Below are 56765 nucleotides of genomic sequence, written 5' to 3'. Positions count from 1 at the left end.
CTGGTTTTGCCACGGGTTTGAAGTGGGCGTTATGCCGCAAGGCCCCCGGCACCGAGCACATCGTGGTGTGCAATGCCGACGAGGGTGAGCCCGGCACCTTCAAAGACCGGGTATTGCTGCGCAGCCATGCCGACGCGGTGTTTGAAGGCATGGCCATTGCGGCGTGGGTCATGGGCGCGCGCAGAGGCTTTGTCTACCTGCGTGGCGAGTACCGCTACCTGCTAGAGGGCCTGCAAGCCGTTTTGGCCCGTCGCCGCGCGCAAGGCTTGCTGGGCAACAACATTGTGGGCCACCCCGGCTTCGACTTTGACATTGAGATTCACCTCGGCGCGGGTGCCTATGTGTGCGGCGAAGAGTCCGCCCTGATTGAGTCCTTAGAAGGCAAGCGCGGCACACCCCGCATACGCCCGCCCTTCCCGGTGGAGCATGGCTATATGGGCCACCCCACCGCCGTCAACAATGTGGAAACCTTTTGCGCAGCCCAGCAGATTGCGCAGCACGGGGGGGCTTGGTGGGCCGGCATAGGCACCACCGCCTCCACGGGCACCAAAATTCACAGCGTCTCGGGTGACTGCGAGCGACCCGGCCTGTACGAGTACCCGTTTGGCACCCGCATCGGCCGCATTTTGGAAGACTGTGGCGCACGCAACACCCAGGCTGTGCAAGTGGGGGGTCCGTCGGGCCTGTGTGTCTCGGCCTCGGAATTTGGCAGGCGCATGGGCTTTGAAGACGTGCCCACGGCAGGGGCGTTCATGGTGTTTGACCGCAGCCGCGACATGTTTTCGGTGGCCCGCAATTTCGCCCAGTTCTTTGCGCACGAGAGCTGCGGCTTTTGCACCCCCTGCCGCGTGGGCACCGCACTGGTGGTCAAACGCATGGACAAGCTCGCCGCAGGCCGCGGCTCGCGCCACGACCTCGATGTGCTGAACGAACTTGACAAGCTGCTGCACACCACCACCCACTGCGGTTTGGGTGCCAGTGCGTGCAACCCCTTGCGCGACACCGTGGCCAAGTTCCGCCCCACGTTTGAGCAGCATTTGCAATCGCTGCATTTTGAGCCCGCCTTTGATCTGGACGCCGAACTGTCCATCGCCCGCGCCGTAACCGGCCGGGACGACGCCGCAGCCCACATGGAGAAACCCGCGTGACACAGGTCCCTCTGCCCCCACCCGCCGCGACCCGCGACGCGCCCCCGTGCTTTGTACTGGATGGACAAAACGTGCCGTTTCAGCCCGGTGAAACGCTGATCCAAGCGGCCCACCATGCAGGCCACTTCATCCCGCATCTGTGTTGGAGCCCCGAGTTTGCCGCCCATGGTTCTTGCCGCATTTGCACTGTCAAGGTCAATGGCCGCGCAAGTGCTGCCTGCACCACGCTAGCGGCACCGGGCCAGACCGTGGAAAACAAAACCGGAGAGCTGAACGCGCAGCGCAAAACCCTGCTGCAAATGCTGTTTGTCGAAGGCAACCATTTTTGCCCCAGCTGCGAAAAAAGCGGCAACTGCAAGCTCCAAGCCACCGCCTATGAGGTGGGCATGGAAGGCCCACACTTTGAAGAGTTCTACCCCGACAGGCCCGTAGACGCCAGCCACCCTGAGCTGCTGCTGGACTTCAACCGCTGCATTGTGTGTGAGCTGTGCGTGCGTGCCAGCCGCGAGGTAGACCACAAGAACGTGTTCGCCATTGGGGGGCACGGCATAGGCACCCATTTGCTGGTCAACAGCCCTAGCGGCAAGCTGGCCGACACGTCTATGGCCAGCGGCGACCATGCCGCTGCGGTATGCCCTGTGGGCGTGATCTTGCACAAGCGCCAGGGCTTCTCCGTACCCATTGGCGAGCGCCGTTATGACGCAGCGCCCATCTCTGAAACTGCGCAGGACGACACCCCATGATTCCACCCGTCATGCCGCACGGCCCGCGCAAACTCAAACTGGCCACCGTGTCCCTGGCAGGCTGCTTTGGCTGCCATATGTCGTTTCTGGACATCGACGAACGCCTGCTGCAACTCATTGAGTTGGTGGAGTTTGACCGCTCCCCGCTCACCGACATCAAAGAGATTGGCCATTGCGACATTGGGCTGATCGAGGGTGGCCTGTGCAATGCCGAAAACGTGGTGGTGCTGCGCGAGTTCCGGGCGCACTGCAAAACACTGGTAGCCGTGGGGGCCTGTGCCATCAATGGCGGCCTGCCTGCCCAGCGCAACCACCTGAATTTGGGCACCATCCTCAACAATGTGTATGGCTCGCGCACCGGCCTGCGCGCGGGCAGTGCCATCCCGAATGATCCCGAGCTCCCCCTGCCGCTCAACCAGGTCCACCCGATTCACGAAGTCGTGCATGTGGACTACTTTTTACCCGGGTGTCCGCCGTCGGCAGATGCCATTTGGAAGTTCCTCACCGACCTCATGGCCGGACGCACCCCGCAGCTGGGCCATGGCCTGATGCATTACGACTGAACCACCATGACCTCACCCTTAGAAACTGCGCCTGCCGACATTGCCCAAGGCTTGCGTCGCGTCGCGATTGACCCGGTATCGCGCGTAGAAGGCCACGGCAAAGTCACGCTGCTCCTCGATGCTGACAACCGGGTGCAGCAAGTGCGCTTGCACATTGTGGAGTTTCGTGGCTTTGAGTCCTTTATTGAAGGTCGCCCATTTTGGGAAGTCCCGGTCATGGTGCAGCGCCTGTGCGGCATCTGCCCGGTATCACACCACTTGGCGGCCTCCAAAGCACTGGACCGGGTGGTGGGAGCCATGCCCGTCACCCCCACGGCCACCAAGATTCGCCGGCTCATGCACTACGGCCAGGTCATGCAGTCGCATGCTTTGCACTTCTTTCACCTCTCCTCGCCCGACTTGCTGTTTGGTTTTGACTCGGAGGTCAACCACCGCAACATCGTAGGCGTGGCCCAGGCCCACCCCGACATCGCCAAAAAAGGCATTTTGCTGCGCAAGTTTGGCCAAGAAGTGATACGCGTCACCGCTGGCAAACGCGTACACGGCACCGGCTCGGTACCGGGCGGGGTGAACAAGCATGTGAGCATGGCGGACCGGGCCATGCTCTTGGCCGACGCACAGCAAATGGTGGAATGGGCCCAAGACGCGGTCAACATTGCCAAGCAGCTCCATGCCCAAAACCCCGCGCTGTACCAGCGCTTTGGCAGCTTTCGCTCCAACATGCTGTCCTTGGTGCGCGCCGATGGCGCCTTGGACTTGTACGACGGCGTGCTGCGCGCACGCGATGCCAGCGGCCGCATCATCTTGGATGGCGCCAGCGACCAACGCTACCTGGACCTGATTGAAGAAGAGGTCAAACCCTGGACCTATATGAAGTTCCCCTACCTGAAGGCCTTGGGGCCTGAGTTGGGTTGGTACAAAGTGGGGCCTTTGGCCCGCATCCAAAACTGCGACTTCATTCCCAGCCCCTTGGCCGAACGCGAGCGCCGTGAGTTCATGGACTGGGGCCAAGGCGATGTCATCCATGGCGCACTGGCCTACCACTGGGCCCGCATGATTGAAGTGCTGCACTGCATGGAAGTCATACGCGATCTGCTCGATGACCCCGAAATTCTCACGGGCGACTTGATGGCCAGCGGCCCGCGCCAGCGCGGCGGTGTCGGCATCATTGAAGCCCCGCGCGGCACGCTCATTCACCACTACGAGGTGGGCGACGACGACCTGGTCAGCATGTGCAACCTGATTGTGTCGACCACCCACAACAACCAGGCCATGAACGAAGCCGTGCGCTCGGTCGCCCGCGAGCACCTAGATGGCAAAGCGCTGACCGAAGGCTTGCTTAACCACATTGAAGTGGCGATACGGGCTTACGACCCCTGCCTCTCGTGCGCCACCCATGCGCTGGGGCAAATGCCCTTGGATGTGGCCTTGGTAGGCCCCACCGGCGAGTTGCTAGACCGCATCATCAAGTCCCACTCCGGTGACATGGTGCACGACCTCAGCCGCCCCACGGGCTTGGCCGCATGAGCACGGCAGGCCCCGCACCGCTGCTGGTATTTGGCTGGGGCAACCTGAGCCGGGGCGACGACGCGCTGGGCCCACTTTGTATCAACCATTTGCGCGCCGCATTTGCCCACGACACCCGCGTAGAGTTTTTAGACGACTACCAGCTCCAGGTGGAGCATGCGCTGGACTTGGTGGGGCGTGAACGGGTGCTGTTTATAGACGCCAGCGTAGCCGCCCAAGCCCCGTTTGAGGCACTGCCAGTGGCTCCCGCCCAAGACGCCAGCTACAGCACGCACGCCATGTCACCCCAGGCCTTGCTGCATGTGTACACCCAGTTGCAGGGCACCCCACCCCCACCCTGCACCCAGCTGGCCATACGGGCCGACCACTTTGGCTTGGGCGAAGCACCCACCGCCCAAGCACTGGCGCATTTGGCGCATGCACAGGCTTGGGCCGCCCAGTGGATTGACCATGCATGAAGTCACACTGGCCCAGGAAATTGTGGCCATGGTGGAAGCCGCTGCCCAGCGCGAGCACTTCACCGAGGTAGCCCGCCTGCGGCTGGAGGCGGGCAGCTTGGCGGGGATTGAAGTGGGGGCTTTGCGGTTTGCTTTAGAGAGCATGGTCGGTGGCACCTGCTTAGCGCAGGCCGCCATCACCATTGACGAGCCCCAAGCCATAGGCTGGTGCAGCCACTGCGCCACCGAAGTTCCCATGCAACAGCGCATGGACCCCTGCCCACGGTGCCAAAATTACCCACTGCGCCCGGTCAGCGGCCATGCCCTGAAGGTGCTAGACCTGATCGTGCGCGACACCTAACTCCCGACCCAAAGGATCACCACCATGTGTGTTGTTTGCGGCTGCAATACCCCGCCCACCCTCGACAAGCCAGCACCCCTTGTGGCCGAAGCCCGCCATTTGCATTACGGGCAAGGGCTTGCCGGTGTGTCGGTAGAAGGCCTGTCCCAAGAACGCCTGATCAAGATGGAGGCTGACGTGCTGGGCAGCAACCAGCGGCTGGCCGACCACAACCGCGCGCATTTTCAGGCCCATGGGGTGCGGGCGTTTAACCTGGTGTCCAGCCCCGGCTCAGGCAAGACCACGCTCTTGTGCGCCACCATCCAGCGGCTGCAAGCCCAAGTGCCCACACTGCCATTGGCGGTGATTGAAGGCGACCAGCAAACCAGCCTGGACGCAGACCGCATACGCGCCACCGGCGCGCAGGCCATTCAGGTCAACACCGGCAAAGGCTGCCATCTGGACGCCCGCATGGTCAGCGATGCCTTTGCCCACCTCGATCTGCACGGCCACCACCACGCCCATGAGGAGCACCATGGCCATCACCACCACCACCATTCGCAGGGTGACGAAGCGCAGTCGCTGCTGTTTATTGAGAACGTAGGCAACCTGGTCTGCCCGGCCTTGTGGGACTTGGGGGAGACCGCCAAAGTGGTGATCTTGTCAGTCACCGAGGGCGAAGACAAGCCGCTCAAATACCCCGACATGTTTGCCGCCGCCAGCCTGATGGTGATCAACAAGACCGACCTGCTGCCACATCTCAACTTCAATGTGGACCAGTGCATTGCCTACGCCCGCCGCGTGAACCCGGGCATCGCCGTCATCCAACTCAGCGCCACCACTGGCGCTGGCATGCAAGCTTGGCAAAACTGGCTGCTCTCGGCCTGACTCGGGTGAGTCCGCACGCACACACCCAGCAACTAGAACGCCCCGCGCCACGCCGGGTGCTGGCGCTGGGTGCCTATTTGAAAAACCGCGCCTGCTTGGTCGATGGCGCAGTGGTCCATTGGTCGCCTCTGCATGGTGATTTGGAGAACCCCTCGGCACGCGCCGCGCTAGCGGCGTCTGCTGAAGCCTTGGCGGCACTGGCCACAGGCCCGCTGCACGCGGTGGCGCATGATTTGCACCCCGACTTTTACAGCACCCAGCTCGCCAGCACATGGGCCGAGCGGCTGCAAGTGCCCAGCGCCCCCGTGCAACACCACCACGCCCACACCGCCGCCACAGCCGCCGAAGCAGGCCTGCAAGCTGCCGTGCTGGGCATTGCCTTGGATGGCTATGGCATGGGCCACGACGGTGCGGCCTGGGGCGGCGAGTTGCTGCACATGCGCGCAGCCGCAGACGGCTTGCGCTGCGAACGGCTAGACCACTTGCCTGTGCTCAAAGCGCCTGGAGGCGATGCCGCAGCGCGCGAACCTTGGCGCATGACCACCGCAGCGTTACATCAAGCAGGCCAAGGCGCACTCTCCCTGCGCCAGTTTGCGAGCAGCGTAGGCCAAGAGAAAATCGCCGGGGTATTGCAAATGCTGGACAAGGGCAGTCGCTGCCCGCCCAGCAGCAGCGCCGGGCGTTGGTTTGATGCCGCCGCAGGTGCACTTGGGCTGTGCCCCTACCAAACACACGAAGCCCAAGCTGCTATGCAATTGGAAGCGCTTGCGCGAGACTGGATGGGCGCAAACCCCAGTTTTGACCACAATTTTGCATCGCCACACCTTGACCACTGGATGGTTGACCTGTGCGCTCTGGCCTCTCAAGGCCGCGACGCACAGGCACAGGGTGCGGCGCAGTTTCATCTGGGACTGGCCCACTGGCTGGCACAACGCGCTGCGGCCTTGGCCCAGCAGCACAGGCTGCAGCATGTGGCCTTGGGTGGCGGCTGCTTTGCCAATGCGCTCCTGCGCAACACACTGACAGCCTTGCTAAGCACTGCCGGTTTGGCGGTGCACAGCCCGCAATACGCAAGCTGCGGCGACGAGGGCCTGGCTTTGGGCCAGGCCTGGGTTGCAGCGCATGCCCCTTTGACACTGGAGAACTAAGCATGTGCTTGGCACTACCGGCCCGCATCACCCGGCTTCTCGACGACAGCATGGCCGAGGTCGAGTTGGGCGGTGTACTCAAAACTATCTCGGTAGCGCTGGCGCCCGAGGCGCAGCTAGGCGACTACGTCATCGTGCATGTCGGCCACGCCATTGGCCTGCTAGACGAAGACGAAGCCCGCGCCACCTTGGCCTTGTTTGCAGAACTGGCGCAGCATGAAGCACATTGACGCGTACCGCAACGGCGACTTGGCCCGTGGCCTGGCAGCCACCATCGCCGCAGAGGCCAAGCCCGAGCGGCAATACAACTTCATGGAGTTTTGTGGTGGCCACACCCATGCCCTGGCGCGCTACGGCATTGTGGACTTGCTGCCCGCCAACGTGCGCATGGTGCATGGGCCGGGCTGCCCCGTGTGTGTGCTGCCCATCGGGCGCATTGACATGGCCATTGCGCTGGCCCTGGAGCACACAGCCATTGTTTGCACCTACGGCGACGTGCTGCGGGTGCCCGCCTCTGCAGGCTTGTCCATGCAAAAAGCCAAGGCACGGGGGGCCGACATTCGTATGGTGTATTCACCGGCCGATGTGCTGCAGATAGCCCGCAACAACCCCAGCCGCGAGGTCGTGTTTCTGGCCATAGGCTTTGAGACCACCACGCCCCCAACCGCGCTGGTCATTCAGCAGGCGCAGCGCGAAAACTTGCCCAACTTCAGCGTGCTGTGCTGCCATGTGCTCACGCCCAGCGCCATCGGGCACATCCTCACCTCGCCTGAGGTGGCCGAGTGGGGCACCTTGCCGCTGGACGGGTTTGTAGGCCCCGCGCATGTGAGCATCATCATCGGCAGCGCACCCTACGAGCCGTTTGCCACGCAGTTCAACAAGCCCGTGGTGATCTCAGGCTTTGAGCCGCTGGACGTGATGCAGTCCATCCTGATGCTGGTGCGCCAAGTTAACACCGGCCGCGCTGAGGTGGAAAACCAATTCACCCGTGTCGTCACCCGCGAAGGCAACCGCGCCGCGCAAGCGGTCTGCGAGCAAGTGTTTGAGCTGCGTGACAGCTTTGAGTGGCGCGGCCTGGGTGAGGTGGCCCACAGTGCCTTGCAAATTCGCCCTGCATACGCCGCGTGGGACGCCGAGAAAAAGTTCACCCTGCCCTACTTGCGCGTGCCCGACCACAAGCAATGCGACTGCGGGGCCATCTTGCGCGGCGTGAAGCGCCCGACCGACTGCAAACTCTTCGCCACCGTGTGCACCCCAGACAACCCCATGGGCTCGTGCATGGTGTCCAGCGAGGGCTCATGCGCCGCCCACTACACCTATGGCCGTTTCCGGGATATCCCGCTAGTCACCCACCCATGAACACCACCGCCAAAGCCAGCTACCAGCGCCCCTTGGATTTCAAACGGGGCCGCATCGATATGAACCATGGTGCCGGTGGCCGACAGGCCGCGCAGCTGATTGAAGAACTGTTTGTGCAGGCCTTGGACAACCCCTACCTGCGCCAAGGCAATGACGGCGCTTTGCTCGACATTCCGGCGGGCCACCGGCTGGTCATGGCGACCGATGCCCATGTGATCTCGCCGCTGTTTTTCCCCGGCGGCGACATCGGCAGCTTGTCGGTGCACGGCACCCTCAACGACGTGGCCATGCTAGGCGCACGCCCTTTGTACTTGAGCGCCAGCTTTGTGCTGGAAGAAGGCTTTGCGCTGGCTGACCTGCAGCGCATCGTGGCCTCTATGGCGCACGCCTCGCGCGAGGCGGGCGTGCCCGTGGTCACAGGCGACACCAAGGTGGTGGAGCGCGGCAAAGGGGACGGCGTGTACATCAGCACCACCGGCATTGGCGTGGTGCCGCTGGACTGCCACATCAGCGGTGCCAACGCCAAACCGGGCGACGTGGTGCTGCTCTCGGGCAGCATTGGGGAGCACGGCATGGCGGTGCTGTCACAGCGAGAGTCCTTGGCCTTTGGCACCACGCTGGTGTCTGACAGCGCCGCGCTGCACACGCTGGTAGCAGCCATGCTGGCTGCGGCCCCCAACGGCGCAGTGCGCACGCTGCGTGACCCCACACGCGGCGGCTTGGCCACCACCCTCAACGAAATTACCCGCCAGTCGGCCGTGGGCATGCACCTGCAAGAAGACGCCATTGCCGTGCTGCCCCAAGTGGCCGGTGCCTGCGAGCTGCTGGGCCTAGACCCCTTGTACATCGCCAACGAAGGCAAGCTGGTGGCCGTGGTCGACGCCCCCCATGCGGCCAGCGTCTTGGCCGCCATGCAGGCACACCCCCTGGGCCATGCAGCCAGCCAGATTGGCGTGGTCACCGCAGACCCCCACCACTTTGTGCAAATGAGTACCCGTTTTGGTGGCCGGCGCGTGGTGGACTGGCTCAGCGGTGAGCCGCTACCGCGCATTTGCTAGAACCCGCAGCCGCGACTCGGCGCACCGGCCCCTAAGCATTGCTACACAATTTGTAGCTACTTGCGCTTATTCCATGGGCACAGACAACACTTTTCGCCTTAGTCTCAGGCCGCACTCGGTATAGCAAGCCCACGCTGCACCGCTGGGCGGGCTACAAAGGCAGCCAGCACGCGCGTCACTTCGGGAAAGTCAGCCATACCCACCAAGTCACCCGCCTCGTAAAAGCCCAGCAAGCCGCGCACCCACGGGAAGATGGCAATGTCGGCCACTGTGTAGGTGTCGCCCATGACCCACTGCCGGCCCACTAAGCGTTGGTTCAGCACCGCCAGCAGGCGCTTGGTCTCGGCCACGTAGCGGTCGCGTGGGCGCTTGTCTTCATAGTCTTTGCCCGCAAACTTGTGGAAGAAGCCCAGCTGCCCAAACATGGGGCCTATGCCGCCCATTTGGAACATCAGCCACTGCAAGGTTTCATAGCGGCCTGCCGCGCTGGCGGGCAGCAGCTGGCCGGTTTTCTCGGCCAAGTACATCAATATGGCGCCGGACTCAAACAAGGCCAATGGCTGCCCGTCTGGCCCCTGGGGGTCGATGATGGCGGGGATCTTGTTGTTGGGGTTGAGCGACAGGTACGCAGGTGTCAGCTGGTCATTGGTTTGAAAGCTCACCAAGTGCGCCTCATAAGGCAGACCCAGTTCTTCCAGTGCAATGGAAACCTTCACGCCATTCGGCGTGGGCAGGGAGTACAGCTGCAAGCGCTCAGGGTGCTGGGCAGGCCATTTGTGGGTGATAGGAAAAGCGGCAAGTGCAGAGGGAGTGGTCATAAAGAGTCTGTATATGGAGTTCTGGATATAGGCGCTATATGCGGTTTTCCAAGTCTGCACTCTACCGGCCACCGAGCAATGCTGCGAAAATGGGGGGTTGCCCACCTTGGGCCCCCTTATTCAAGGCACACCATGGCGTATTCCGTCAAAGAAATTTTTTACACCCTGCAAGGTGAAGGCGCCCAACAAGGCCGCGCCGCCGTGTTTTGCCGCTTTGCGGGCTGCAACCTGTGGAGCGGCCGCGAAGAAGACCGCAGCAGCGCCGTCTGCCAGTTTTGCGACACTGACTTTGTAGGCACCGACGGCACCGGCGGCGGCAAGTTCGCCACGGCGGACGCACTGGCCGACGCTGTGGCTGCCGCATGGGGACCCACTGGCCCCAGCTACCGCATGGTGGTGCTGACCGGCGGCGAGCCCTTGCTGCAAGTAGACGTAGCACTCACCCAAGCCCTGCATGCGCGTGGCTTCTTTATCGCGGTAGAAACCAACGGCACCATTGCCGCCCCCGAGGGCTTGGACTGGATCTGCGTGAGCCCCAAAAGCGATGCGCCGCTGGCCCAAACCAGCGGCAGTGAACTCAAGCTGGTGTTCCCACAAAAAGGCGTAGACCCCGCGCGCTTCACCGGCTTGGCGTTTGAGCACTTCTACCTGCAGCCCATGGACAGCCCGCTGCGCGCCGACCATACCGCCCAAGCCATTGCCTACTGCCAGGCCCATCCGCAGTGGCGCTTGGGCGTGCAAACCCATAAAACCATTGGAATTCGATAATGTTTGAGATCAGCCAGCGTTTCTTTTTTGACGCCGCCCACACCCTGCAACGCGAGATTGAGGCCGAAGGCAGCCGCCGCGTGCATGGCCACACCTACCACGCCGAAGTGTTTGTGCAAGGCGAGGCCAATGCCTCCGGCATGGTGATGGACTTGGGCTTTATCCGCCGCGAAGTGGCGGTGCTGCGCGAGTCGCTAGACCACCATTTTTTGGACGAAGTGCCCGACCTGGGCACCCCCACTCTCGAAAACCTGTGCGCCTACATTTACAAGCGCCTCAAACCCATATTGCCAAATTTGTCAGCCGTCACCGTAGAGCGCCATTCCATTGGTGACAAGTGCACGTATAGGCCTGCACAGGGCTGACTTGCCCCGTGCTCAGGCACAGCCCCCATGGCTAAGCCCCATTCGCACAGCGCAGTGCGATTGGGTGCACAAAATGACCATAAAAGCGGTCTATTTCAGCGCAATTGCGCGCATTTGAGCCCGGTGCTATAGTGACTTGGCGTCAGTTGGTGCATCGTGGTTTTCACTCAGTGGCAGGGTGGTTTGCGGGGTTGAACTGAGTGTTCTGCGCATCTGGCTGGTGGGCGTTTCAACCACTCTCAAGGACCAAGCCATGAAGAACTGGATAGCATCATTAGGCCTCGCACTGCTCAGCATGAGCCATCTGGGCGCGGCCCACGCCAATAGCTTTGCCGACTTACGGACCAAAATGACCGCAGCACGCGAGTCGCTGGTGGTGATGGCCACTACCAAAGAAAAGCGCGGCCCAGACCAACAAGCCTTGGTGAAAGACACCGCCAATTCCGCCAGCGCAGCGCTGGCCAAGCTCAAGGCCCCCGCTGGCAAAGAGGCCCAGTTCAAAGAACTCAATGAAACCTGGGCTGCATTCAAGAAAACCCGCGAAACCGAGCTGGTACCCGCCATTCTGGGCGGTAAAGAAGAGCTAGCCCTCAAACTTGCGGGCGGCATTCAAAAAGAACGTTTCACGCGATGCATGTCCTTGCTGTCAGAGCTGGGCGGCTGATTTCACGCACCACCGCCGACTGGGCTACTTTTAACTAAAAGCGGCTCGCTCAACACACCGCGGTGCGCTGCACGGCCGCCTCCGACTTCCCTCTTGTCAACCAGAGCAGCTGCAAATGAACCTCAATGACCTCAAAATTGGCACCAAACTCAGCATCTTGCTGGGGGTCTTGGTGACCGCCCTAGTTTTACTGGGGGTCTTCGGTATTAGCACGCTGGGGCAAGCCAACGAAGCACTGCGAAAAACACACCAAGAGCATTTGGTACCCACGGAGCAGCTGGGCACCATAGAAGCCCTGATGGAAGAAAACCAGCTCTTGCTGCTGCGCGGCATTAGCAACCCCTCACCCGACAACGTAGAAAAGTCGCTCAAGCAAGTCGGCAGCAACATCCAGCGCATCACCGAAACTTGGAAAGCTTACAAGGCCATACCCCACAGCGAAGAGGCCAACAAGCTAGCAGACGAATACTTTGCCAAGCGCACCGCGTTTGTAGACCAAGGGCTCAAGCCCGTCATACAAGCCCTGCAAGACAAGAGCCCCGCCCGCGCGGCTCTGGCCTCAGAAAACATGGGCACCCTGTGGGACCAAGTGGCCCCGGTGCTGCGTGCGCTCAAAGTTATCAACATCAAAGAGTCACAAGCCAACTTTGACGCCTCGTTTGCCAAGGCGCAAACCGCGCGCAACATGACCATTGCAGCAGTGCTTGCCGCAACGCTCTTTTGTATCGGTTTTGGGCTCTACCTGATACGCAGCATCACACGGCCTTTGGCCCGGGCGCTCGACGTGGCCAATGCGGTGGCGGTGGGCGACCTCACGCGTGACATTGCGGCCAGCGGTGCTGACGAAGCGGGCCAACTCATGCAAGCGCTACAGCGCATGCAAACCACGCTGCGCGCCTTTGAGGCGGCGCAAATAGAAACCGGCCGCAACCACAGCCAAGGCATGGTGGACTACCGCATGCCGCTGGACGGGCTGGCGGGCTCTTACCAGTCTATGGGCGAGTCCATCAATGCACTGGCCAGCGGCCACATTGCCACCAAGGCCAAAATTGTTGCGGTGGTGAGTGACTACGCCGCAGGCAAGTTAGACACGCCGATGGACCGTTTGCCCGGGCAAGAGGCGCGTATCAGCGAAGCCATTGACGCCGTGCAGCTGGCACTCAAAACCGCGGCCACTGCAGCGCGCGCCAACCTGCGCATTCGCAGCGCACTCGACAGCCTGCCTGAGGCGGTGACTGTGTCGAATGCACAAGGCCTGCTGGTGCACGGAACGCCCGCTGCGCATGCCTTATTGCAGCGCCTCAGTGACTCCAGCGAGACCAACGAAAGCCGCTATGGCCGCCCAGTCAGCGACCTGTTCAGAGACACCAGCACCGCTGCCAAACTCAGTACCGCACTACAAACCGATGCCAGCACCGATGTGCTGGTGCAAGGCCGTAGCCTGCGCATGCTGTCCAAACCCATTGTGGACGGTGCAGGCGCGCATATTGGGCGTGTGACCCACTGGGTAGACCGCACCGACGAAATTGCGGCAGAAAACCAAGTGTCTGGCTTGGTCAACGCGGCGGCCCAGGGAGACTTCTCACAGCGCCTGGCGCTTGAGGGGCGCACGGGCTTCTTTGCAGCCCTGTTTGGGGGTATGAACCAGCTCATGGCCACCAGCGAGCAAGGCTTGGGCGACATTGCCGACCTGCTGGACGCCTTTGCCAAAGGTGACCTCACCCAACGCATAGACCGTGAGTACGCCGGCCTGTTTGGCCAAGTGAAAGACAGCGCCAACTCCACAGCCGAGAACTTGGCACGGGTGATGGGCGAGGTGCGTGCCGCGGCTGACGCGCTTACCGGTGCAGCCAACCAAGTAAGTGCCACGGCGCAATCGCTCTCACAAGCGGCTTCAGAACAAGCCAGCAGTGTCGAAGAAACATCCAGCAGCATGGACCGCATGTCCGCCTCGATCAACCAAAACAGTGACAACGCCAAGGTCACCGAAGGCATGGCCACCAAAACCAACCGAGAAGCCACCGAAGGCGGCAAAGCCGTGACCGACACCGTGCAAGCCATGAAGCAGATAGCCGCCAAGATTGGCATCGTGGACGACATTGCTTACCAAACCAACTTGCTGGCACTCAACGCCGCCATTGAAGCGGCACGTGCGGGTGAGCATGGCAAGGGTTTTGCGGTGGTGGCCGCGGAAGTGCGCAAACTGGCCGAGCGCAGCCAAGAGGCGGCCAAAGAGATTGGCGACCTGGCCAGCAACAGCGTGGCCACCGCCGAGCGCGCAGGCAAGCTCTTGGGTGAAATCGTGCCCAGCATCCAAAGAACCAGCGAGCTGGTGCAAGACATTGCAGCCGCTAGCGCTGAACAAAGTGAGTCGGTGGTGCAAATTGGCGGGGCCATGGGGCAGCTAACCAAGGCCACCCAACAAAATGCCTCGGCCTCTGAAGAGTTGGCCGCCACCAGTGAAGAGCTCAGTGGCCAGGCAGAACAACTGCAGCAGAGCGTGGCCTACTTCAAGCTGGGGGGCGACACGCCCTTGGTAGGTAACCGCCACGCCCAGCGCGAACGACAAGCGGAGCGGCGCACGGGTAGCCCCCGCCTTGCGCCTCCCCTCATCCCCACAGCGGTGCGTGGGGGCGGCGGCAACTTCAAACCCTATTGAGCACACAGAATCAATCACCAGCCTGCAGTTATTTACGTGAGGAAACTTATGAAAGCTCTCAGCAATCTCAAAATCGCGGTGCGACTGGCCCTGCTGATTGGCCTGATGGTCGCAACCTTGGTCGGCATGGTCATTTTTGGTCTCTCCAAAATGGCAGAGATTGAGGGGCGCCTGGAAGACATTACCAAAGTCAACAATGCGGAACTAGCGCATGCGGTCACCATGCGCATCTCGGTCAACCAAGTGAATATTGCGGCGCGTGACCTGATTCTGTCCAGTGACCCGGTTTACCGCGAAACTTTGATAGCAGACTTAAAAAAGGCGCGGGCCAATTACGACGCGGCTGAAGATGCACTGGGCAAAATGTTCGCAGCTGAAGATAGCACCACCGACGCAGAGCGCAAGCTGTTCGACAAAATCAAGGAGCAAAAAACCATCGGACGGGCGGCTTTAGGCCCCGTGATTGAGCTGGCCATGCAAAACAAGGATGCGGAGGCCGCCAAGCTGCTGCAGGCCAACGGCGAACCCAAGCAGAAAGAATGGCGCCTAGAACTTGGCCAACTCGCGGACTTGGAAGCCAGACTCAACGACGAGGCCACGGCTGCAGCCCAAACCGCTTACGCATCTAGCCGCACCACCATGATCTACACGGCGGCAATTGCCGTGGCACTGGCTACGGCGCTTGGGTTCTTGATCAGCCGCAGCATTACCCGGCCCATAGGCACTGCCCTTGAAGCCGCTAACACCTTGGCGCGCGGGGACCTGAGTCGCCCCATCGTGGCGGAAACCACCGACGAAGGCGGCAAGTTGTTACAAGCCATGGGCCACATGCAAGTCACGCTGCAAGGTTTTCAGAAGGCCCAAAGCGAGATGGCGCGGCAGCACGAGGCCGGTGTCATTGGCCACTACATCGACGCCAGCCAATTACCCGGCGCGTTTGGCGAACTGGCCACCAGCACCAATGCGATGGTCAAAGCGCACGTCGACGTGAAGTTCAAAGCGCTTGGTTTGGTGAGCGACTACGTGCAAGGCAAGTTTGACGAAGCCATGCCTGAGTTGCCCGGCGAAAAACGCAAAGTGACTGACGCAGTGAACGCCGCGCGCGACAGCATGGAAAAAGCCACGCATGCGGCAGTGGCCAACCAGCGCGTGGTGCAAGCCCTGAACAAAGCCAGCACCAATGTGATGATTGCCGACACCAGCAACACCATCATCTTCATGAACGACACGGTCATGGACATGATGCAGCGCAATGAGGCCGAGTTGCGCAAGGTATTGCCGCAGTTCACCGCGCGCAACCTCATTGGCCAAAACATCGATGTGTTTCACAAAAACCCCGCCCACCAGCGCAACATGCTGGCCGCCCTCACCACCACGCACCGTACCCAAATCACGGTGGGCCGTCTCACCTTTGGCTTGAGCGCCAACCCCATCACCGACGCGAGCGGCAAGCGCATTGGCACGGTGGTGGAGTGGTTTGACCGCACGGCCGAAGTGGCGGTGGAGAGCGAAGTCGCTGGCGTTGTGCAAGCTGCAGCCGCTGGCGACTTCAGCGCGCGCCTGAGCACCGAGGGGAAAACCGGCTTCTTTGCGGGCTTGACGACCGGCATGAACCAGCTGATGGAAACCAGCCAAGTGGGCCTGAGCGACATCGCCCGCTTGCTGCAAAGCTTCTCGGAGGGAGACCTCACCGCCCGCATCGAGCGCGACTACCAAGGCTTGTATGGCCAAGTGAAAGACAGCGCCAACGCCACGGCCGAGAACCTGACACGGGTGATGGGCGAAGTGCGCGCCGCTGCGGACGCGCTGACCGGAGCTGCCAACCAGGTGAATGCCACCGCGCAATCGCTCTCGCAAGCGGCGTCTGAGCAGGCCAGCAGTGTGGAAGAAACCTCGGGCAGCATGGAGAGCATGTCAGCCTCTATCAACCAAAACAGCGACAACGCCAAGGTGACCGACGGCATGGCCACCAAGGCCAGCAGAGAGGCCACCGAGGGTGGCACCGCAGTCACCGAGACGGTGCAAGCTATGAAACAGATTGCCGCCAAGATTAGCATCGTGGACGACATTGCCTACCAAACCAATTTGCTGGCGCTGAACGCCGCCATTGAAGCCGCCCGCGCGGGCGAGCACGGCAAAGGCTTTGCCGTGGTGGCCGCTGAGGTGCGTAAGCTGGCCGAGCGCAGCCAAGAGGCGGCCAAAGAGATTGGCGACCTGGCCAGCAACAGCGTGGCCACCGCCGAGCGGGCAGGCAGGCTGCTGGGCGAGATCGTGCCTAGCATCCAAAAGACCAGCGAGCTGGTGCAAGAGATTGCCGCCGCCAGCACAGAGCAAAGCGAGTCGGTAGTGCAAATTGGCGGCGCCATGACGCAGTTGTCCAAGGCCACGCAGCAAAATGCGTCGGCCTCCGAAGAGTTGGCTGCCACGAGTGAAGAGCTCTCAGGCCAAGCTGGCCAGTTGCAAGACAGCATTGCCTTCTTCAACATTGGGCAAGAGGCCGTGCCTACGCGTGGCCGACTAGAAGCGCCGGTGCGCGAGCGCAGGGGCGCCACGCCCTTGTTGAGCGCCCCCCTGCGCCCGGCCCCAGTGCGCGGCGGTGGCGGCAACTTCAAACCTTATTGAGCTGGGGTAGCCGTGTTGCGCATCGCGGGCAAATGTTGAACGGTTGCATGCTATATGCCCGAGCCCATCAACAAAGCCGACCTAGACCGCTTGGTGGCGAGCTTGATCGAGATGCGCGACACGCTCACCAACCTGTCTTTGGCCATGAAAGACCTGGCCTTTGAGACACTGCATGCGGGAGATGAAGACTTGGCAGAAACGCTGAGGCAGCTGATAGACAAGGCCAAGCAAGGCGCGCCGCCCTCTGGGCCTAACTCCAGCACAGACTAGTTACCGTGAGGAATAGGCAAGCAATGCCCAGCGCCCCCTAGGCGGCGCAGGCAAGCATTGGGTGGCTACGCAGAGTCTAGGGCACTGCGGCCAAAGGCCTGCAGCATGGCCAGAGCCATGCCAGGGCGGGCGCGAATGGCGGCTACATCAAAGCCAAACTTAAAGTAAGGCTCGTACTGTGGGTACTCGGCCAAGTCTTCGTCACCCACCAAGCGCATGCCCATGCTCCACTTGGCGAAGTGGCGCTGCGTGATCTTCTCTTCCGCCATGAGCTGAATATTGTGATGGCGCTTGTCTAGCGCGATACGCGAATAGGTAACACGCACAGCCTCAGCCGGCCCTTCAATCACCTGCATGAAGCGGCCTTTGGTATAGAGCAGCATGCCTGTCACACCGTTGGCTCTGTTGTGCTTAACGGCCGAAGCATGGATGGGCTCTAGCTCGGCCTCCGCGTGGTTGGCCAGGTCGCTCAGGTAAATGATTTGGATCATGGACATCGGTTAGCTCCTGGTCGCCTGCGGCGCTCAATAAGGTTTGAAGTTGCCGCCAGCACCGCGCGCGGTAGGTGCTTTGGCAGGTGCACCCAAACGCGGGGCAACGGCCCTGCGGTCGTGGGCCACGGGTTCGTGGCGGCTGCGTACCTTGGCCGGCATGTCGTCCCCAATATTGAAGAAGGCAATGCTTTGCTGCAATTGCTCTGCCTGCCCAGACAACTCTTCGCTGGTAGCGGCCAACTCTTCGGAGGCCGACGCGTTTTGTTGCGTGGCCTTGGACAATTGCGTCATGGCACCGCCAATTTGCACCACCGACTCGCTTTGCTCTGAACTTGCGGCCGCAATCTCTTGCACCAGCTCGCTGGTTTTTTGAATGCTGGGCACAATTTCGTCGAGCAGCTTACCGGCCCGCTGCGCGGTGGCCACGCTGTTGGTGGCCAGGTCACCAATCTCTTTGGCGGCCTCTTGGCTGCGTTCGGCCAGTTTGCGCACCTCAGCGGCCACCACGGCAAAACCCTTGCCGTGCTCGCCAGCCCTGGCGGCCTCGATGGCTGCGTTCAGCGCCAGCAAGTTGGTTTGGTAGGCGATGTCGTCCACGATACCGATCTTGGCCGCAATTTGGTTCATGGCGGTGACGGTTTGGCTCACCGCACTGCCGCCCTCGGTCGCCTCTTTGCTGGCTTTGGTGGCCATGCCGTCAGTGACCTTGGCGTTGTCGCTGTTTTGGTTGATGGAGGCTGACATAGCATCCATGCTGGCAGTGGTTTCTTCCACGCTGCTGGCTTGTTCTGACGCAGCTTGGGAGAGCGACTGGGCGGTGGAACTCACTTGGTTGGCAGCGCCGGTCAGCGCGTCCGCCGCGGCACGCACCTCACCCATGACACGCATGAGGTTGTCGGCGGTGGAGTTGGCGCTGTCTTTCACCTTGCCAAACAGGCCTTCGTAGTCGCGCTCTATGCGTTTGGTGAGGTCGCCTTGGGCAAAGGCTTCCAACACATCGGCCACGTCGTTGAGTCCGTTTTCGCTGGTGTCTAGCAACTGGTTCATACCGCTGGAGAGTGAGGCAAAGAAGCCGGTTTTGCCCTCGGTGCTCAACCGCCTGCCAAAGTCTCCGTGGGTGGCGCCCTCCACAATGGCGGCCACCTCATTCTCCACACCCACTTCAGCGGTGCGGTCAGCCCACTCCACCACCGTGCCCACGCGCACGCCTTGGGCATCCAAAATGGGGTTAGCTATCAAACCAAAGTACAAGTTGCCCACTTTGATTTGGGTTTTGTAGGTACTGCTCAGGCTGGCGAGCATGCCGCGCTGGTGCGCTGGGTTTTTGTGGAACACATCAATGTTTTCACCCATGAGCTTGCGCGAGTCAAACTGCGGCAGGCTCTTGCGCAATTCGGACTCATTGCGCTGCATCATGGTGGTGACGGTTTCGTTCATGTAGACGATGTGGTTCATCGCGTCGGCAATCATCACATTGGTGGTGCACTTGTCCAGCGCATTCTTGATGCGGGTGTTCTCTGCCATGAGCTTGAGTTCCACATCACGTGCCTTGATCTCAGCAGTGCGGTCTGCCCACTCCACCACCGTACCAACACGCTTGCCCGCCGCATCAATGATGGGGTTGGCAATCAGGCCGAAGTACAGGCTGCCCACCTGGATTTGCGTTTTGTAGGTGCTGCTCAGGCTGGCCAACATGCCGCGCTGGTGCGCAGGGTTCTTGTGGAACACATCAATATTGGCACCAATGAGTTTGTTCGCGTCAAACTGCGGAAGGCTCTTGCGCAGCTCGGCCTCGTTGCCTTTCATCATGGCAGCCACGGTTTCGTTCATGTAAATGATGTGGTTGCTGTCGTCGGCAATCATCACGTTGGTGCTGCACTTGTCGAGCGCGTTTTTGATGCGCGTGTTCTCTGCAGCCAGCTTGAGCTCTGCCTCGCGGGCGGCCAGCTCTACCGTTTTGTCGGCCCATTCCACCACGGTGCCCACCCGTTTGCCTTCGGCGTCAATGATGGGGTTGGCAATGAGCCCAAAGGTCAGGCTGCCCACCTGGATTTGTGTCTTGTAGGTGCTGCTGAGAGCGGACAACATGCCGCGCTGGTGGGCCGGGTTCTTGTGGAACACATCGATGCTCTCGCCGATGAGCTTCTTGGCGTTGAAGTTAGGCAAGCTCTTGCGTAGCTCGGCCTCATTGCCCTGCATCATGGCAGCCACAGTTTCATTCATGTAGATGATGTGGTTGCTGTCGTCCGCAATCATCACATTGGTGCTGCACTTGTCTAGCGCGTTTTTGATGCGGGTGTTTTCAGCCGCGGCCTTGAGTTCTGCATTGCGCGCTGCAATTTCGGCGGTGCGGTCCGACCACTCCACCACCGTGCCCTGGCGCACGCCTTCTTTGTCGACGATGGGGGTGGCGACCAAGCCAAACACGCGGCCACCTACGTTGATTTGGGTGCGGTAGGTTTCACGCAAACGCCCCAGCATGTCGCGCTGATGCGCCGGATTTTTGTGAAAGATATCGATATTGGAACCTAACACCGTGGCGGTGCTGAAGTTCGGCAAGTCTTTGCGGATGTCGCTCTCTGCAGTCGACAGCATGCCGCTGACCGACTTGTTCATGAACACCACGTTGTTGCCAGCGTCCGCAATCATCACGTTGCCCGTGACCACTTCTAAGGCGTTGCTCAAGACTTGTGCGGCTTTCAGCTGCTGCGCTAGGCTGCTGCTTTTGGCTTGTGCTGTTGCCAGCTCAGCCTCTTTTTGGGCCAGCTTGCGCTGCAAGCCATCGATGGCCGCCGCTTGCTCCGCCAACTGGGCACCACTGAACAACTGGGACAAAAATGAGGGGGTAGTCTGACTCATGCTTCAACTCCTAAACGGTGTGGATACGGGTCTCTTTGAACTAAGTGCGCCACTTGGCTTGGCGCGCGCTCAACGCAAACATTCGAAGGCCAAGGCATGGCTGGGCTGCCGCTTTGTACGACTAGGGACTAGAAACAGGGCTGAACACGGCATTGGCAGGCGTAGCTGCCAAAGAGACAAGGGAGCCGCCACGCGCAGAAGGTCGCGCGCCCAAGCCAGCGCGCCTAGGACCCAGCGCCCATCGGCCCATCACAATACTGCTGCATAACTGCATGTCTGATTGCACAAAGTCCCCCTTTGAATTCGTAAGAAGTCAGGGTCAATGCAGATACACACTGAGGCGTACCACATTGACCTGTGTCATTCAAACACAGAAGAAACAAATATTCAATGGGAAATTAAAGGGTAAATCACGGGGAGTGGTGGAGCCGCTAGGTGCGGTCCACAGCCAGGAGCTGAGGGTAGTTCTGCGGAGCAGCCACTACAAAATAGATAGCTGCCTGCGCTTATTCTACGAGCGCAAACAGCTATTTAGCTCTTGGAAGCAAGTCCAAGAAGGAAGTCAGGCCGCTCCGATGTGGGGAATCAAGCCCCCTACAGGCTGCCCGTTTTTCAGCGCCGCAGTGAACGCCAGCATGCGGTCGATCGGCAAACGCGCACGGTCGATGAGGCGGGCATCTACATGGACTTCATTCAAGCCATGTTCTAACACTCGCGCCACACCCGCTAGGCCGTTCATGGCCATCCACGGGCAGTGGGCGCAGCTTTTGCAGGTGGCACTGTTGCCGGCGGTGGGGGCTTCAATAAAGGTCTTGCCGGGGTTGAGCGTGCGCAGCTTGTGCAGCATGCCGTTGTCGGTAGCCACGATGAAGGTGTCGGCATCCAGGGTCTGCGCCGCCTTCAAGATGGCGCTCGTCGACCCCACGGCATGCGCCAATGCCACCACGTCTTGGGGCGACTCGGGGTGCACCAGCACTTTGGCTTGGGGGTGCTCTTTGATCAGCGCTTCCAGCTCAAAGGCCTTGAACTCGTCGTGCACGATGCAGGCCCCCTCCCAGAAGACCATGTCGGCACCGGTCTCACGCTGGATGTAGCCGCCCAGGTGCTTGTCAGGCGCCCACAGAATCTTCTGGCCCTTGTCTTTGAGCGCGCGCACGATGTCCAGCGCGCAGCTGCTGGTGACCAGCCAGTCGGCACGCGCTTTAACTGCAGCGCTGGTGTTGGCGTAGACCACTACCGTGCGGTCGGGGTGGGCATCACACAACGCGTTGAATTCTTGAATAGGGCAGCCCAAGTCCAGCGAACAGGTGGCGTCCAGATCAGGCATCAACACCGTCTTGTGGGGCGACAAAATTTTGCTGGTCTCGCCCATGAACTTCACGCCCGATACCACCAGGGTTTGGGCGCTGTGGTCGCGGCCAAAACGGGCCATCTCTAGGGAATCGCTCACCAGGCCGCCGGTTTCTTCGGCCAGGTCTTGCAGGTCGGGGTGCACATAGTAGTGCGACACCATGACGGCGTTCTTTTCCTTGAGCAGCCGTTTGATCTTGTCTTTGAGCGCGGCGCGCTCAGCCGGGGTGGGCTCCACGGGCACACGGGCCCAGGCGTGTTGGGTGGAGCAAGCCGGTTGCTCGTATTCAACGTCGATGACATCGGATGCAGACATTACAGGTCCTCACATCGCATAGAGAAGTCGGTGGCTTTGACGTCTTTGGTCAGCGCGCCGATGGAGATGCGGTCCACACCCGTGGCGGCAATGTCGCGCACCGTGTCCATGCTTACGCCGCCCGAGACTTCCAGAATCGCGCGGCTGGCGTTCATCGCCACAGCCTCGCGCAGCATAGGCAGGGGCATATTGTCCAAGAGCACCATCTTGGCTCCAGCGTTTAGCGCTTCTTGCAACTGCGCCAGCGTCTCGACCTCGATCTCAACAAACTTGGCATGCGCCGCAGCAGCATGGGCGCGTTGCAGGGCCGCCGTGACACCCCCTGCGGCCGCAATGTGGTTCTCTTTAATGAGCACCGCATCAAAGAGGCCGATGCGGTGGTTGGTGCCACCACCCGCAGTCACCGCGTACTTTTGGGCCAAGCGCAGGCCAGGCAGGGTTTTGCGGGTATCAACGATGTGCGCGCGGTTGCCGGGGACGGATTGGACCGCCGCCACATACGCAGCGGTTTTGGTGGCCACTGCGCTCAGCAGCTGCAAAAAGTTAAGCGCCGTGCGTTCGGCCGTCAACAAGGCTTGGGCATTGCCTTCAAACTCGACCACCACTTGGTCTACGTGGCAGCGCTGGCCTTCACGCACATGCCAAATCATGGCCGCGCTGGGGTCGAGGGCCGACACCGCCGCATTGGCCCATGGTTCGCCGCAGATGACGGCTCCCTCGCGGGCGAGGATGCGGGCCCGCACACGGCGGCGGGGGTCAATGAGTGCAGCGGTCAAGTCGCCAGTGCCCACGTCTTCACGCAATGCGTGGGCCACATCCGCTTGGGCCAGCGCGGCAATGGCAGAAGCTGAAAAGTCAAAATAGGTCATAGTTCCAAATACGGGGTGACGGTTCAAGGTTGCCATTGTCTAACAGTGGGGGCTGCGGGGCTTGACATCGCCCCGGGGCCGCTAAAATGCGCCAAAGAGGTTAACCCATGAATATTTTCCGCCGCGCCGACTACAAATCTGAAGCCACCCAGTTTATTGACCAACTGAAGGTCGCTAAACCCACCTTGGAAGCGGAGCAACTCGCAGGCCGCGCCTTGTTGTGGGACAAACAGCTGGACCGCAACGGCATCAAAGACATGCGCTCCGGCGATGTGGCTCAACAGCCCTACGTGTACCAAACCGCTGGCAAATAAGCGCATTTCTTGCCTCTAGCGCCCGTAGCTATTGCGCAAGCAGCTATTCATTTAATAGCACCCGTATGACGCAAGAGTCTGCCAGCAGCGGCGCTGACGCGCCCGCATCCCTCTCCAGCATGCCCGAGGTGGTGGACCATGTGGCAGTGGCTCGTCTGTATGGTGAACCGCTGTTTGCCATGCCCCAAGATTTGTACATCCCGCCGGATGCGCTGGAAGTGTTTTTGGAGGCGTTTGAAGGGCCGCTGGACTTGCTGCTGTATCTGATTCGCAAGCAGAACTTCAATATTTTGGACATCCCCATGCTCAGCGTGACCAAGCAGTACTTGGTGTACGTGGAGCAGATCCGCAAGCGCAATTTGGAATTGGCGGCCGAATACTTGCTTATGGCGGCCATGCTGATTGAAATCAAGTCACGCATGCTGCTGCCGCCTAAAAAAACGGCGGATGGCCAAGAGGCAGAGGACCCACGGGCCGAACTGGTACGCCGCTTGATCGAATATGAGCAAATAAAACTGGCTGCTGCCCGCCTCAACGCCATTCCGCAGCACGGGCGGGACTTTCTCAAGGCTGAGGTGTACATGGAACAAGCCTTGCAGCCCCGCTTTCCTGACGTGAACGCGGACGACTTGCGCGAAGCCTGGCGCGACATTCTCAAGCGGGCCAAGCTGGTACAACACCACAAAATCACCCGCGAAGAGCTGTCGGTGCGCGAGCACATGAGCATTGTCCTGAAGAAGCTGCAAGGCCGCCGTTTTGTCGGATTTGAAGAATTGTTTGACCCCCGCAGCGGCACCCCTGTGCTGGTGGTGACCTTTATCGCTTTGTTGGAACTGGCCAAGGAAACCTTGATTGAAATTACCCAAGCCGAAGCTTTTGCCCCGATTTACGTGCGGCTTGCGTACTCCACCACCTAATCCACTATCTCAGCTAGGCGCATTGCAACTGGGGTTAGTATTCGCCCCAATTCAAGTGACTGGCGCTGCGCACCAAGCGGTTTTGGCGCTGCAGCCCTCCCCCCCGTTTCTTTGTTGATGGAACCTAAAAAGCCATGGCACTAACCAACGACTCTCAGGCAGCAGCGCTGCATGCCACGCCCTACGGCACCCTGCCCCCCGCCTCCCCCATGCCCAGCCGCAAGCCCATTAGCTTGCCGCGGTTGCTAGAGATGCGTTTGCGTGGCGAAAAAATCACCATGCTGACCGCCTACGACGCCACCTTTGCCGCCGTGGCAGACGCTGCGGGCGTAGAAAGCATCTTGGTAGGCGACTCCTTGGGCATGGTCTGCCAAGGCCTGCACAGCACGGTGGGCGTGAGCTTGGAGCACATGCGCTACCACACCGAAATGGTGTCACGTGGCCTGCGCCGCGCCCAAGGTACGGCATGGCTCATTGGCGACCTGCCGTTTGCCTCATACCAAGAGTCCAGAGAACAGGCCATGCGCAGCGCCGCTGTCCTCATGCAAGCCGGCGCGCACATGGTCAAACTCGAAGGTGGCGGCTGGACGACTGAAACCGTGCATTTTTTGGTAGAGCGCGGAATACCGGTGTGCGCCCACTTGGGCCTCACGCCCCAAACCGTGCACTCTTTGGGGGGCTACCGGGTCCAAGGCAAAACCCAAGCCAGTGCAGACACGTTGAAAAAAGAAGCACGCGCCCTGCAAGATGCCGGTGCCTCGATGCTGGTGCTGGAAATGGTGCCCGCCCCTTTGGCCACAGAGCTCACCACAGAACTCACGCAATGCGCAACGATTGGCATTGGTGCCGGCAAGGGCACGGCAGGCCAAGTGCTGGTGATGCACGACATGCTAGGGCTGAACTTGGGCAAAAACCCCAAGTTTGTGCGCAACTTTATGGACGATGCACCCAGCATCCGTGGTGCTTTTGAGGCCTATGTAGCGGCGGTCAAGGGCGGCCAATTCCCGGACGACTTGGTGCACGCTTGGTAACTCCCCCACTCTTCTTATGCAACTGATTCACACCATCGCCGAGCTTCGCGAGGCCCTCACCCAATACCGCCACCCGGCCGTGGTGCCCACCATGGGCAACTTGCATGCAGGCCACTTGGCACTGGTGCGCCAAGCCAAACCGCTGGGCGATGTCACCATTTCCACCATCTTTGTGAATCGCCTGCAGTTTGCGCCGCATGAAGACTTTGACACCTACCCCCGAACCTTGGAGGCCGATTGCGCCCAACTAGAGGCGGCTGGCTGCGACATTGTGTTCGCGCCCAAAGAGGCGGAGTTGTACCCCCAGCCCCAAACGTTCAAGATGCACCCGCCCACCGAGCTGGCAGACATTTTGGAAGGCCACTTTCGACCCGGTTTTTTCATTGGGGTGTGCACGGTGGTGATGAAACTGCTGGCTTGCACACAGGCCCGCACCGCGCTGTTTGGCAAGAAAGATTACCAACAGCTCATGGTGATCCGCAATATGGTGAAGCAGTTTGCCTTGCCTGTGGACGTGGTTGGCGGGGAGACCCAGCGCAATGAGGCAGGTTTGGCCTTGTCCAGCCGCAACGGCTACCTGAGCCCCACGCAGCGAGAGGAAGCCTTGCTCTTGTCGCAAACGCTCAAAAAAATTGTGGTTGCGCTGCAAGCCGGTACCACCGACCTGAGCACTTTAGAGTCCCAAGGCATGAACGCACTGCGTGGTGCAGGCTGGCTGCCGGACTATGTGGCCATTCGCCGTCAGGCCGACCTGCAAGTGCCCCGCGAAGGCGATGCCATGGTCGTGCTGGCCGCAGCGCGCCTAGGGACAACGCGGTTGATCGACAACATGGAAGTCTGAGAACTTGCGGAGTCTAGCCACCACGTAACAAAGGGGCCATGGGCCCCTTTGCTGTGTTTACAAGAATCGGTCCAAGATGCGCTTGCTGTGCGCATCCAAAGCAAACTGGTCTCGCACCAAGTATTGGATGCCGTGCACGTCGGCGATGAGCAGCGCATTGTCTTTGCCCAGCCGACGAATGTCTTCGTCACCCCGCAGCACAAATTCGGTATTTCCACGGTCGGTTTGCACGGTCCAAGTGCACGGCGTGGAGAAACTCGACACTGACGCAATGCGCTGCAATACCGGCATGAACTCGCGGGTGCACAAAGCGTCTCTCACCAGGGTTTGCGTGGGCTCGGCCACATCCGAGAGCTGGTCAATCCAGCCCACTTCATGCCCATCGGTACTCACGAGGGAAATGCCGTCTTCGGGCGCTTGAATAGGAAACGCCCGCACCGGCACCACGTTCTGAAACACTTGGCCCTGTGCGTCGGTGAGCTCCAGCGCGCCATAGGCGTTGCGCGCCAATGTGAACGAGGTGGCGGTGATGGTGGTTAGCGCGCTCATGCTGCGTCCTCCAAGAGATTGTTTCTGGCTTGGGCTTGGTACAAATTGAAGTAGGCGCCCTCTGCAGCCATCAGTGCATCGTGGGTACCTTCCTCAACCACTTTGCCACGGTCCAAGACCACCAGTCGGTCGGCACGGTGCAAGGTAGACAAGCGATGAGCGATGGCAATGGTGGTGCGGCCTTGTACCAAGTTTTCAAGCGCTTTTTGGATCTCTTTCTCGGTTTCAGAGTCCACGGACGAGGTGGCTTCGTCCAGAATCAAAATGCGCGGGTCTATCAGCAGCGCGCGTGCGATGGAAATGCGCTGGCGCTCACCGCCCGACAAGCCTTGGCCCCGCTCGCCCACCATGGAGTCATAGCCTTGGGGTAAGCGCAAGATGAACTCGTGCGCATGCGCAGCGCGCGCAGCGGCAATGATCTCTGCGCGCGTGGCGTCTGGTTTGCCATAGGCGATGTTGTCCGCAATAGTGCCAAAGAACAAAAACGGCTCTTGCAGCACCAAGCCGATGTTCTGGCGGTAGTCAGAAATGGCATAGGACCGAATATCGACGCCGTCCACCAAAATCGCCCCCTCGGCCACGTCGTAAAAGCGGCAAATGAGGTTAACCAGCGTGCTCTTGCCCGAGCCGCTGTGGCCCACCAAACCAATCATCTCGCCAGGTGCAATGTTCAAACTAATGCCGCGATTGACCTCGCGGTTACCGTAGCGAAAGCCCACTTCGCGCACTTCAATACGCCCTTCGACCTTGCCCATCGGCACCGGTTTAACCGGCTCAGGCACGCTGGACACGTGGTCCAGAATGTCAAAAATGCGCTTAGCAGCCGACGCTGATTTTTGGGTAACCGAGACGATGCGGCTCATCGAGTCCAAGCGCCCGTAGAAACGGCCAATGTAGGCAATAGCAGCCAGCAACATCCCCACCGTGATCTCGCCTTTGGAGACTTGCCATATGCCAAAGCCCCACACTACCAGCAGGCCGATCTCCGTGAGCAACGACACACTGGGCGAAAACAAAGACCAAATCTTGTTGATGCGGTCATTGACCATGAGGTTGTGGCGATTGGCTTCGCGGAAACGCTTGGCTTCTCGCTGCTCTTGGGCAAAGGCCTTGACTACGCGAATGCCCGGGATGGTGTCGGCCAGCACATTGGTGACCTCGCCCCACACCCGGTCTATCTTCTCAAACCCTGTGCGCAAGCGGTAACGCACAAAATGGATCATCCAACCGATGAAGGGCAAGGGGACCAGCGTGATAAGCGCCAGGTAAGGGTTCATCGAAAACAAGATGACGGCCGTCATCACGATCATGACCACATCACTGGCAAAGTCGGTCAGGTGCAAAGACAGGTAGACCGCAATGCGGTCACTTTCACTGCCCACCCGGGAGAGCAAATCCCCTGTGCGTTTGCCACCGAAGTACTCCAGCGACAACTTCAACAAGTGCTCATAGGTGGTGGTGCGCAGATCTGCGGCGATGCGCTCAGAGGCTAAGGCCAAGATGTAGGTTTTGGCCCAACTCAAGACCCAGGCCAATAAGCCGGCACCCAACAGGCCTGACAAATACCACGCAATGGTGCTGGGCTCGATGTGTTTACCGTTTTGGTACGGTATGAGCACATTGTCGACCAGCGGTATGGTCAAGTAGGGCGGGACTTGGCTCGCCGCAGTACCGAGGAGCATGAGCACAAAACCCAAGGCCAGCTGCCCTCGGTAGGGTTTGGCAAAGCGCCACAGCCGCAGTAGGGTCCAGGTGGACGGTGGCGTGTGTACCACTTTGGTACACACCGGGCACTCTTCTTGGTCAGGCTCTAGCGGGGCCTTACAGCTAGGACATACGTTTTGCAGGACATTTGCCAAGGGTTTGCCATTGACCAAACTGTGCAAATGCGCTTCAAACTGGTCCGCCAAGCGGACCGCATGCAGGTTTTGTCCCAGGGTGAAACGCCAAGTTCCCAAGCGCGCACTGGCGCTCACCAAGTCAAGATGCCCCACGCCTGCATGGTCATGGTGACGCAGCTCTAAACCATCTTGTAGCGACCATTCAGACCATTGCACCGCATCCCCCACCCGCGACAGCAGACGCAAGTTGGTCAGTACCACCAGACCTTTCACAAAGTGCAAGTGCGCGTCTAGGTCAACCTCCAGCGCAGCTAATACGTTTTCTTGGGGTTGAAGCTGTTTTTGTATGTCGTCGCGCCAAAGGGCAGCCAAATCGCCGGGCAAGGCACTGAGGGCTTGGGCTTCAGGATTCATGGGGAAAGGTCTAGGGTTATCCATCGCGCAAAGAGTATTTACGTTGGCATTCACAAAGAATGCACCAAAAAAAGGCGACTAAGCGAGCAAATACGCGCTTTAGGGTCTAAAAACAGGGCCTTAACGCTCAGGGTAAGCGAGAATACACAACGCGGGCAGCGCAATACTGGTGGACTGCCCAAGCCACATTTAGCCATGATAGCCAAGAAAAATATCGAAATTCTTCGGGTCACGCACTTACGGGGCCCCAATATTTGGACATATCGCCCCGTCATTGAAGCTTGGGTCGACATTGGTGAGTTAGAAGATTACCCGTCTAACACCCTTCCGGGGTTTTACGATCGGCTAACGGCTTTCTTGCCGGGTTTGATCGAGCACCACTGCAGCCCAGGGGTTCGCGGTGGCTTTTTGCAGCGCCTGCAAGAAGGCACTTGGGCCGCGCACATCATGGAGCATGTGAGCCTAGAGTTGCAGAACATGGCAGGCATGCGCACCGGATTCGGCAAAGCGCGCCAAACATCCCAACGCGGCATCTACAAAATTGCGTTCAGAACACGCCATGAAAAAGTAGGTACCGCAGCCCTCTACCTGGCCCGAGATGTGGTGATGGCGGCCATCAACGACACCGAGATTGACTTGCAGGCGCGGTTGGCAGAGTTGCGAGAAAGCGTTGATTCACTGTGTTTAGGGCCCAGCACCTCCAGCATCGTCAATGCGGCCACGGACCGACGCATTCCCTCGATCCGGCTCACCGAAGGGAACTTGGTGCAGCTAGGTTACGGCATTGCGCAACGCCGCATCTGGACTGCAGAGACAGACCAAACCAGTGCCATTGCAGAAGAAATTGCCTCGGACAAAGATTTGACCAAGTCTTTGCTCCAAGCCTGCGGCGTCCCTGTACCTGAAGGTCAACTGGTCAGGAGCGCACAAGCTGCATGGGAAGCCGCGCAAGAGATAGGCGTGCCTGTGGTCGTTAAGCCCTATGACGGTAACCATGGTCGAGGGGTGTCCCTAGACCTGCAAACGCAAACCGACGTAGAAGCTGCGTACCACCTGGCACACCGCAAAGGCGGCGGTAGCGTCATCGTTGAAAAATTTATTCAAGGCAACGAACACCGCCTATTGGTAGTTGGCAAGCGGGTTGTCGCCGCTGCTCGGGGTGACGCATGCTGGGTTGAAGGTGACGGAGTCTCCAATATCGACCAACTCGCGGATTTGCAGGTCAACAGCAATCCCATGCGCGGCATCGGCGAGGACTTTCCGCTCAACATCATTGTTCCTAGCAACACCGCAGAAGTGCTGCTCGAACTCGAACGTGTGGGGTTGACGCCAGAATCTGTCCCTGCCCTTGGGCAAAAGGTGCTAATCCAGCGCAATGGCAATGTGGCCTATGACGTGACAGATACCCTGCACCCCACGGTTGCCGCAGCCGCCGCGTTGGCCGCCCGCGTGGTGGGCCTAGACATTGCTGGCGTTGACATGGTGCTAGAAGACTGCTCACAAGCCTTGAAGTCTCAGCGCGGTGCCGTCATTGAAGTCAACGCGAGTCCCGGATTGCTGGCGCACATCAAGCCGGCAGTCGGCATTGAGCGGCCAGTCGGCAAAGCCATCGTCGACCATTTGTTTGCAGAAGAAAAAGATGGTCGCATTCCTATTGTTGGCATTACGGGCACCCACAACACGGGACGCATTGCGCGACTAGTGGCGTGGTTGGTCCACATCAGTGGCAAGCACGTAGGCTTGGCTTGCAGCGAGGGACTCTACCTTGACAGCCGCCAGGTGATGGCCAAAGACTGCGCGCACTGGGAGGCGGGTCAACGCATACTGATCAACCGGTCCGTGCAGGCTGCAGTGTTTGAAAACCCAAGCACCGCCATCTTGGCCGAAGGCCTGGCCTACGACAAATGTGCGGTTGGCGTGGTGACAGATGTCACTTGGCAGCCTGAGTTGCAGGCATTTGATGTGCTGGACGCAGAACAAACCTATAAAGTGGTGCGCACACAGGTTGACGTGGTGCTGCCCAGCGGCACCGCGGTACTCAATGCCGCTGATGCACAGGCCGTCGAACTGGCGGAGTTGTGCGATGGCAAGGTCATTTTCTACTGCAACGATGCATCCAACCCCCATGTGTTGGCACACCGCAAAGTCGGCGAGCGCACGGTTTTCCTGCGCGACGACGCCATCGTGTTGGCGCACGGCCAAGAGGACATCGCATCCATGCCTTTGGCAAGCCTGAAGCCAGCCAAGGCATCGCAACCCGAGATGGTCATGGCAGCAGTTGCCGCCGCTTGGGCCCTGAACATCTCTCCTGAATTGATTGGCGCGGGTCTTCGCACGTTCGAGTCCAACCCCAAGAAAAACCCTTACTGATACCACCATGGAAGTTACACGCATCAGAGCTTTGCGCGGCCCCAATCTTTGGAGCCACCACACGGCCATCCAGTCCGTTGTCTCATGCAATGCACAGGAGCGAGACATCAACCTCATCCCCGGGTTTGAGGCACGTCTGCGGGCTCGGTTTCCAGAGATCAACGCCTTTCAACCGACGGGCCATAACGACCGAATCACCCTCGCCCACGTTCTCGAGCATGCAGCACTGGGCCTACAAGCCCAAGCAGGCTGCCCCGTCACTTTTAGCTGCACCACACAAACCGTGGACGCGGATGTCTACCAAGTGGTGGTGGAGTACTCCGAAGAAGAAGTCGGCAAGCTCGCTATGGAGCTTGCGCAAGCCCTGTGCCAAAGCGCACTCGACAACACACCCTTTGACCTGGCGAACGCGCTGGCGCAGCTGCGTGACTTGGACGAAGATGTTCGCCTTGGACCGAGCACCGGGTGCATTGTCAACGCGGCAGTGGCACGCGGCATTCCCTACAGCCGCATGACCGAAGGCAGCATGGTGCGTTTTGGCTGGGGCAGCAAGCAAAGGCGTATCCAAGCTGCGGAAATTGACCGCACGAGCGCCATTGCAGAGGCCATTGCCCAAGACAAAGAACTGACCAAGAAACTACTGGCAGCGGCAGGAGTTCCCGTCCCGCAAGGGCGTGCTGTCAGTGACCCGGAAGACGCATGGGCAGCAGCCCAAGAAATCGGGCTTCCCGTCGTCGTCAAACCACTCGACGGAAACCAAGGCAAGGGCGTCACCGTCAACATCACGGACAAAGAGCAGCTGCTCAAAGCGTATGCAGTGGCCACCGAGTTTCGCGACGATGTGTTGGTCGAAAAGTACATGCTTGGCAATGACTTTCGACTGCTGGTGGTCGGCGACAAACTGGTCGCCGCAGCGCGACGCGACCCTCCGAAGGTGGTGGGGGACGGGGTGCACACCATCGCGCAACTGGTAGACCAAGTGAACCTAGACCCACGCAGAGGCTCGGGACACTCCACGTCGCTCACCAAAATCAGGTTTGATGAAATAGCGCACGGGTGCTTGCGCGCACAGGGCTTCGGAGCCGACGATGTGCCTGCCAAGGGCCAGCGCGTGAACCTACGCAACAACGCCAACTTGTCGACCGGGGGCTCAGCCACCGATGTTACGGACGATGTGCATCCCGATGTCGCTGCGCGCGCGGTGGCTGCGGCCCACATGGTTGGCTTGGACATTTGTGGCGTGGACTTGGTCTGCGACAGCATCTTGCGCCCGATAGAAGAACTGGGCGGTGGCATTGTGGAAGTCAATGCCGCCCCGGGCTTGCGCATGCATTTGGCCCCATCCTTTGGCAAAGGCCGTGCTGTGGGCGAAGCCATTATTTCCACGTTGTTCAAAAACGGAGACACGGGGCGCATTCCGGTGGTGGCTGTCACGGGTACGAACGGCAAAACTACTACGGTGCGCCTGATTTCACACCTATTGGCTCAGCAAGGGCTGTGTGTTGGCATGACCAACACCGACGGCGTCTATGTAGGGTCAGACTGCATCGACACTGGGGATTGCAGCGGCCCCAAGAGCGCGCGCAGTGTCTTGCTACATCCAGATGTAGATGCAGCGGTCTTGGAAACGGCACGCGGCGGCATTTTGAGAGAAGGTCTGGCGTTTGACCGCTGCGACGTGGCGGTGGTCACCAATATTGGGAGCGGAGACCATCTGGGGCTGAACTACATCACCACGGTCAATGAGCTCGCGGTGCTTAAGCGTGTCATTGTGCAAAACCTAGGAAGCACGGGAACTGCGGTGCTCAACGCCGCCGACCCTATCGTGGCAACCATGGCAGGCAAGTGCAAAGGCGAGGTCATTTTCTTTGCGGCAGACAAGTTCAATCCGGTGATGACCACGCATCGTGCGCAAGGGCATGGCGTGGTCTACATCGAAAACGGGCACCTTTTCGCCTCCAACAAAGAGGTGCTGCAGACCATCCCTTTGGCGGACATACCTGTCACCATGGGTGGAGCCATTGGCTTCCAAGTTGAAAACGTCATGGCCTCCGTAGCGGCTGCTTGGGCCTTGAATGTACCGTGGGAGACGATTCGCCAAGGTTTGGCCAACTTCTCTAACGACAACGACAATGCTTTGGGGCGATTTAACATGTTTGCCCACCGCGGCGCTACCGTGATTGCAGACTATGGGCATAACCCAGATGCCATGTTGGCCCTGGTGAGTGCGGTAGAAGCCATGGCTGCGAAAAAGCGCACCGTCGTCATCAGTGGCGCGGGTGACCGGCGCGACCAAGACATCCGCCAGCAAACCGAAATCCTAGGCGATGCATTTGACAGCGTGGTGTTGTTTGAAGACCAATGCCAGCGCGGCCGGCAAGACGGCGAAGTGATAGCGCTGCTGCGCCAAGGTCTCGCCAACGCGAAACGCACCCAGCACGTGGTGGAGATACGCGGCGAGTTTGTTGCGATTGACACCGCGATGGATGCGCTCCAAGAAGGCGAACTCTGCCTCATCTTGGTAGACCAAGTGGAAGAAGCAATGGCCTACATCGCCAACAAAGTCCAAGCTGGGTAATGGTTCGAAGAGGCAAGGCAGCACTTGAAGGGCTGCCTTGCCCTGTCGGGCATTACGCTTAAAGCCCCTCTGCAGCGGGACCACGCCCCATCAATTGGGTCACCGCTTGGGTTGCCCCAATTTTTCCATCCAGCAGATCTACAACACATTGAGAGATCGGCATCTCTACACCCAAAGTGCGGGCGCGCTGAACAACAGTACGCGCGCTGTAGACCCCCTCCGCCACATGACCCAAAGACGCGACGGCCTGCGCTAAGGTTTGGCCTTGAGACAAAGCAAAACCCACACGTCGGTTGCGCGATAAATCGCCTGTAGCGGTTAGCACCAAATCGCCTAAGCCACTTAAGCCCATAAACGTCTCCGCGCGGGCTCCCAGAGCCACGCCTAAGCGCGTCATCTCTGCCAGACCACGGGTGATCAGCGCTGCGCGCGCATTAAGCCCGAGGTTCAAGCCATCACATAGGCCAGTGGCAATCGCCAGTACGTTTTTCACCCCGCCCCCCACTTCGACGCCCACGACATCATCATTGGCATAGACCCGCAGACTAGCGCTGTGAAACGCAGCGACCAAGGTGTCCCGAACCCTTAGGTCAGAACTGGCTGCCACCAAAGCCGTAGGTTTGGATTGGGCCACTTCAAGCGCAAAGCTAGGCCCACTCAACACTCCCGCAGCTAGACCCGGGGCAACTTGCGACAGAATCTCATGGCCCATGAGTCCGTCTGCCGCAGCGGACCCAGACTCAAAACCTTTGCACAGCCAGGCGACCGGCGCTTTCACACCATTCACTTGGGAAAGAAGCCCCCGCAAGCCCGCCATGGGACAGGCCAGCACCACCAAGTCGTAACCCAGCAGATCTTGTCCAAGCAGCGCCAACGGGGCCGCACTCAATGACAAATTCGAAGGCAACTCGACAGTTGGCAAGTACCGCGCATTTACACCTTGGTGAGACATAGCGTCAATCTGCCCAGCATCCCTGGCCCAGAGTGTGACCTCATGCCCGACGCGGGCATTGGTGCAAGCGCTCACCGCCAAGGCGGTACCCCATGCCCCGGCACCCAACACTATGATTTTCATAGCTAAATGTGCAATACCCAAGAGCGCCTGAGCATGTTTTGCTTCAAGCTACTGTGGCAAGCTTCCCGCTGCTGCGGCTGCATCTGCTTGCTGTTGCTCGTACATGGCCTGGAAGTTGATTTCTGACAGGTGCACCGGCGGGAAGCCGCCGCGCTGGATCAGGTCAGCCACGTTGCCGCGCAAGTAGGGATACACAATTTGCGGACAAGCGATGCCCAAGATCTGTCCCAATTGCTCTTGTGGCAAGTTACGAATCTCAAAAATACCGGCTTGCTTTGCTTCCACCAAGAACACGGTTTTGTCTTTGATTTTTGTCTGCACGGTCGCAGTGACACACACTTCAAAAATTCCCTCAGCGACCGGCGTGCCTTCAACACCCAATTGAATGTCCACAGCAGGCTGCTCTTGCTCCAACAAAATGCCTGGTGAGTTCGGTTGCTCCAAAGACGCTTCTTTGAGGTACACGCGTTGGATTTGGAATACGGGATCTTGATCAGCCATGGGAAAAGTCTTTCAAAGTAAAACAAAGCCCGTCACGCACACAGCGAACGGGCTGGTAAGGTAAAACGCAGGAATTATGTCAGGCTTGTCAGTGCCCGCTGGGAGCTGCACTGCAGCATTCAAGCGCTTTGAAGCAGAGGCACCAAGCCGCCTTGGCTGTCCAAGGCCATTAGGTCATCGCACCCACCTACATGGGTGTCGCCAATAAAAATCTGTGGCACGGTGCGCCGACCCGTCACTTCCATCATTTTCATGCGCTGGGCGGGGTCCGCATCGATGCGAATTTCCTCGATGTGGTCTACGCCCTTGGATTTGAGAATGCGCTTGGCTTGCACGCAGTAGGGGCAAACGGCTGTGGTGTACATCTTGACGGCTTGCATAGAGTTCCTTTTTTTGCTACTTGGTGTGCAATCAGGACTTTTCAACGGGCAAGCTGGCTGTTTTCCAAGCAGCCAATCCCCCAGCCAAAGACTGCGCCTGCTCGTAACCCAGCTTTTTGGCCAGAGAGACTGCGCGGGCTGAGGTGGTACCGGATTGGCATACCAAGATCAGCGGTAGGTTTTTGTTCTTCACAGTTCCGCCTAACTTCGCTTCAAGGTCCGCGAGCGGAACGCTCTTGGCGGCACCAATGTGACCGGCGGCGAATTCTGACGACTCTCGGATGTCAATGACGACGGCTTTTTCGTGGTTCATCAAGCGAACAGCGCCGTCAGGGCTCACGCCTGACACTGCAGCCCCTTGCAAGACAGGCCACAAAAGCATAGAGCCCGAGGCGATGGCGATCGCAATCAGCATCCAGTTATCGATAATAAATTTCACTTTGTTCCTTGTTAGTTACGCAACGGCGGCATAAACGCCAGTCTCGCATTTTAGAATGCAGAACTATTCTTTCGCCGCTCTCGGCACAAACGCCCGCACTGAGTTCACTGCCATGTACAAACTAGTTCTTGTTCGCCACGGCGAATCCACTTGGAATTTGGAAAACCGCTTCACCGGATGGACTGACGTTGATTTAACGGCGACCGGTATTGACCAAGCCAAAAACGCGGGGCGTTTGCTGAAGGCCGACGGCTATGAGTTTGACGTGGCGTACACCAGCGTGCTCAAGCGCGCGACCCGCACCCTGTGGCACTGCCTGGACGAGATGGACCGTACTTGGCTACCGGTCGTACATAGCTGGCGCCTCAATGAGCGCCATTACGGGGCACTACAAGGCCTCAACAAAGGCGATACAGCCAAGAAATACGGCGACGAGCAGGTGTTGGTATGGCGCCGCAGCTATGACACGCCGCCGCCCGCGCTGGAAGCCACAGATCCCCGCTGCGAGCGTGGCGACCTGCGTTATGCCAAGCTTCAGGCAGACCAAGTGCCGCTGACCGAATGTCTGAAAGACACCGTAGCGCGCGTCATGCCGTTTTGGAACGAATCGATGGCCCCAGCCATTTTGGCAGGTAAGCGTATTGTGGTCGCGGCCCATGGCAACTCCATTCGCGCTCTAGTGAAGTACCTTGACAATATCTCTGACGACGACATTGTGGGCCTCAACATCCCCAACGGCATTCCCTTGGTGTACGAGCTGGATGCCCAATTGGGTCCTATCCGTCACTACTACCTAGGCGACGCGGAGGCTGCGGCACAAGCGGCTGCGGCCGTGGCATCCCAAGGCAAAGCCTAAATTGCGCCCTAAATCCCGCCAATACGCCAGTTAAGGCACTATTCGCGGGGAACTTGCCACGAATGCGTCCCTCCAAGGTGTATATTGCCGACGCACAGGATAATTTATGGGTCACAAACTAAAGATCACCGGTTGGATTGCCTTGGGCGCTTTGGCAGGCGCACTCACTACGGTTTCATTGCAAACCGTTGCCCGCGGCACTCTCGAACCGCTGCCGCTTGAAGAGCTGCAGCAGCTTGCAGCGGTGTTCGGCATGATCAAGAGCGATTACGTTGAGCCCGTCGATGAGAAAAAAATGATCACCGATGCCATCTCTGGCATGGTGTCCAGCTTAGATCCCCATTCTCAGTATTTCGACAAAAAATCTTTGAAAGAATTCAAAGAAGGAACCGCTGGCAAGTTTGTTGGCGTGGGAATTGAGATCACCCAAGAGGACGGCTTGGTGAAGGTGGTATCGCCCATTGAAGGCTCCCCTGCTTTTCGCGCTGGGCTAAAGCCCAATGACCTGATCACCAAGATTGACGACACTGCGGTCAAGGGCTTGACCCTGAACGAGGCTGTTAAGCGCATGCGCGGCGAGCCTGATACCAAGGTTTTGCTGACCATATTCCGCAAGGAAGAAAATCGCACCTTCCCCGTGACCATTGTGCGTGAAGAGATCAAGCAAAAGTCAGTTCGAGGCAAGGTGGTAGAGCCGGGCTACGGTTGGATTCGTATCAGCCAGTTCCAAGAGCGCACAGTGGATGACTTTGCGGCCAAGCTCAACGAGATGTATACCCAAGACCCAAACATGAAAGGTTTGGTATTGGACTTGCGCAATGACCCAGGTGGATTGTTGGACGCAGCGGTTGCGGTTTCCGCGGCCTTCCTTCCAGAAAACGTCACCGTGGTGTCGACTAATGGACAAACACCTGAAAGCAAACAGGTGCTTAAGGCAACTCCGCAAGACTACCGCCGACGCAGTGGGTCTGACCCCCTCAAGTCTTTGCCACCGGGCATTAAAAAGGTACCTCTGGTTGTGTTGGTCAATGAGGGGTCGGCCTCCGCCAGTGAAATTGTGGCGGGCGCTTTGCAAGACCACAACCGTGGAAAACTGATGGGCAGTCAAACATTTGGCAAAGGTTCCGTCCAAACGCTGCGTTGCCTAGATGCACGCTATAGCTTGGACAGCTGCCCAACAACTGGCTTAAAAATTACCACGGCACGCTACTACACGCCGAGTGGAAAATCCATTCAGGCCAAAGGGATTATTCCCGACGTGATGGTGGACGAAACGCCTGAAGGCAGTCCCTTTGCCGCATTGCGCACGCGCGAGGCAGACTTAGAGAAGCATCTGGCTAGTGGACAAGGAGAAGAAGTCAAAGATCCTGCACACGAAAAAGCCCGCGAAGAAGCACTGAAACGCCTAGAAGATGAGATGAAAAAACCAGTCGCTGAGCGTCGCCCGCCAGAGTTTGGTTCAGACAAAGATTTTCAGTTGACCCAAGCACTCAACCAACTCAAGGGAAAACCTGTGCTGGTGAGCAAGACGCTTGTAGAACGCAAGGAAGAGAAGAAGGACAACTAGGCCCATCATGCAGGACGACGAACTGCTGCGTTACTCGCGGCATATCCTGCTCAACGAGATCGGTATTGAAGGCCAGGAGCGCATCTTGGCTAGCCATGCCCTAGTCATTGGCGCTGGGGGGCTAGGCTCACCTGCAGCCATGTACCTTGCGTGCGCTGGCGTAGGAACCATTACTTTGGTGGATCACGACACCGTTGACCTGACCAATCTGCAACGCCAGATTGCCCACCACACGGCAAGCGTCGGCACGTCCAAAGTAAGCTCTGCGCACGCATGCTTGAGTGCACTCAACCCCAATACGATGGTTCGCACGCATACGCAACGTGCCGATACAACACTGTTGGATGCCTTGGTTCCTCAGGCTGATGTCGTTCTGGACTGCTGTGACAACTTCACAACCCGACAAGCCATCAACGAGGCTTGCGTGAAGCACAAAATCCCTTTAGTTTCGGGTGCTGCAGTGCAATTCGATGGGCAAATCACTACTTTTGATGCACGTAACGAGCGAAGCCCCTGCTACGCATGCATCTACCCGCAAGACACACCACCAGAAGAAGCCCAATGCGCGACGATGGGGGTCTTTGCACCATTGGTTGGGATTGTTGGCGCGACACAAGCAGCCGAAGCGCTCAAGGTCATCACACGAGTCGGGGATTTGTTGAGCGGCAAACTACTGATGCTCAACGCTAAGCATATGGAGTGGCACGCGTTGCATATTCCGCGCAACAGGATGTGCGAGGTGTGTGGTTGAGATTGATCCTAATTGAAGGCGCGGCCAACGACTCTGTGCGGACCTTCTCAGGGAATTGATCGGCGCAAAAGCGGCGTCCAACCCGCACACCAATTCAATGCGTAAAAAAGAGGTCCATTGCCTTACTATTTGTCACTGCAAGATGTAGCGTAAGGGCCCAAGATAGAAGGTGTTCCTGTTAGACTTTGATCGCAACTGCTTGAACCTTATCGTGCCCACCCACTCCCAAACTCCCAGCATCTCATTGCGTGATTTGCAGTTGGATGGCGCTCGGGCGTTGCTAGACAGAGAAATGGCCTCAGCTCTGGCGAACCCCGACACTTCCGCTCTTGAATACCTGCAGGGCATTATTGATGGGTTGTGCGAGCTTTCGCTGAAAGATCCGCTCACGGGTTTGGCCAATCGGCGCCAATTCTTGGCAGTTCAAGACCGTGCTATCGAAGTTGTTGCGCGCTCAGGGGAGCCCGCTCTGTTGCTCATGTTGGACATCGACCACTTCAAGAAAGTCAACGATACCTATGGCCATCCCGCTGGAGACCAAGTTCTACAGTGCGTGGCAAAGGCACTAGAAAGCTGTGTGCGGCCGATGGACACCGTCGCACGTTATGGCGGAGAAGAGTTTGCGGTCGTGCTGCCGAATTGCCGCACCTCGTTTGGCTCCATGGTGGCTCAACGTATTCGCGAGGCCATTGAAGCACTGCGTATTCAAATTTCTCCCGGTGTCATGATCAAAGTCACAGTGAGTATTGGCGGCGCCTACGCACCTGAATGGGTACGATCTACCGCAGCGCTATGGACAGAGCGTGCCGATGTGCAACTTTACAAAGCCAAGACGGAAGGTCGCAACCGCGTCTTTCTGGATCACCAACAAGAAATTTTTGTCAGTGCAGAGGAAAAAAGCTTGCTTTTTGGTCACCTCACGCAGGGAGATCCTGCGTGGGTTGAAAACGTACCTAGTGAATTACCGAGTGCTAACGCCCCGGGCTCTATGCAGAGGGTGAATTAATGGCAGATGTTCTAACTCCAGGCGGGGCCGACGAGCCCAAAGAATTGGTGCCCCTCAAGCCGCTGGGCAAGGTCATGGCCATTACGAGTGGCAAAGGTGGCGTGGGCAAGACCTTTGTATCCGCCAACCTAGCAGCGGCGCTCGCCAAGCGCGGACACCGGGTGCTGGTACTGGATGCTGACCTCGGTTTGGCCAACCTAGACGTGGTGCTGAATCTGTACCCCAAGATCACCCTGCACGATGTGTTTACCGGCAAGGCAAAAATTGAGGAAGCCATCATCAAGGCGCCTGGTGGTTTTTCTGTGTTGCTGGCAGGCTCGGGCATGGTGGAGTACTCGCGGCTCACCACCGAAGTGCGCGACGATTTTTTGCGCATCATGAGCGGGCTGGTTCCCCACTACGACATCGTGCTGCTGGACACAGGTGCTGGCATCTCGGATGTGGTGCTGTTCGCTGTGTCATTGGCATCTGAAGTGATAGTGGTTGCCACGCCAGAGCCCACCTCGTTGACCGATGCTTATGCCACGATCAAAGTCTTGGTCGGCCAGCAAAAACGCAGCACGATCCGGATGGTGGTCAACCAAGCCGCACGCATGGGCGATGGCCGTGCCATCACAACACAGCTACAACAAGTACTAGACCGGTTTGTCAGCACCGACCCCGCCAAGCCCATACGCTTGATTCACATGGGCGACATCCCTGCAGACCAATCGGTGCGGCAAGCCATTATGCGCAGGCAGTTGATGATGCAAAGTACGCCTGGCTGCCCAGCCGCGATGGCCATTGCCCAGCTGGCTATGCGGTTTGAAGAAACCGTGATGGTTCGTAAACCGGCCAACTAAACCGCGTCGACGGGCGCTCATTGCTGCCCCCCCACTGATCAGGCACTAACAATCCAGCCTTCTAGGGTATCCATGGTCGATGGCAGACCATAGTTAGGATGGCCATTGGCGTATTGCGTTTGCGCCCAAGCGGCTTGCACCAGGCACAGCACAGCATCCAATGCGTCACCGCTGGCATCTGCCACCAAGGCATCGCGTTGTGCGTGGCTCAGACGTAGCCTTAAGTTCAGCCGCGTTAGTCCTAACTCCAGCGCATTGATCAGGTCTTTGCGTGCAATCAGTCGCTCCGTGGTGTGCTTTGATTTATCGTCACTCTTGTAGCTGGTTCGCCCAAGCACTTCACGCGCAAGCATGCCAGGATAGGCTTCCAATGCCACGCGCGCTGGCTTTAGTGTGGTGCCGCTATGTAGTCCAGGAAAGCTGGCCCCTAGCGCCAGCAGCGCAGGCACGCCGGCATGCATCATGTATGCCACCGGTGGGTTGACCCATTTCATCGAAGAACTCGACCCAGCCAAACCGTCCGTTGCTCGGTGGGCGAATTTACTTCCCGCTGGCCTTGCATCGCAAAACGCTTTGAACTCGGTGCGAATTTGTTCACGCGACAGTCTTGCGTACCACTGCATGCACTCGCGCCAAGTGCGGGGCCAGCCCAAGGCTTCAACCAGCTCTCGAGGTAGGCCAAAGGGTAAATCAAACCCACCCACCCAGTGCGTTTGGGCCTGCAAAGCAGCGCTCCATGCTGCCAGCGAACTAAACCGCTCAATCTTCAACAACTGAACGCGTGACTTGTCTAGCTGCCCATATGCCAGGACGATTTGCTTTCGCGCGGAAGGGCTACTAGAAAAGTCGCAACCAAGCAAGGTAACCATGTTGCTTTACCCCAAGGCCAGCGCCGCAACGCCACAGGCAATGAGACCTGCGCCCATGACACGTGCTAGGCGATCACCCTCGTCCAACAGATGCCCACCCAATAATGCGGCAAACAACATCGATACCTCTCGGGCGGGCGCAACATGGCTCAATGGTGCTACTTGCATCGCATACAACACCAGCACATAAGAGACGGGGCTGATCGTTCCTACCAACACGGCGTATTTCCATTGGCGTTGCCAAAGGGCCCGGGCAGCAGGCCTATTGCGCAAGAGCTGGGGCGAAAGAATAGCAACGCGCACAAAATTGCCCATGTAATCCACCAATATGGGCGACAGAAGCAACACCTTCACGGCATACCCGTCCACCACGGTGTAGCTGGCAATGAACATCCCTGTCAACAGGCCGTAGCGTACGCCCTTGGCGACGCGAAGCTTTTGCTGTGCATCTTGGGCTTGGCTCCATAACTTAGGGCCGCCAGCCACCAAAAACACTCCGAGCACCACACCACCGACGCCCACAGCGCCTAAAGCCGAGATGTGTTCCCCCAAAAAGAACACCGCAACCAAACAACTGAGCAGAGGTCCGGAGCCACGGGCTAATGGGTAAACCACCGTTAAATCGGCCTTGCGGTAGCCGCGCAGCAGCACCACGTAGTAGGCAAGGTGCAGTACCCCACTGATAGCGACAAGACCCCAGGCATGGGCGTCCCAGTGGGGCACTTGCTCCAGCGCCAGCCATAAACCAAGGGGCGCCCAGACCACCATCATGACCAGAGAGGTAAAACAGGCAAACCGTGCGTCGCCTGCTGCCTTCTTCGCCGCTATGTTCCAGCTGGCATGAATAATCCCGGCCAATAGAACTAAGGCCAGCGCGGAACCGGGCACCCTCTAGCCGCCTTAGGAGCGTCCAATAATGGAAGCTGTGGCCATCAACTCTTCGAGCAAGGCCAAAGACACTTGGCCCGATACAGCGTACGGGTCCAACTCAGGCTTCTCGGAATACTTCAACAAGATGCTGGTGTTGATCTTGGACATATTGACTTGGCCCATGGTCCATCCACCAAAGCGGCGCTCCAAGATCTCCTCGTAATGCAGCAGCAAAACGTCTTTGTGGCGTGGATCGCGCTGTATGTGGCCATACAAGTCGCTCACCGCCATGCGCCCGCCTTCTATAGCTTGGAGGAAGATGCCTCCGCCGTAACACAAGATGCCCGTAATGCCGCAGGTCGGGTTGGAAAGGCGGGATTTGGCCAAGATATCTTCAATGGCTTCTGGCCGGGGATCAATCGCCCGGCTCGCATAGAGCAAACGTACCAGCATGGCATCAACCCTTTCGAGGAATGAGAGACAAAAACTCGCGACGCAAATTGGGGTCTTTCAAGAAAACGCCACGCATGACCGAGTTGATCATTTTGCTGTCCATATCTTTGACACCACGCCACGCCATGCAATAGTGGCTGGCTTCCATGACGATGGCTAAACCATCCGGCTGTGTTTTCTCTTGGATCAAATCGGCCAACTGGACGACGGCCTCTTCTTGGATTTGGGGGCGGCCCATCACCCATTCGGCCAAGCGTGCGTACTTGCTCAGGCCAATGACGTTGGTGTGCTCGTTAGGCATGACACCAATCCAAATCTTGCCGATCACAGGGCAAAAATGGTGGCTGCACGCGCTGCGCACGGTGATCGGGCCCACAATCATGAGCTCATTGAGATGCTCGGCGTTGGGAAACTCGGTGATGCTAGGTGACGGCACGTAGCGGCCACGAAACACCTCGTTGATGTACATCTTGGCGACACGGCGGGCCGTGTTGTCGGTGTTATGGTCGCGCTCTGTATCGATCACCAAGCTGGACAACACGCCTTTCATTTTGTCTTCCACCTCGTCAAGCAAACGTTCTAGTTCGCCTGGCTCAATGAATTCTGCAATGTTGTCATTGGCATTGAATCGCTTGCGGGAAGCCATAAGCCGTTCGCGAATTTTGACGGAGACCGGCGTCCCCTCTTCACCATCAGATGGGTTCATAACTCTTTGTTTCTTCGTGGACATGCGTTCATGGTACCAGCCTTTTACCAAAAGGGTTTTTAGCCCATGGCGCGCACCACATATGCGTAGTCAGCTATCTATTTAATAGCGATTTTCCGTTAAGAACAAAAAACAACGCACAGCCGCGAAGGCGAGGTGGTCCAAGCAACGTTGGGTCCAAGGCCGTTGGGCATGGGTCTGCGCAACCAATGGGCTAGCATGGGTTTGCAGCTCATGGAGCAATTCGGTGCGCAATTGGCTGGCAAAGGGCCTGCTCTCGACCACTACATTGGCTTCGCGGGCCAAGAGCAAGCTCAAAGGGTCCAGATTAGAAGAACCAACCGTCGCCCACTCGCGGTCAATGACGGCCACTTTGGCATGCAGAAATCCTAGCTTGTACTCAAAAATTTCAACGCCCGCCGCCAGCAACTTGCCATACACCGGCCTGTATGCATGAAACTGCAAAAAGCTCTCATAGCGGCCTTGCAAGAGCAAACGCACCGACACCCCACGCTGGGCGGCATGCATCAAGGCATGCCTTAGCTTGCGCCCAGGTAAGAAGTAGGCGTTGGCAATCAGAACCTCTTCACGCGCATCCGCTATGGCTTTGCAATACGCCCGCTCAATGCGCGTGCGATTGCGCACGTTGTCACGTACCAAGAAAGCAGCGCGCAAGCCCATGTCGTGCTTGTGAGCAGCAGCGTCAGGCAAGACAGCCACTTTGCCTTGCTTGAGGGTTTGGCGTGCCTGCTCGAACGCCAGATGCTCAATTGCCTTGGTGGCTTGCAAGCGAGTCCAAAACTGCAGCATGGCCTGGTGAATCTCACGGACCAAGGGGCCCTTCACTTGCACCGCGAAATCCAGGCGAGGCGATTCCAAAGCGCCTTGGTGCATATCCCATCGGTCATCCAAGATATTGATGCCACCACAAAATGCCACACGCCCGTCAACGACGCACAACTTGCGATGCAGGCGACGCCAGCGCACGGGCACCAGCAAGCCCAGTCTGCCCAGCGGAGAAAAGCATTGCCATGACACGCCCGCCTGGGCAAACGTCTGCACCCACTGGGGTGGAACAGGTGGGCTACCAATGCCATCCATCACCAGGTAGACACGCGCCCCGCGCTGCGCTGCACACACCAAGGCATGCGCCACGGACTCGCCAGAGCGGTCAAAGTGAAAGATGTAGGTTTCTAGGCGCACCTCGTCGACACTGGCATCAATCGCGCTGATCAGTGCGGGAAAGAACTGCTCCCCATTGCGTAGCAACGTGATTTCATGGCCAGAAGTTAGCTGGGGCATGGTCATGGAGTGATATCGGGGAGGTCAAACTCGGCAATCAGTGGCAAGTGGTCCGACATTTGGCGCCAAATGCGCCCGCGCGGCACCTCTAGGCGCAAAGGCAGCATGCCCCGTGCAAACACATGGTCTAGCTGCAACAAGGGCAGGCGCGACGGAAACGTCGGCTCCGAAAGCCCTTCGAACGAATGCATACCAATTGCACCCAAATGCCGATTCAGTAACGCACGTCCGTCATTGAAGTCACCTGCCACCAGCACGGGTTCGCGCGCGGGAATTTCACGCTCAATAAAGCGGACCAGTTGGGCAAGCTGCCGCACCCGGCTTGAGCGAATCAGGCCCAGATGCACCACCACAATGTGCACGGCTTGCCCATGCAGCAGCACTTCCGTGTGCAAGAGGCCACGCTGCTCAAAGCGGTGGTCCGACATGTCCTCATGCTGGTGGCGCACCACGGGCCAGCGGGTCAACATTGCATTGCCGTGCTCACCATGGCGGGTATGGGCATTGGTACGGTAGACCGCCTCATAGCCTAGAGGTGCCAAAAAATCGGCTTGCGGCTGCTCTGGCCAATGGGGAAAATATTCAGCTTCGCGCCGGTGCAGTTTTCGGACCTCTTGCAGGCACACAACGTCGGCATCGAACTGTTCCACCGCATGCCCGAGGTTATGGATCTCTAGACGGCGCACGGGTCCCAAACCTTGAACGCCTTTGTGGATGTTGTAGCTCGCCACTCTGACCACACTCATTCGTCTTCTCCTATGGCTGCTAGGTCTAAGTTAGCAAACCGGGGCAGCATCAAAATGGCTTCGGCATTGGATGCAGAGAAACAGCTGTCAGCAGCCTCTTGGTATGGCACCCACTGGTAGTGGGTGTGCTCTCTGGGATTGATCTGCACGGAAGTGCCAATGGGCACTTGGAGCCCGAACACGCGCTCGGTGTTATGGCTCACGCCCGGTGCATAACGGTGCAGCCACCTGGGGTAAATGCTGTAGATGTTTTCCAGCTCCCAGTCACGCAAAGCCGTGGCCAACGCACTACCAACTCGGCAGTCGATGCCAGTTTCTTCCCACACCTCTCGCGCTGCGGTTTCCAGCCATGAATCCGTCGTATGGTCTTTGCTACCAGTCACCGATTGCCAGAAAGGTGGCATGCCTGCAGGCACATCGGCACGGCGAATCAGCAACACGTTCAGCTTAGACGTGTAGATAACGACTAGAACAGATTGGGGTATTTTGAATGGTGTGGACACAAAAAAGGGCGCTCACATGGCGCCCTTTCATTGTGCATGAAACCGTCGTTTAGGCTTTTTGGGCCAGATCAACGTTACGCAGGCGAATGTGCAATTCGCGCAACTGTTTTTCGTCCACAGGGCTTGGCGCTTGTGTGAGCAAACACTGTGCACGCTGGGTCTTGGGGAAGGCAATGACGTCGCGAATGGACTCTGCGCCCGTCATCAGCGTCACGATGCGGTCCAAGCCAAAGGCCAAGCCACCGTGCGGAGGTGCGCCGTACTGCAAAGCATCCAACAAGAAACCAAATTTAAGTTGCGCTTCTTCAGGCGTGATCTTCAGGGCGTCAAATACTTTTTGCTGCACGTCTGCACGATGGATACGCACGGAGCCGCCGCCCATTTCCCACCCATTGAGCACCATGTCGTAGCCCTTGGAGATGCACTTCTCGGGGGCGGTAACCATCCAATCCTCGTGGCCGTCTTTGGGCGCGGTAAACGGATGGTGGGTTGCGGTGTAACGTTCCGCCTCTTCATCGTATTCGAACATCGGGAAGTCCACCACCCACATCGGACGCCATGCTTTTTCGAACAAACCGTTCTTCTTACCGAACTCGCTGTGACCGATCTTGATACGCAACGCACCAATCGCATCGTTCACGATCTTGGCCTTGTCTGCTCCAAAGAAAATCAAGTCGCCGTTTTGCGCACCCGAGCGCTCCAACACAGCTTGCAATGCCTTGTCATGGATGTTTTTAACGATAGGACTCTGCAGGCCATCGCGGCCTTTGGACAAGTCATTCACGCGAATGTAAGCCAAGCCCTTAGCACCATAGATTTTGACAAACTCGGTGTAAGCGTCGATTTCGCCACGGCTGATGCCACCGACTTCACTGGAACCACCAGGCACGCGCAAGGCCACCACGCGGCCATTTTTCATGGTCGCAGCGCCAGAGAACACCTTGAAGTCCACATCCGCCATGACGTCGGTAACTTCGGTAAATTCCAACTTCACACGCAAGTCAGGCTTATCTGAACCATAGCGGTGCATAGCTTCTTGGTAGGTCATGACGGGGAACTCGCCCAGGTCCACATTGATGGTGTTCTTGAAGACCGTGGTGATCATGCCTTGGAACATGGCACGGATTTCTTCTTCGCTCAAGAACGAAGTTTCGATATCGATCTGGGTGAACTCAGGCTGACGGTCTGCGCGCAAGTCTTCGTCACGGAAGCACTTGACGATTTGGTAGTAGCGATCAAACCCTGCCACCATCAACAATTGTTTGAACAATTGAGGGGATTGGGGCAATGCAAAGAACTGGCCGTCGTGCACGCGGCTTGGAACCAAATAGTCACGCGCGCCTTCGGGCGTGGACTTGGTAAGCATGGGAGTTTCCACATCCACAAAACCATTGGCATCCAAGAACTTACGCACTTCCATGGACACCTTGTAGCGCAGCATCAGGTTGTTCTGCATGTAAGGACGACGCAGGTCCAACACACGGTGGGTCAAACGGGTGGTCTCAGACAGGTTTTCTTCGTCAATCTGGAACGGAGGTGTGATAGACGGGTTGAGCACAATCAACTCGTGGCACAACACTTCAATCTTGCCACTCTTGAGGTTGTCATTGACGGTGCCTTCAGGGCGGGCGCGAACCACACCTTTGATTTGCACGCAAAACTCGTTGCGCAAACTTTCGGCTACTTTAAAGGTCTCGGCACGGTCTGGGTCGCACACTACTTGCACATAGCCTTCACGGTCACGCACGTCGACAAAAATGACCCCACCATGGTCACGGCGGCGGTTGACCCAACCGCAAAGAGAAACTGTTTCGCCCAAGAGGGCTTCGGTCACAAGACCGCAATAGTGAGAGCGCATGGCCATAGCTTGCTTTCTAAACGCCGCCAAGCTGGCGGCGGGATTCATGGATACAGATTACTGGGAAACTGGTATTTTCGACGCTTGCGCACCAGGGGCTACCGACCCCATAGAAATGACGTAGGTCAGCGCTTCATCCACGCTCATGTCGAGCTCTATGACATCCGCCTTGGGTAACATCAAAAAGAAACCGCTCGTTGGGTTAGGCGTTGTGGGCACGTAGACACTGACAAAATCAGCACCCAAGTGAGAAGCAACTTCCCCACTGGGTGAACCCGTTTGAAATGCGACCGTCCAACTACCTTGCCGAGGGTACTGCACCAACAAAGCGGTTCTAAACGCATTGCCATTGCTTGAAAACAGGGTGTCGGACACCTTTTTGACGCTGTTGTAAATCGACTTCACAATGGGAATGTTGGTAAACAACCGATCCCACTGTTTGACCCACCAACGGCCAGCCACGTTGGACACCAGTGCACCGGTCACCAACATTGCGGAAAAAACCAAGACCACACCCAACCCCGGTATGGCGTGCAACCGCTCCAACCTTGGACCTAAGCTCTCTGGTGTGACTGCGGACAACCCATTCAAGAAGCTAGCAAACACCGCATCTAGTAAGCCGACCAGCCACAGCAAGACCCACAAAGTGATGGCCAAAGGCAGCCAGACCATGAGTCCGGTGAGGAGGTATTTTTTAATAGGCACGATGTTGACCCGTAAGGACTGGCGCTAACGATTAGCTGGATACAACAGTTGCTGGGGCGGCGACTGAGGGAGACGCTGCTGGTGTTGACTCCACGCTAGCAGGCTTTGCGACGTCAGTGGCTGGGGCGACTGCTGTGTCGTCTTTCGCGGGCGCAGATGCCGCTGAAGAGCCAGCGTTACCCCCTTTAAAGTCAGTCACATACCAACCAGACCCTTTTAACTGGAAACCGGCAGCAGTCACTTGCTTTTTAAAGGCTGGCTGCGAACAAGAAGGGCATACTTCCAATGGAGAGTCCGACATTTTCTGCAACACGTCTTTGGCAAACCCGCAGGAGTCGCATTTGTAGGCGTATATAGGCATGGCGTAGGTGGTCTAACTTCTAGTTGCAAAGCCTTTAATTATAGAGGGCAGCCTAAAACAAGCCGACTCTGACAATGAATTGCATCAGAACCATACCCAATGCGAACCCAATCACGGCAGAGACAAGGCTTTGCAACAAGCTATTAGTGCGTTTTTGCTCTATCAGTAGCTCGACCAAAAGCCTTGAATGGTCCCTTGCGCCATCGCGCAAATAGTTTTGCAACAAAGTGGGCAACTCAGGCAACAGCTTTGCATAGCGGGGCGCATGTTCCTTGAGTTGGTCGAACAGCTTTTGAGGGCCTACTTGGTCCATCATCCATTTTTCTAAAAATGGCTTGGCTGTCGCCCATAGGTCGAGGTTAGGGTCCAGTTGCCGACCCAGCCCCTCAATATTCAGCAAGGTTTTTTGCAGCAGCACCAGTTGTGGCTGAATTTCAACATGGAAGCGGCGTGAGGTCTGAAACAATCGCATCAGGACCATGCCGAGTGAAATCTCCTTCAGGGGCCTATCAAAATAAGGTTCACATACGGCACGAATGGCTGCCTCCAGCTCATCCACACGGGTATCGTGGGGCACCCAACCCGACTCAATATGCAACTCCGCCACACGCTTGTAGTCGCGCCGAAAAAAAGCAGCGAAGTTGTGGGCCAAATACTCTTTGTCCACTTCAGTGAGCGTGCCGACGATGCCAAAGTCGAGCGAGATAAATCGCCCAAACGTCTCAGGGGCTAAGCTCACCTGAATGTTGCCCGGGTGCATATCGCCATGGAAAAAGCCGTCGCGAAAGACCTGTGTAAAGAAAATGGTGACGCCATCCCGGGCGAGCTTAGGAATATCAACCCCGGCCTCCCGCAGCTTATCAATTTGGCTGATGGGCACTCCCGTCATACGCTGCATCACCAAGACATCCGTCGTGCAGTAATCCCACAGCATCTCCGGGATCAACACAAGATCCAGCCCTTCCATGTTGCGCCGCAATTGGGCCGCACTGGATGCTTCGCGCACCAAATCCAACTCGTCATGCAGATACTTGTCAAACTCTGCAACCACTTCACGTGGCTTGAGGCGTTTGCCATCCGCTGAGAGCCTTTCTAGCCAACCCGCCATCAGGCGCATAAGCGCCAGGTCTTTTTCGATGGCCGCAAGCATGCCGGGACGCAGGACCTTCACGGCAACGTCGCGCAAGACACCATGTCGATCTTTGAGAACCGCAAAATGCACTTGTGCAATAGACGCACTGGCTACAGGCTCATGGTCAAAAGAAACAAAGATCTCATGCAGGGGTCTGCGCAAAGCTTGCTCAATCGAGGCAATGGCAAGCGATGAATCAAACGGGGGCACTCTGTCTTGCAGCAATGCCAGCTCATCCGCAATGTCAACGGGCATCAAGTCCCGCCGTGTCGACAGCACCTGGCCGAGCTTTACAAAAATGGGGCCAAGGGCTTCAAGCGCTTCGCGAATGCGTTGACCTCTGGGTGCACTTAGATTGCGCCCGAGTCGAAGCCAAGGAACCAGTCGCTGCAGCCACGGACGCTGCAAACTCGTAAGCAGTAAGGCATCCAAACCATGGCGCCAAAACACCCAAAGAATAAATACGCCCCGCGAAAAGCGCGTCATTCAGTAGACCCGGAGGTATGCCCCCGAACACCTTGGCCCGCAAAGCGTTGCAAAGCTTGGGCAAAGGAACGCGCTGCTTGGACCAGCGTATGGGCAGGTGCATCGCCCATGATGCGTGCCAAGTCTTCCTCCAAGTCCCAGCGCACATTGTCGACAAGCCAGTTGATCTCTGCCGCCAATTGCACATCTCCCTCCACACGCACCGCGGGCTTATTGCCTTGCATCAGGGCCTGTGCAATCGCAAAAGGGGATTCTTCGGTAAGCACCAAGGTCAAGTCAGCGCTGGTCTGCGCATCTGCCAAATCCAGCAGGCCTGCGGGTGTGATGCTCACTTTGAAAGAAAAACCGCGCCACTGCGTCAGGACCACGCGACCCTTTTGGCGCACGAGTCGCTCCATTGCAGCGGGCTCTTGCATCAGCACATGGTTGATCAACAGCACCACACGCCGGTGCGACTCCTCAATCACCCACGCAGGTGGCTCCGTAGGTAGGTTGAAGTTTTGGAGGAATCCCTCCAGCAATGAAAAAGGGGACTGTGTTGCCATAGTCCCCTATTATTCCCTGAATGCAAGCTCGGTGAAGACCGCCGTCTATTGCAATGCCTGCACACCCGCCACCAACCACCCACCGCCAGCTTTGGGTTTGGTCATATTCCAAACTTCGCGGAACGGGTTAGGGCCTGCAGATACATCCTCCCGAATCATGCCGGTGAACTCAACGCTGGCCATATATTCAGTGGCTAACTCTTCAATGCCCAATAAGCTAGCCTCAATCATGACCACTTCGGTTTGGTTGGCGCTTCCACCCGTATGGGCTTCTCGCTCTGCCAACTGGGACTGAATCTCGCGCAACATACCGTCGGTCATCATGGCGCGCAAGGCTGGAATGTCAGACCGATCCCAGGCTGATTGCAGGGTTACAAAGTTAGTCTTTGCTGCCTTCAAGAAACCGACGCTGTCAAATCCCTCGGGCACGCCCCAAGTTTGACTACCCATCAATGCAGAACCGATCATGGAACCACCACTGGAGCTTGGCGTTGCTTCAAATGCCATGCTGCTGCGCTCCCAAGGACGGGCAGACGCATCGTTGCCAACATTCTCAGGCCGATAGGGCTGCGCGGGCACCACAGGGGTGGCCCCCGCACCTTGAAAAGCAAATGGGCTAGACGCAGAGGCCACATTGGCCTCAGGTTTGCGCTTGCGCATAAACCATCCGATAGCGGCCATGACCCCAAAGGCCAACAGCGCAAACAGGAGGAATTGCCCGACCATGGAGGCCATACCCCCCAGCCCCAAGGAACTGGCCAGCCAAGCTAAGCCCAGTCCCGCAGCCAAACCACCCAACATGGCACCCCAAGGTCGTTTGGGCGCAGCAGGCTGTGCTGCTGGAGGTGCGGCAGTCGCTGGTTTAGCCGCCGCGTTGCTTGCATTCTGGGCAGGAGCAGTCGGCGGGGGGCGTACAGCCTCGCGTTGGGTCACATTACTTGACTGCTGCCCTACGGAGCGACCACTTCCCATACGCTTGGCGGCTTCTGCATTCAAGCCCGTCAAACCCAAAGTGATCGCCAACACCAATGTCCAAATTCTCATAATTACTCCCAAAACCCGTCACCCAAAGTGGGCGTTGCATGCGTTACAGCAAGCACTAGCACTTAATTCCAACATGTAAAGCCACCACACCGCCAGACATGTTGTGATAGTCCACATGACCAAATCCACCTTTGTGCATTAGGGCCTTTAGCTCGGCTTGGTCAGGGTGCATACGAATAGACTCCGCCAAGTATCGGTAGCTTGCATCGTCACCCGCTACTGCCTTACCCAAACGCGGCAAGACCTTGAAGGAATACCAGTCGTACAGTTTGCGCAGTGGAGGTGCGACTTTGGAAAACTCAAGCACCAGCAATTTGCCCCCAGGCTTTAGCACGCGATTCATCTCAGCAAGGGCTACGTCTTTATGGGTCATATTGCGTAAGCCGAATGCCACGCTCACCACGTCGAAGTAGTTGTCGCCAAACGGCAGCTTTTCCGCATCGCACACCATGGTGGGGAGCACAACGCCCGCGTCTAAAAGACGGTTGCGGCCTGTGCTCAGCATCGCCTCATTGATGTCGGTGTGCACCACCTGCCCTGACTCCCCCACTTTTTTAGAGAACGCCAAAGCCAAGTCACCGGTCCCCCCCGCGATGTCCAAGGCCCTATCGCCTTCTTGCAGGTTGGCAACCTGCACGGTATAGGCCTTCCACAGCCGATGGAGCCCTCCCGACATCAGGTCGTTCATGAGGTCATATTTAGGGGCCACAGAGTCAAAAACACCGCGCACTTGGCGCGCTTTTTCAGCCTCATCAACCGATTGAAATCCAAAATGTGTGGTGGTCATGTTTGTATTTTAGTCTGCTAGGTAAAACAGTGCTTCCGCCCATAGACTATGCGCGAGCAGCTATGTTTTGTATAGCAAAATCACCTCAATGGCTTGCACAGCCACTCGACATCTTCATGGGCATTGGGGCATCACGGTCACGCCCTGCGGCAAGCAAGCGTGCTTCATAGTCAGACCACAATCGCGCTTGCTGCGAGCCCAAGAAATACAAGTAGTCCCAAGAAAAGATGCCTGAGTCATGCCCGTCCGAAAACCGTGGCTGCACCGCATAGTTTCCCACCGGCTCCAACGCGTCCACAGTGACATGGCGTTTGCCGCTTTGCAGCACCTCCTGACCGACACCGTGGCCTTGCACTTCCGCGGAGGGCGAATACACACGCATGAGTTCAAAAGGAAGCCGAAACACCGCTCCATCGGAAAACGCGATTTCCAAGACTCGCGACTCACCGTGCACCGTCAGTGCCTGTGGGCTTGGGGAACCGTTGCTTAAACCTGCCATTTGCTTCTCACTATTTGCTTGAACTGAATCTACGAACATTGGTCGGCCCGCTACGGGGCCTGCTACTGGCCTAGAACCGTGCCACTAGATTGACATGCACCCGATCATCTCCCACTTTGGAAACAACATCGCCGCTGCCACTAGGCACGGTACCGCCCACCACACCAACGCAGTAAAGCCCGCGGTATCGACGAGGGTGGATGAACAGGCTGGTTGCGATGGCTGGTGGATGTCAAACGTGGCGTGGCCGTGGACGGCACCGCCACCCTTAGGGCTGGAGAAGGCGGTCAGAAAAAGGCACGCAACGTCAGCCGCTATACACAGAGCGCGGCGGGGCCTACCTATGACTCGCTTACTGTGGCTATTCAACGGTTTTCTCAACATCACGTCATCCCCAGAAAGCGAAACCCCGGAGCCTTGGCGTAGGGGAATGACTCAGCTGGGGAGTTGAGGTTGGCTAATCTTGCATCTTTGCGTGTATTTGGCAGAAACGTCACACCAGCACGCGTTCTATACCACCCGCGTTGGCGGTTTGCACATACTCGGGCAGCCATTCTTTACCCAGAATCTGGTTGGCCATTTCGACCACGATGTAGTCGGCCTCTAACAAGCCGTTGTTCAGGTCGTTGCCGTAGCGGCTCAGGCCTTGCAAGCAGCTCGGGCAGCTGGTCAATATCTTCACGTTCCCTTCCGCCTTGGGCGACTGCCCCTCGGGCGCAGTCAGGGCACGCAAAGCGGTTTCTCCCTTGCGCAACTCTTCTTCCTTGCGGAAGCGAATTTGGGTGGAAATGTCGGGGCGGGTCACGCCCAGCGTGCCGGACTCGCCGCAGCAGCGGTCATTCTTCAAGACCGCGTCACCCACAAGCGCTTTGACCGTTTTCATCGGGTCTTGCAGCTTCATGGGGCTGTGGCAGGGGTCGTGGTACAGATAACCGGCGCCCGCACCACCCTCCGGAACCAAGGTGATGCCCTTCTCCAGCAGGTACTCGTGGATGTCGATGATGCGGCTGCCGGGGAATATCTTGTCGAACTCGTAGCCCTGCAACTGGTCGTAACAGGTACCGCAGCTCACCACCACCGTCTTGATGTCCAGGTAGTTCAGGGTATTGGCCACACGGTGGAACAGCACCCGGTTGTCGGTGATGATTTTCTCGGCCTTGTCCGCCTGACCGGATCCGCGCTGGGGGTAACCGCAGCACAGATAGCCCGGTGGCAACACGGTTTGCACCCCGGCATGCCAGAGCATGGCCTGCGTGGCCAAGCCCACCTGGCTAAACAGCCGCTCTGAGCCGCAGCCCGGGAAGTAAAACACCGCCTCGGTTTCTGAAGTAGTCGACTTCGGATTACGGATGATGGGCACGTAATCGGAGTCTTCGATGTCCAGCAGCGCGCGCGCAGTTTTCTTGGGCAGGCCTCCGGGCATCTTTTTGTTGATGAAGTGGATCACCTGCTCTTTGATCGGCGCTCGCCCCACCGTTGCCGGCGGTTTGGCAGTTTGTTTCTTGGCCGCCAAACGCAAGACCTGGTTGGCCAAGCGCTGCGCCTTGAAACCGACTCCCACCATGGCCGCGCGCATCAGCTTGATGGTCTCAGGATTGGTAGCGTTCAAGAAGAACATGGCCGCCGCATTGCCGGGGCGGAAGGACTTCTGCCCCATCTTGCGCAACAGGTTGCGCATGTTCATGGTCACGTCACCAAAATCGATCTTCACCGGGCAGGGCGATTCGCACTTGTGGCAGACGGTGCAGTGGTCGGCCACGTCTTCAAACTCTTCCCAGTGCTTCACGCTGATGCCACGGCGGGTTTGCTCCTCATAAAGAAAGGCCTCAACCAGCAACGAAGTTGCCAGAATTTTGTTGCGCGGGCTGTACAGCAGGTTGGCGCGCGGCACGTGGGTGGCGCACACCGGTTTGCACTTGCCGCAGCGCAGGCAGTCTTTCACCGAATCGGCAATCGCGCCAATATCGCTTTGCTGCATGATCAAGGACTCATGCCCCATCAGCCCGAACGAGGGCGTGTAGGCATTGGTCAAGTCCGCGTAGATGGTGGAGCCATCCGCAGTCAAATGCGGTGCGAACCCGCTTCCAGGCTGCGCAGGAAGCTCCTGATTCCGTAGCAATTTGCCTTTGTTGAAGCGGCCTTCGGGATCTACCTTGGCCTTGTAGGCAATGAAGGGCGCCAGCTCGGCTTCGCTCAAAAACTCCAGCTTGGTGATGCCGATGCCGTGCTCGCCGGAGATCACGCCGTCCAAGCTGCGGGCCAGCGCCATGATGCGTTTGACCGCTCCGTGGGCGGACTGCAGCATGTCGTAGTCATCGCTGTTGACGGGGATGTTGGTGTGCACATTGCCGTCGCCGGCATG

The 56765-nt window shown here is 58.3% G+C and carries 55 protein-coding genes and 1 pseudogene (2 of these 56 running past the window's edge); 29 read left to right on the top strand and 27 right to left on the bottom strand.

Annotated elements, in window-relative coordinates:
* The 11 genes in view from EXZ61_RS06135 to hypE are tightly spaced (at most 24 nt apart) and all read left to right on the top strand, a layout consistent with a single transcriptional unit that may run on beyond the window.
* A protein-coding gene (locus tag EXZ61_RS06135; RefSeq protein ID WP_142810039.1) for an NAD(P)H-dependent oxidoreductase subunit E crosses the window boundary here: on the top strand, window positions 1-1148 show its 3' portion. 664 nt of this gene lie to the left of the window's left edge; 1148 of the gene's 1812 nt are visible here — the last part of the coding sequence; the start codon falls outside the window, past its left edge; it ends in the stop codon at window positions 1146-1148.
* Entirely contained in the window at window positions 1145-1891 is a 747-nt protein-coding gene (locus tag EXZ61_RS06130; RefSeq protein WP_237219103.1) for a 2Fe-2S iron-sulfur cluster-binding protein, read from the top strand. Before EXZ61_RS06135 ends, EXZ61_RS06130 begins: the two co-directional genes overlap by 4 nt.
* The gene (locus EXZ61_RS06125; protein ID WP_178084838.1) at window positions 1888-2454 is read left to right on the top strand and encodes an NADH-quinone oxidoreductase subunit B family protein; all 567 of its coding nucleotides are present in this window, start codon (window positions 1888-1890) and stop codon (window positions 2452-2454) included. The genes EXZ61_RS06130 and EXZ61_RS06125 overlap by 4 nt, the downstream gene beginning before the upstream one ends.
* A gap of 6 nt (window positions 2455-2460) precedes the next feature.
* Window positions 2461-3981 (top strand): Ni/Fe hydrogenase subunit alpha, encoded by a 1521-nt coding sequence (locus EXZ61_RS06120; protein ID WP_142810036.1) that lies wholly within the window; start codon window positions 2461-2463, stop codon window positions 3979-3981.
* Window positions 3978-4439 (top strand): hydrogenase maturation protease, encoded by a 462-nt coding sequence (locus EXZ61_RS06115; protein ID WP_142810033.1) that lies wholly within the window; start codon window positions 3978-3980, stop codon window positions 4437-4439. Before EXZ61_RS06120 ends, EXZ61_RS06115 begins: the two co-directional genes overlap by 4 nt.
* Window positions 4432-4779 carry a hydrogenase maturation nickel metallochaperone HypA/HybF gene (locus EXZ61_RS06110; protein WP_142810030.1) on the top strand — a complete coding sequence of 116 codons (348 nt, stop codon included), beginning with the start codon at window positions 4432-4434 and terminating at the stop codon, window positions 4777-4779. The genes EXZ61_RS06115 and EXZ61_RS06110 overlap by 8 nt, the downstream gene beginning before the upstream one ends.
* A gap of 24 nt (window positions 4780-4803) precedes the next feature.
* Window positions 4804-5646 (top strand): hydrogenase nickel incorporation protein HypB, encoded by an 843-nt coding sequence (gene hypB, locus EXZ61_RS06105; protein ID WP_142810027.1) that lies wholly within the window; start codon window positions 4804-4806, stop codon window positions 5644-5646.
* Window positions 5619-6794 carry a Kae1-like domain-containing protein gene (locus EXZ61_RS06100; protein WP_237219102.1) on the top strand — a complete coding sequence of 392 codons (1176 nt, stop codon included), beginning with the start codon at window positions 5619-5621 and terminating at the stop codon, window positions 6792-6794. Before hypB ends, EXZ61_RS06100 begins: the two co-directional genes overlap by 28 nt.
* A 2-nt stretch (window positions 6795-6796) precedes the next feature.
* A complete protein-coding gene (locus tag EXZ61_RS06095) occupies window positions 6797-7024 on the top strand; it encodes a HypC/HybG/HupF family hydrogenase formation chaperone (protein ID WP_142810024.1) in 228 nt (75 codons plus the stop codon).
* Window positions 7011-8153: a hydrogenase formation protein HypD gene (gene hypD / locus EXZ61_RS06090; RefSeq protein WP_142810021.1), complete on the top strand. Its 1143-nt coding sequence runs from the start codon at window positions 7011-7013 to the stop codon at window positions 8151-8153. Before EXZ61_RS06095 ends, hypD begins: the two co-directional genes overlap by 14 nt.
* Window positions 8150-9211, top strand: coding sequence for a hydrogenase expression/formation protein HypE (gene hypE, locus EXZ61_RS06085; RefSeq protein ID WP_142810005.1), 1062 nt, complete (start codon window positions 8150-8152; stop codon window positions 9209-9211). Before hypD ends, hypE begins: the two co-directional genes overlap by 4 nt.
* Window positions 9212-9315: 104 nt before the next feature.
* On the opposite strand, the gene EXZ61_RS06080 is transcribed toward hypE, so the two are convergent.
* Entirely contained in the window at window positions 9316-10029 is a 714-nt protein-coding gene (locus EXZ61_RS06080) for a glutathione S-transferase N-terminal domain-containing protein (protein WP_142810002.1), read from the bottom strand.
* A gap of 132 nt (window positions 10030-10161) precedes the next feature.
* Here EXZ61_RS06080 and queE point away from each other — a divergent pair, with 132 nt between their 5' ends.
* The 7 genes and pseudogenes from queE (at window position 10162) to EXZ61_RS06050 (ending at window position 17377) form a co-directional block, all read left to right on the top strand.
* Window positions 10162-10797, top strand: a complete 636-nt coding sequence (queE, locus tag EXZ61_RS06075) for a 7-carboxy-7-deazaguanine synthase (protein ID WP_142809999.1) — start codon at window positions 10162-10164, stop codon at window positions 10795-10797.
* Window positions 10794-11162, top strand: a complete 369-nt coding sequence (locus EXZ61_RS06070; RefSeq protein ID WP_142809997.1) for a 6-carboxytetrahydropterin synthase — start codon at window positions 10794-10796, stop codon at window positions 11160-11162. Before queE ends, EXZ61_RS06070 begins: the two co-directional genes overlap by 4 nt.
* A 253-nt stretch (window positions 11163-11415) precedes the next feature.
* Window positions 11416-11826 (top strand): hypothetical protein, encoded by a 411-nt coding sequence (locus tag EXZ61_RS06065; protein ID WP_142809995.1) that lies wholly within the window; start codon window positions 11416-11418, stop codon window positions 11824-11826.
* A gap of 115 nt (window positions 11827-11941) precedes the next feature.
* Window positions 11942-14485, top strand: a complete 2544-nt coding sequence (locus EXZ61_RS06060; RefSeq protein ID WP_142809993.1) for a methyl-accepting chemotaxis protein — start codon at window positions 11942-11944, stop codon at window positions 14483-14485.
* A 48-nt stretch (window positions 14486-14533) separates the two neighbouring features.
* Window positions 14534-15538: pseudogene (locus EXZ61_RS22575) on the top strand (MCP four helix bundle domain-containing protein); the annotation flags it as partial.
* Window positions 15533-17107, top strand: a complete 1575-nt coding sequence (locus tag EXZ61_RS22570) for a methyl-accepting chemotaxis protein (RefSeq protein WP_425353620.1) — start codon at window positions 15533-15535, stop codon at window positions 17105-17107. The pseudogene EXZ61_RS22575 and the gene EXZ61_RS22570, both read left to right, overlap by 6 nt.
* Window positions 17108-17161: 54 nt before the next feature.
* Window positions 17162-17377, top strand: coding sequence for a hypothetical protein (locus tag EXZ61_RS06050; RefSeq protein WP_142809989.1), 216 nt, complete (start codon window positions 17162-17164; stop codon window positions 17375-17377).
* Between the two features lie 65 nt (window positions 17378-17442).
* Here EXZ61_RS06050 and EXZ61_RS06045 read toward each other — a convergent pair whose 3' ends face one another.
* The 4 genes from EXZ61_RS06045 to nadC all read right to left on the bottom strand — a co-directional run bounded on the left by EXZ61_RS06045 (window position 17443) and on the right by nadC (window position 23265).
* Window positions 17443-17874 carry a BLUF domain-containing protein gene (locus EXZ61_RS06045; RefSeq protein WP_142809987.1) on the bottom strand — a complete coding sequence of 144 codons (432 nt, stop codon included), beginning with the start codon at window positions 17872-17874 and terminating at the stop codon, window positions 17443-17445.
* A gap of 27 nt (window positions 17875-17901) precedes the next feature.
* Entirely contained in the window at window positions 17902-20730 is a 2829-nt protein-coding gene (locus EXZ61_RS22480; protein WP_142809985.1) for a methyl-accepting chemotaxis protein, read from the bottom strand.
* Between the two features lie 562 nt (window positions 20731-21292).
* Window positions 21293-22396 carry a quinolinate synthase NadA gene (gene nadA, locus EXZ61_RS06035; protein WP_142809983.1) on the bottom strand — a complete coding sequence of 368 codons (1104 nt, stop codon included), beginning with the start codon at window positions 22394-22396 and terminating at the stop codon, window positions 21293-21295.
* A complete protein-coding gene (gene nadC, locus EXZ61_RS06030) occupies window positions 22396-23265 on the bottom strand; it encodes a carboxylating nicotinate-nucleotide diphosphorylase (protein WP_142809981.1) in 870 nt (289 codons plus the stop codon). The genes nadA and nadC overlap by 1 nt, the downstream gene beginning before the upstream one ends.
* Window positions 23266-23372: 107 nt before the next feature.
* On the opposite strand from nadC, the gene EXZ61_RS06025 reads away from it, so the two are divergent.
* The 4 genes from EXZ61_RS06025 (at window position 23373) to panC (ending at window position 26368) form a co-directional block, all read left to right on the top strand.
* Window positions 23373-23579, top strand: a complete 207-nt coding sequence (locus EXZ61_RS06025) for a DUF3460 family protein (RefSeq protein WP_142809979.1) — start codon at window positions 23373-23375, stop codon at window positions 23577-23579.
* A 65-nt stretch (window positions 23580-23644) separates the two neighbouring features.
* Complete coding sequence (locus EXZ61_RS06020; RefSeq protein ID WP_142809977.1) at window positions 23645-24496, top strand: segregation and condensation protein A; 852 nt, start codon at window positions 23645-23647, stop codon at window positions 24494-24496.
* 134 nt (window positions 24497-24630) lie between these two features.
* Window positions 24631-25527, top strand: coding sequence for a 3-methyl-2-oxobutanoate hydroxymethyltransferase (gene panB / locus EXZ61_RS06015; protein ID WP_142809975.1), 897 nt, complete (start codon window positions 24631-24633; stop codon window positions 25525-25527).
* Between the two features lie 16 nt (window positions 25528-25543).
* Window positions 25544-26368 (top strand): pantoate--beta-alanine ligase, encoded by an 825-nt coding sequence (panC, locus tag EXZ61_RS06010; RefSeq protein ID WP_142809974.1) that lies wholly within the window; start codon window positions 25544-25546, stop codon window positions 26366-26368.
* 57 nt (window positions 26369-26425) lie between these two features.
* Here the strand turns inward: panC and EXZ61_RS06005 are convergent, their stop codons facing one another.
* Window positions 26426-26917, bottom strand: a complete 492-nt coding sequence (locus EXZ61_RS06005; protein ID WP_142809972.1) for a cyanophycin metabolism-associated DUF1854 family protein — start codon at window positions 26915-26917, stop codon at window positions 26426-26428.
* Entirely contained in the window at window positions 26914-29172 is a 2259-nt protein-coding gene (locus EXZ61_RS06000) for a cyanophycin metabolism-associated ABC transporter (RefSeq protein WP_142809970.1), read from the bottom strand. Before EXZ61_RS06000 ends, EXZ61_RS06005 begins: the two co-directional genes overlap by 4 nt.
* Window positions 29173-29367: 195 nt before the next feature.
* Here EXZ61_RS06000 and EXZ61_RS05995 point away from each other — a divergent pair, with 195 nt between their 5' ends.
* A complete protein-coding gene (locus tag EXZ61_RS05995; RefSeq protein ID WP_142809968.1) occupies window positions 29368-31542 on the top strand; it encodes a cyanophycin synthetase in 2175 nt (724 codons plus the stop codon).
* A 7-nt stretch (window positions 31543-31549) separates the two neighbouring features.
* The gene (gene cphA, locus EXZ61_RS05990; protein ID WP_142809966.1) at window positions 31550-34120 is read left to right on the top strand and encodes a cyanophycin synthetase; all 2571 of its coding nucleotides are present in this window, start codon (window positions 31550-31552) and stop codon (window positions 34118-34120) included.
* A 58-nt stretch (window positions 34121-34178) separates the two neighbouring features.
* Here cphA and EXZ61_RS05985 read toward each other — a convergent pair whose 3' ends face one another.
* The 4 genes from EXZ61_RS05985 to EXZ61_RS05970 all read right to left on the bottom strand — a co-directional run bounded on the left by EXZ61_RS05985 (window position 34179) and on the right by EXZ61_RS05970 (window position 36515).
* Entirely contained in the window at window positions 34179-35195 is a 1017-nt protein-coding gene (locus tag EXZ61_RS05985; protein WP_142809964.1) for an NAD(P)H-dependent glycerol-3-phosphate dehydrogenase, read from the bottom strand.
* A gap of 48 nt (window positions 35196-35243) precedes the next feature.
* On the bottom strand, window positions 35244-35696 hold the full coding sequence (secB, locus tag EXZ61_RS05980; protein ID WP_142809962.1) for a protein-export chaperone SecB: 453 nt from the start codon (window positions 35694-35696) through the stop codon (window positions 35244-35246).
* 119 nt (window positions 35697-35815) lie between these two features.
* Window positions 35816-36076: a glutaredoxin 3 gene (gene grxC / locus EXZ61_RS05975; RefSeq protein ID WP_142809960.1), complete on the bottom strand. Its 261-nt coding sequence runs from the start codon at window positions 36074-36076 to the stop codon at window positions 35816-35818.
* 31 nt (window positions 36077-36107) lie between these two features.
* Window positions 36108-36515: a rhodanese-like domain-containing protein gene (locus EXZ61_RS05970; protein WP_142809958.1), complete on the bottom strand. Its 408-nt coding sequence runs from the start codon at window positions 36513-36515 to the stop codon at window positions 36108-36110.
* A gap of 112 nt (window positions 36516-36627) precedes the next feature.
* On the opposite strand from EXZ61_RS05970, the gene gpmA reads away from it, so the two are divergent.
* The 5 genes from gpmA (at window position 36628) to EXZ61_RS05945 (ending at window position 41537) form a co-directional block, all read left to right on the top strand.
* The gene (gene gpmA, locus EXZ61_RS05965; protein WP_142809956.1) at window positions 36628-37371 is read left to right on the top strand and encodes a 2,3-diphosphoglycerate-dependent phosphoglycerate mutase; all 744 of its coding nucleotides are present in this window, start codon (window positions 36628-36630) and stop codon (window positions 37369-37371) included.
* A gap of 106 nt (window positions 37372-37477) precedes the next feature.
* Window positions 37478-38938, top strand: a complete 1461-nt coding sequence (locus tag EXZ61_RS05960) for a S41 family peptidase (protein ID WP_142809954.1) — start codon at window positions 37478-37480, stop codon at window positions 38936-38938.
* A 7-nt stretch (window positions 38939-38945) separates the two neighbouring features.
* Window positions 38946-39689, top strand: coding sequence for a HesA/MoeB/ThiF family protein (locus EXZ61_RS05955; protein ID WP_142809952.1), 744 nt, complete (start codon window positions 38946-38948; stop codon window positions 39687-39689).
* Window positions 39690-39981: 292 nt separating this feature from the next.
* Window positions 39982-40695 carry a GGDEF domain-containing protein gene (locus tag EXZ61_RS05950; protein ID WP_142814126.1) on the top strand — a complete coding sequence of 238 codons (714 nt, stop codon included), beginning with the start codon at window positions 39982-39984 and terminating at the stop codon, window positions 40693-40695.
* Window positions 40695-41537 carry a MinD/ParA family protein gene (locus EXZ61_RS05945; protein ID WP_142809950.1) on the top strand — a complete coding sequence of 281 codons (843 nt, stop codon included), beginning with the start codon at window positions 40695-40697 and terminating at the stop codon, window positions 41535-41537. The genes EXZ61_RS05950 and EXZ61_RS05945 overlap by 1 nt, the downstream gene beginning before the upstream one ends.
* A gap of 38 nt (window positions 41538-41575) precedes the next feature.
* On the opposite strand, the gene EXZ61_RS05940 is transcribed toward EXZ61_RS05945, so the two are convergent.
* From EXZ61_RS05940 to EXZ61_RS05865, 16 genes are all read right to left on the bottom strand, one after another.
* On the bottom strand, window positions 41576-42406 hold the full coding sequence (locus EXZ61_RS05940; RefSeq protein WP_142809948.1) for a DUF429 domain-containing protein: 831 nt from the start codon (window positions 42404-42406) through the stop codon (window positions 41576-41578).
* Between the two features lie 6 nt (window positions 42407-42412).
* Window positions 42413-43294 (bottom strand): EamA family transporter, encoded by an 882-nt coding sequence (locus tag EXZ61_RS05935; RefSeq protein WP_142809946.1) that lies wholly within the window; start codon window positions 43292-43294, stop codon window positions 42413-42415.
* 12 nt (window positions 43295-43306) lie between these two features.
* Window positions 43307-43729: a BLUF domain-containing protein gene (locus EXZ61_RS05930; protein ID WP_142809944.1), complete on the bottom strand. Its 423-nt coding sequence runs from the start codon at window positions 43727-43729 to the stop codon at window positions 43307-43309.
* A gap of 4 nt (window positions 43730-43733) precedes the next feature.
* Window positions 43734-44435 (bottom strand): GTP cyclohydrolase I, encoded by a 702-nt coding sequence (folE, locus tag EXZ61_RS05925; RefSeq protein WP_178084837.1) that lies wholly within the window; start codon window positions 44433-44435, stop codon window positions 43734-43736.
* 102 nt (window positions 44436-44537) lie between these two features.
* Entirely contained in the window at window positions 44538-45737 is a 1200-nt protein-coding gene (gene clsB, locus EXZ61_RS05920) for a cardiolipin synthase ClsB (RefSeq protein ID WP_142809940.1), read from the bottom strand.
* A gap of 2 nt (window positions 45738-45739) precedes the next feature.
* Window positions 45740-46483: an endonuclease/exonuclease/phosphatase family protein gene (locus EXZ61_RS05915; protein ID WP_142809938.1), complete on the bottom strand. Its 744-nt coding sequence runs from the start codon at window positions 46481-46483 to the stop codon at window positions 45740-45742.
* A complete protein-coding gene (gene nudB / locus EXZ61_RS05910; RefSeq protein WP_142809936.1) occupies window positions 46480-46986 on the bottom strand; it encodes a dihydroneopterin triphosphate diphosphatase in 507 nt (168 codons plus the stop codon). The genes EXZ61_RS05915 and nudB overlap by 4 nt, the downstream gene beginning before the upstream one ends.
* A 49-nt stretch (window positions 46987-47035) precedes the next feature.
* Complete coding sequence (gene aspS, locus EXZ61_RS05905; protein WP_142814125.1) at window positions 47036-48850, bottom strand: aspartate--tRNA ligase; 1815 nt, start codon at window positions 48848-48850, stop codon at window positions 47036-47038.
* A gap of 51 nt (window positions 48851-48901) precedes the next feature.
* Window positions 48902-49543, bottom strand: coding sequence for a DUF502 domain-containing protein (locus tag EXZ61_RS05900; protein WP_178084875.1), 642 nt, complete (start codon window positions 49541-49543; stop codon window positions 48902-48904).
* A 37-nt stretch (window positions 49544-49580) separates the two neighbouring features.
* Window positions 49581-49910, bottom strand: coding sequence for an FmdB family zinc ribbon protein (locus EXZ61_RS05895; protein ID WP_142809934.1), 330 nt, complete (start codon window positions 49908-49910; stop codon window positions 49581-49583).
* A gap of 52 nt (window positions 49911-49962) precedes the next feature.
* Complete coding sequence (ubiB, locus tag EXZ61_RS05890; protein ID WP_142809932.1) at window positions 49963-51528, bottom strand: ubiquinone biosynthesis regulatory protein kinase UbiB; 1566 nt, start codon at window positions 51526-51528, stop codon at window positions 49963-49965.
* On the bottom strand, window positions 51525-52073 hold the full coding sequence (locus EXZ61_RS05885; protein WP_142809930.1) for a ubiquinone biosynthesis accessory factor UbiJ: 549 nt from the start codon (window positions 52071-52073) through the stop codon (window positions 51525-51527). Before EXZ61_RS05885 ends, ubiB begins: the two co-directional genes overlap by 4 nt.
* Window positions 52074-52118: 45 nt before the next feature.
* Window positions 52119-53117: a Tim44 domain-containing protein gene (locus EXZ61_RS05880; RefSeq protein ID WP_142809928.1), complete on the bottom strand. Its 999-nt coding sequence runs from the start codon at window positions 53115-53117 to the stop codon at window positions 52119-52121.
* A 55-nt stretch (window positions 53118-53172) separates the two neighbouring features.
* Window positions 53173-53904 carry a bifunctional demethylmenaquinone methyltransferase/2-methoxy-6-polyprenyl-1,4-benzoquinol methylase UbiE gene (gene ubiE / locus EXZ61_RS05875; RefSeq protein ID WP_142809926.1) on the bottom strand — a complete coding sequence of 244 codons (732 nt, stop codon included), beginning with the start codon at window positions 53902-53904 and terminating at the stop codon, window positions 53173-53175.
* An 85-nt stretch (window positions 53905-53989) separates the two neighbouring features.
* Window positions 53990-54403: a gamma-butyrobetaine hydroxylase family protein gene (locus EXZ61_RS05870; RefSeq protein ID WP_142809925.1), complete on the bottom strand. Its 414-nt coding sequence runs from the start codon at window positions 54401-54403 to the stop codon at window positions 53990-53992.
* Between the two features lie 493 nt (window positions 54404-54896).
* Window positions 54897-56765 carry the end of a DUF3683 domain-containing protein gene (locus EXZ61_RS05865; RefSeq protein ID WP_142809923.1) on the bottom strand. The gene runs 2082 nt beyond the window's last position, so 1869 of the gene's 3951 nt are visible here — the last part of the coding sequence; its start codon lies beyond the right edge, outside the window; the stop codon is at window positions 54897-54899.

It is taken from the genome of Rhodoferax aquaticus, assembly GCF_006974105.1.
GTDB classification, from domain to species: domain Bacteria; phylum Pseudomonadota; class Gammaproteobacteria; order Burkholderiales; family Burkholderiaceae_C; genus Allorhodoferax; species Allorhodoferax aquaticus_A.
The sequence above is the reverse complement of the archived record's forward strand: the minus strand, read 5'-3'. Positions and strand labels throughout refer to the sequence as shown.

What these genes read in the sequence shown, in the direction of transcription:
- EXZ61_RS06125 (WP_178084838.1), top strand. Translation starts at nt 1,888, where the DNA reads ATGATTCCACCCGTCATGCCGCACGGCCCGCGCAAACTCAAACTGGCC.
- EXZ61_RS06120 (WP_142810036.1), top strand. Translation starts at nt 2,461, where the DNA reads ATGACCTCACCCTTAGAAACTGCGCCTGCCGACATTGCCCAAGGCTTG.
- EXZ61_RS06115 (WP_142810033.1), top strand. Translation starts at nt 3,978, where the DNA reads ATGAGCACGGCAGGCCCCGCACCGCTGCTGGTATTTGGCTGGGGCAAC.
- EXZ61_RS06110 (WP_142810030.1), top strand. Translation starts at nt 4,432, where the DNA reads ATGCATGAAGTCACACTGGCCCAGGAAATTGTGGCCATGGTGGAAGCC.
- hypB (WP_142810027.1), top strand. Translation starts at nt 4,804, where the DNA reads ATGTGTGTTGTTTGCGGCTGCAATACCCCGCCCACCCTCGACAAGCCA.
- EXZ61_RS06095 (WP_142810024.1), top strand. Translation starts at nt 6,797, where the DNA reads ATGTGCTTGGCACTACCGGCCCGCATCACCCGGCTTCTCGACGACAGC.
- hypD (WP_142810021.1), top strand. Translation starts at nt 7,011, where the DNA reads ATGAAGCACATTGACGCGTACCGCAACGGCGACTTGGCCCGTGGCCTG.
- hypE (WP_142810005.1), top strand. Translation starts at nt 8,150, where the DNA reads ATGAACACCACCGCCAAAGCCAGCTACCAGCGCCCCTTGGATTTCAAA.
- EXZ61_RS06080 (WP_142810002.1), bottom strand. Translation starts at nt 10,029, where the DNA reads ATGACCACTCCCTCTGCACTTGCCGCTTTTCCTATCACCCACAAATGG.
- queE (WP_142809999.1), top strand. Translation starts at nt 10,162, where the DNA reads ATGGCGTATTCCGTCAAAGAAATTTTTTACACCCTGCAAGGTGAAGGC.
- EXZ61_RS06065 (WP_142809995.1), top strand. Translation starts at nt 11,416, where the DNA reads ATGAAGAACTGGATAGCATCATTAGGCCTCGCACTGCTCAGCATGAGC.
- EXZ61_RS06060 (WP_142809993.1), top strand. Translation starts at nt 11,942, where the DNA reads ATGAACCTCAATGACCTCAAAATTGGCACCAAACTCAGCATCTTGCTG.
- EXZ61_RS22570 (WP_425353620.1), top strand. Translation starts at nt 15,533, where the DNA reads ATGCCTGAGTTGCCCGGCGAAAAACGCAAAGTGACTGACGCAGTGAAC.
- EXZ61_RS06050 (WP_142809989.1), top strand. Translation starts at nt 17,162, where the DNA reads ATGCCCGAGCCCATCAACAAAGCCGACCTAGACCGCTTGGTGGCGAGC.
- EXZ61_RS06045 (WP_142809987.1), bottom strand. Translation starts at nt 17,874, where the DNA reads ATGTCCATGATCCAAATCATTTACCTGAGCGACCTGGCCAACCACGCG.
- EXZ61_RS22480 (WP_142809985.1), bottom strand. Translation starts at nt 20,730, where the DNA reads ATGAGTCAGACTACCCCCTCATTTTTGTCCCAGTTGTTCAGTGGTGCC.
- nadA (WP_142809983.1), bottom strand. Translation starts at nt 22,396, where the DNA reads ATGTCTGCATCCGATGTCATCGACGTTGAATACGAGCAACCGGCTTGC.
- nadC (WP_142809981.1), bottom strand. Translation starts at nt 23,265, where the DNA reads ATGACCTATTTTGACTTTTCAGCTTCTGCCATTGCCGCGCTGGCCCAA.
- EXZ61_RS06025 (WP_142809979.1), top strand. Translation starts at nt 23,373, where the DNA reads ATGAATATTTTCCGCCGCGCCGACTACAAATCTGAAGCCACCCAGTTT.
- EXZ61_RS06020 (WP_142809977.1), top strand. Translation starts at nt 23,645, where the DNA reads ATGACGCAAGAGTCTGCCAGCAGCGGCGCTGACGCGCCCGCATCCCTC.
- panB (WP_142809975.1), top strand. Translation starts at nt 24,631, where the DNA reads ATGGCACTAACCAACGACTCTCAGGCAGCAGCGCTGCATGCCACGCCC.
- panC (WP_142809974.1), top strand. Translation starts at nt 25,544, where the DNA reads ATGCAACTGATTCACACCATCGCCGAGCTTCGCGAGGCCCTCACCCAA.
- EXZ61_RS06005 (WP_142809972.1), bottom strand. Translation starts at nt 26,917, where the DNA reads ATGAGCGCGCTAACCACCATCACCGCCACCTCGTTCACATTGGCGCGC.
- EXZ61_RS06000 (WP_142809970.1), bottom strand. Translation starts at nt 29,172, where the DNA reads ATGAATCCTGAAGCCCAAGCCCTCAGTGCCTTGCCCGGCGATTTGGCT.
- EXZ61_RS05995 (WP_142809968.1), top strand. Translation starts at nt 29,368, where the DNA reads ATGATAGCCAAGAAAAATATCGAAATTCTTCGGGTCACGCACTTACGG.
- cphA (WP_142809966.1), top strand. Translation starts at nt 31,550, where the DNA reads ATGGAAGTTACACGCATCAGAGCTTTGCGCGGCCCCAATCTTTGGAGC.
- EXZ61_RS05985 (WP_142809964.1), bottom strand. Translation starts at nt 35,195, where the DNA reads ATGAAAATCATAGTGTTGGGTGCCGGGGCATGGGGTACCGCCTTGGCG.
- secB (WP_142809962.1), bottom strand. Translation starts at nt 35,696, where the DNA reads ATGGCTGATCAAGATCCCGTATTCCAAATCCAACGCGTGTACCTCAAA.
- grxC (WP_142809960.1), bottom strand. Translation starts at nt 36,076, where the DNA reads ATGCAAGCCGTCAAGATGTACACCACAGCCGTTTGCCCCTACTGCGTG.
- gpmA (WP_142809956.1), top strand. Translation starts at nt 36,628, where the DNA reads ATGTACAAACTAGTTCTTGTTCGCCACGGCGAATCCACTTGGAATTTG.
- EXZ61_RS05960 (WP_142809954.1), top strand. Translation starts at nt 37,478, where the DNA reads ATGGGTCACAAACTAAAGATCACCGGTTGGATTGCCTTGGGCGCTTTG.
- EXZ61_RS05955 (WP_142809952.1), top strand. Translation starts at nt 38,946, where the DNA reads ATGCAGGACGACGAACTGCTGCGTTACTCGCGGCATATCCTGCTCAAC.
- EXZ61_RS05950 (WP_142814126.1), top strand. Translation starts at nt 39,982, where the DNA reads ATGGCCTCAGCTCTGGCGAACCCCGACACTTCCGCTCTTGAATACCTG.
- EXZ61_RS05945 (WP_142809950.1), top strand. Translation starts at nt 40,695, where the DNA reads ATGGCAGATGTTCTAACTCCAGGCGGGGCCGACGAGCCCAAAGAATTG.
- EXZ61_RS05940 (WP_142809948.1), bottom strand. Translation starts at nt 42,406, where the DNA reads ATGGTTACCTTGCTTGGTTGCGACTTTTCTAGTAGCCCTTCCGCGCGA.
- EXZ61_RS05930 (WP_142809944.1), bottom strand. Translation starts at nt 43,729, where the DNA reads ATGCTGGTACGTTTGCTCTATGCGAGCCGGGCGATTGATCCCCGGCCA.
- folE (WP_178084837.1), bottom strand. Translation starts at nt 44,435, where the DNA reads ATGAACCCATCTGATGGTGAAGAGGGGACGCCGGTCTCCGTCAAAATT.
- clsB (WP_142809940.1), bottom strand. Translation starts at nt 45,737, where the DNA reads ATGCCCCAGCTAACTTCTGGCCATGAAATCACGTTGCTACGCAATGGG.
- EXZ61_RS05915 (WP_142809938.1), bottom strand. Translation starts at nt 46,483, where the DNA reads ATGAGTGTGGTCAGAGTGGCGAGCTACAACATCCACAAAGGCGTTCAA.
- aspS (WP_142814125.1), bottom strand. Translation starts at nt 48,850, where the DNA reads ATGGCCATGCGCTCTCACTATTGCGGTCTTGTGACCGAAGCCCTCTTG.
- EXZ61_RS05895 (WP_142809934.1), bottom strand. Translation starts at nt 49,910, where the DNA reads ATGCCTATATACGCCTACAAATGCGACTCCTGCGGGTTTGCCAAAGAC.
- ubiB (WP_142809932.1), bottom strand. Translation starts at nt 51,528, where the DNA reads ATGACGCGCTTTTCGCGGGGCGTATTTATTCTTTGGGTGTTTTGGCGC.
- EXZ61_RS05885 (WP_142809930.1), bottom strand. Translation starts at nt 52,073, where the DNA reads ATGGCAACACAGTCCCCTTTTTCATTGCTGGAGGGATTCCTCCAAAAC.
- EXZ61_RS05880 (WP_142809928.1), bottom strand. Translation starts at nt 53,117, where the DNA reads ATGAGAATTTGGACATTGGTGTTGGCGATCACTTTGGGTTTGACGGGC.
- ubiE (WP_142809926.1), bottom strand. Translation starts at nt 53,904, where the DNA reads ATGACCACCACACATTTTGGATTTCAATCGGTTGATGAGGCTGAAAAA.
- EXZ61_RS05870 (WP_142809925.1), bottom strand. Translation starts at nt 54,403, where the DNA reads ATGGCAGGTTTAAGCAACGGTTCCCCAAGCCCACAGGCACTGACGGTG.